Annotated in this window: 47 protein-coding genes and 1 riboswitch; of the genes, 29 read left to right on the plus strand and 18 right to left on the minus strand. The window is 57.0% G+C overall.

Features of this window, described 5'->3' with window-relative positions:
- Nucleotides 1-167: 167 nt before the first annotated feature.
- Nucleotides 168-1,169 (minus strand): HlyD family type I secretion periplasmic adaptor subunit, encoded by a 1,002-nt coding sequence (locus ABJ076_RS07995; RefSeq protein WP_348202560.1) that lies wholly within the window; start codon nt 1,167-1,169, stop codon nt 168-170.
- Nucleotides 1,170-1,241: 72 nt separating this feature from the next.
- Nucleotides 1,242-2,594: an AarF/UbiB family protein gene (locus ABJ076_RS08000; protein WP_348202562.1), complete on the minus strand. Its 1,353-nt coding sequence runs from the start codon at nt 2,592-2,594 to the stop codon at nt 1,242-1,244.
- A 143-nt stretch (nt 2,595-2,737) separates the two neighbouring features.
- Nucleotides 2,738-2,899, plus strand: a riboswitch (FMN riboswitch).
- 88 nt (nt 2,900-2,987) lie between these two features.
- Between ABJ076_RS08000 and ABJ076_RS08005 the strand changes: the two genes are divergently transcribed.
- The 3 genes from ABJ076_RS08005 to ABJ076_RS08015 all read left to right on the plus strand — a co-directional run bounded on the left by ABJ076_RS08005 (nt 2,988) and on the right by ABJ076_RS08015 (nt 5,261).
- Nucleotides 2,988-3,467 (plus strand): 6,7-dimethyl-8-ribityllumazine synthase, encoded by a 480-nt coding sequence (locus tag ABJ076_RS08005; protein ID WP_348193717.1) that lies wholly within the window; start codon nt 2,988-2,990, stop codon nt 3,465-3,467.
- Nucleotides 3,468-3,574: 107 nt separating this feature from the next.
- Complete coding sequence (gene msrP, locus ABJ076_RS08010) at nt 3,575-4,588, plus strand: protein-methionine-sulfoxide reductase catalytic subunit MsrP (RefSeq protein ID WP_348193715.1); 1,014 nt, start codon at nt 3,575-3,577, stop codon at nt 4,586-4,588.
- Nucleotides 4,589-4,706: 118 nt separating this feature from the next.
- Entirely contained in the window at nt 4,707-5,261 is a 555-nt protein-coding gene (locus tag ABJ076_RS08015; RefSeq protein WP_348193713.1) for a PAS domain-containing protein, read from the plus strand.
- Nucleotides 5,262-5,303: 42 nt separating this feature from the next.
- Here the strand turns inward: ABJ076_RS08015 and ABJ076_RS08020 are convergent, their stop codons facing one another.
- Nucleotides 5,304-6,104 (minus strand): class I SAM-dependent methyltransferase, encoded by an 801-nt coding sequence (locus ABJ076_RS08020; RefSeq protein ID WP_348193712.1) that lies wholly within the window; start codon nt 6,102-6,104, stop codon nt 5,304-5,306.
- A 113-nt stretch (nt 6,105-6,217) separates the two neighbouring features.
- Between ABJ076_RS08020 and ABJ076_RS08025 the strand changes: the two genes are divergently transcribed.
- The 3 genes from ABJ076_RS08025 (at nt 6,218) to ABJ076_RS08035 (ending at nt 8,734) form a co-directional block, all read left to right on the plus strand.
- Nucleotides 6,218-6,628 carry a GFA family protein gene (locus tag ABJ076_RS08025; protein ID WP_348193710.1) on the plus strand — a complete coding sequence of 137 codons (411 nt, stop codon included), beginning with the start codon at nt 6,218-6,220 and terminating at the stop codon, nt 6,626-6,628.
- Nucleotides 6,629-6,726: 98 nt separating this feature from the next.
- Complete coding sequence (gene trxB / locus ABJ076_RS08030) at nt 6,727-7,695, plus strand: thioredoxin-disulfide reductase (protein WP_348193708.1); 969 nt, start codon at nt 6,727-6,729, stop codon at nt 7,693-7,695.
- 145 nt (nt 7,696-7,840) lie between these two features.
- Nucleotides 7,841-8,734, plus strand: coding sequence for a LysR family transcriptional regulator (locus ABJ076_RS08035; protein ID WP_348193719.1), 894 nt, complete (start codon nt 7,841-7,843; stop codon nt 8,732-8,734).
- A 420-nt stretch (nt 8,735-9,154) separates the two neighbouring features.
- Here the strand turns inward: ABJ076_RS08035 and ABJ076_RS08040 are convergent, their stop codons facing one another.
- On the minus strand, nt 9,155-10,249 hold the full coding sequence (locus tag ABJ076_RS08040) for a HAMP domain-containing sensor histidine kinase (RefSeq protein WP_348193706.1): 1,095 nt from the start codon (nt 10,247-10,249) through the stop codon (nt 9,155-9,157).
- 670 nt (nt 10,250-10,919) lie between these two features.
- Here ABJ076_RS08040 and ABJ076_RS08045 point away from each other — a divergent pair.
- From ABJ076_RS08045 to fhuB, 5 genes are all read left to right on the plus strand, one after another.
- Nucleotides 10,920-11,951, plus strand: a complete 1,032-nt coding sequence (locus ABJ076_RS08045; protein ID WP_348193704.1) for a siderophore-interacting protein — start codon at nt 10,920-10,922, stop codon at nt 11,949-11,951.
- Between the two features lie 136 nt (nt 11,952-12,087).
- Nucleotides 12,088-14,022, plus strand: a complete 1,935-nt coding sequence (locus ABJ076_RS08050; protein ID WP_348193703.1) for a TonB-dependent receptor — start codon at nt 12,088-12,090, stop codon at nt 14,020-14,022.
- Nucleotides 14,023-14,069: 47 nt separating this feature from the next.
- Nucleotides 14,070-14,837 carry an ABC transporter ATP-binding protein gene (locus ABJ076_RS08055; RefSeq protein ID WP_348193701.1) on the plus strand — a complete coding sequence of 256 codons (768 nt, stop codon included), beginning with the start codon at nt 14,070-14,072 and terminating at the stop codon, nt 14,835-14,837.
- 24 nt (nt 14,838-14,861) lie between these two features.
- Nucleotides 14,862-15,791 (plus strand): ABC transporter substrate-binding protein, encoded by a 930-nt coding sequence (locus ABJ076_RS08060; RefSeq protein ID WP_348193699.1) that lies wholly within the window; start codon nt 14,862-14,864, stop codon nt 15,789-15,791.
- Nucleotides 15,788-17,776 (plus strand): Fe(3+)-hydroxamate ABC transporter permease FhuB, encoded by a 1,989-nt coding sequence (gene fhuB, locus ABJ076_RS08065; protein WP_348193697.1) that lies wholly within the window; start codon nt 15,788-15,790, stop codon nt 17,774-17,776. The genes ABJ076_RS08060 and fhuB overlap by 4 nt, the downstream gene beginning before the upstream one ends.
- A gap of 22 nt (nt 17,777-17,798) precedes the next feature.
- Here the strand turns inward: fhuB and sbmA are convergent, their stop codons facing one another.
- Both sbmA and ABJ076_RS08075 read right to left on the minus strand, forming a co-directional pair.
- Nucleotides 17,799-18,809, minus strand: coding sequence for a peptide antibiotic transporter SbmA (sbmA, locus tag ABJ076_RS08070; protein ID WP_348193695.1), 1,011 nt, complete (start codon nt 18,807-18,809; stop codon nt 17,799-17,801).
- A gap of 107 nt (nt 18,810-18,916) precedes the next feature.
- On the minus strand, nt 18,917-21,136 hold the full coding sequence (locus ABJ076_RS08075; protein WP_348193693.1) for an ATP-binding protein: 2,220 nt from the start codon (nt 21,134-21,136) through the stop codon (nt 18,917-18,919).
- A gap of 385 nt (nt 21,137-21,521) precedes the next feature.
- Between ABJ076_RS08075 and ABJ076_RS08080 the strand changes: the two genes are divergently transcribed.
- Nucleotides 21,522-21,983, plus strand: coding sequence for a GNAT family N-acetyltransferase (locus tag ABJ076_RS08080; RefSeq protein WP_348193691.1), 462 nt, complete (start codon nt 21,522-21,524; stop codon nt 21,981-21,983).
- A gap of 10 nt (nt 21,984-21,993) precedes the next feature.
- Here the strand turns inward: ABJ076_RS08080 and ABJ076_RS08085 are convergent, their stop codons facing one another.
- Complete coding sequence (locus ABJ076_RS08085; protein ID WP_348193689.1) at nt 21,994-22,782, minus strand: enoyl-CoA hydratase/isomerase family protein; 789 nt, start codon at nt 22,780-22,782, stop codon at nt 21,994-21,996.
- A 77-nt stretch (nt 22,783-22,859) separates the two neighbouring features.
- Between ABJ076_RS08085 and ABJ076_RS08090 the strand changes: the two genes are divergently transcribed.
- The 8 genes from ABJ076_RS08090 (at nt 22,860) to ABJ076_RS08125 (ending at nt 32,553) form a co-directional block, all read left to right on the plus strand.
- Nucleotides 22,860-23,258: a LysR family transcriptional regulator gene (locus ABJ076_RS08090; protein ID WP_348193687.1), complete on the plus strand. Its 399-nt coding sequence runs from the start codon at nt 22,860-22,862 to the stop codon at nt 23,256-23,258.
- A gap of 70 nt (nt 23,259-23,328) precedes the next feature.
- Nucleotides 23,329-24,147: a molybdate ABC transporter substrate-binding protein gene (gene modA, locus ABJ076_RS08095; protein WP_348193685.1), complete on the plus strand. Its 819-nt coding sequence runs from the start codon at nt 23,329-23,331 to the stop codon at nt 24,145-24,147.
- Complete coding sequence (gene modB / locus ABJ076_RS08100) at nt 24,144-24,821, plus strand: molybdate ABC transporter permease subunit (RefSeq protein ID WP_348193684.1); 678 nt, start codon at nt 24,144-24,146, stop codon at nt 24,819-24,821. The genes modA and modB overlap by 4 nt, the downstream gene beginning before the upstream one ends.
- A gap of 7 nt (nt 24,822-24,828) precedes the next feature.
- Nucleotides 24,829-25,938, plus strand: a complete 1,110-nt coding sequence (modC, locus tag ABJ076_RS08105; RefSeq protein WP_348193682.1) for a molybdenum ABC transporter ATP-binding protein — start codon at nt 24,829-24,831, stop codon at nt 25,936-25,938.
- Between the two features lie 239 nt (nt 25,939-26,177).
- Nucleotides 26,178-27,602 carry a DUF4856 domain-containing protein gene (locus ABJ076_RS08110; RefSeq protein WP_348193680.1) on the plus strand — a complete coding sequence of 475 codons (1,425 nt, stop codon included), beginning with the start codon at nt 26,178-26,180 and terminating at the stop codon, nt 27,600-27,602.
- Between the two features lie 64 nt (nt 27,603-27,666).
- Complete coding sequence (locus tag ABJ076_RS08115) at nt 27,667-29,679, plus strand: extracellular solute-binding protein (protein WP_348193679.1); 2,013 nt, start codon at nt 27,667-27,669, stop codon at nt 29,677-29,679.
- Nucleotides 29,673-31,349, plus strand: a complete 1,677-nt coding sequence (locus tag ABJ076_RS08120; RefSeq protein ID WP_348193677.1) for an iron ABC transporter permease — start codon at nt 29,673-29,675, stop codon at nt 31,347-31,349. The genes ABJ076_RS08115 and ABJ076_RS08120 overlap by 7 nt, the downstream gene beginning before the upstream one ends.
- A gap of 22 nt (nt 31,350-31,371) precedes the next feature.
- Nucleotides 31,372-32,553, plus strand: coding sequence for an MFS transporter (locus ABJ076_RS08125; protein WP_348193675.1), 1,182 nt, complete (start codon nt 31,372-31,374; stop codon nt 32,551-32,553).
- Between the two features lie 7 nt (nt 32,554-32,560).
- Here the strand turns inward: ABJ076_RS08125 and dusA are convergent, their stop codons facing one another.
- Nucleotides 32,561-33,541 carry a tRNA dihydrouridine(20/20a) synthase DusA gene (gene dusA / locus ABJ076_RS08130; protein ID WP_348193673.1) on the minus strand — a complete coding sequence of 327 codons (981 nt, stop codon included), beginning with the start codon at nt 33,539-33,541 and terminating at the stop codon, nt 32,561-32,563.
- A gap of 508 nt (nt 33,542-34,049) precedes the next feature.
- Nucleotides 34,050-34,421, minus strand: coding sequence for a helix-turn-helix domain-containing protein (locus ABJ076_RS08135; RefSeq protein ID WP_348193671.1), 372 nt, complete (start codon nt 34,419-34,421; stop codon nt 34,050-34,052).
- Between the two features lie 205 nt (nt 34,422-34,626).
- Here ABJ076_RS08135 and ABJ076_RS08140 point away from each other — a divergent pair, with 205 nt between their 5' ends.
- Nucleotides 34,627-35,064 carry a nuclear transport factor 2 family protein gene (locus tag ABJ076_RS08140; protein ID WP_348193669.1) on the plus strand — a complete coding sequence of 146 codons (438 nt, stop codon included), beginning with the start codon at nt 34,627-34,629 and terminating at the stop codon, nt 35,062-35,064.
- 104 nt (nt 35,065-35,168) lie between these two features.
- On the opposite strand, the gene ABJ076_RS08145 is transcribed toward ABJ076_RS08140, so the two are convergent.
- Both ABJ076_RS08145 and ABJ076_RS08150 read right to left on the minus strand, forming a co-directional pair.
- Nucleotides 35,169-35,555, minus strand: a complete 387-nt coding sequence (locus ABJ076_RS08145; protein ID WP_348193667.1) for a GFA family protein — start codon at nt 35,553-35,555, stop codon at nt 35,169-35,171.
- Between the two features lie 118 nt (nt 35,556-35,673).
- Nucleotides 35,674-36,090: a hypothetical protein gene (locus ABJ076_RS08150; protein ID WP_348193666.1), complete on the minus strand. Its 417-nt coding sequence runs from the start codon at nt 36,088-36,090 to the stop codon at nt 35,674-35,676.
- Between the two features lie 135 nt (nt 36,091-36,225).
- Here ABJ076_RS08150 and ABJ076_RS08155 point away from each other — a divergent pair, with 135 nt between their 5' ends.
- Together ABJ076_RS08155 and ABJ076_RS08160 are read left to right on the plus strand one after the other, a co-directional pair.
- On the plus strand, nt 36,226-37,038 hold the full coding sequence (locus tag ABJ076_RS08155) for a helix-turn-helix transcriptional regulator (RefSeq protein ID WP_348193664.1): 813 nt from the start codon (nt 36,226-36,228) through the stop codon (nt 37,036-37,038).
- A gap of 110 nt (nt 37,039-37,148) precedes the next feature.
- On the plus strand, nt 37,149-37,613 hold the full coding sequence (locus ABJ076_RS08160; RefSeq protein ID WP_348193663.1) for an NUDIX domain-containing protein: 465 nt from the start codon (nt 37,149-37,151) through the stop codon (nt 37,611-37,613).
- Between the two features lie 168 nt (nt 37,614-37,781).
- Here ABJ076_RS08160 and ABJ076_RS08165 read toward each other — a convergent pair whose 3' ends face one another.
- Nucleotides 37,782-38,390 (minus strand): DJ-1/PfpI family protein, encoded by a 609-nt coding sequence (locus ABJ076_RS08165; protein ID WP_348193661.1) that lies wholly within the window; start codon nt 38,388-38,390, stop codon nt 37,782-37,784.
- A gap of 60 nt (nt 38,391-38,450) precedes the next feature.
- Between ABJ076_RS08165 and ABJ076_RS08170 the strand changes: the two genes are divergently transcribed.
- Nucleotides 38,451-39,494 (plus strand): GlxA family transcriptional regulator, encoded by a 1,044-nt coding sequence (locus tag ABJ076_RS08170; RefSeq protein WP_348193659.1) that lies wholly within the window; start codon nt 38,451-38,453, stop codon nt 39,492-39,494.
- A gap of 428 nt (nt 39,495-39,922) precedes the next feature.
- Entirely contained in the window at nt 39,923-40,318 is a 396-nt protein-coding gene (locus ABJ076_RS08175; protein ID WP_348193657.1) for a WGR domain-containing protein, read from the plus strand.
- Between the two features lie 1,425 nt (nt 40,319-41,743).
- On the opposite strand, the gene ABJ076_RS08180 is transcribed toward ABJ076_RS08175, so the two are convergent.
- Nucleotides 41,744-46,180, minus strand: a complete 4,437-nt coding sequence (locus ABJ076_RS08180; protein ID WP_348208863.1) for a hypothetical protein — start codon at nt 46,178-46,180, stop codon at nt 41,744-41,746.
- Between the two features lie 470 nt (nt 46,181-46,650).
- Nucleotides 46,651-49,800 (minus strand): pentapeptide repeat-containing protein, encoded by a 3,150-nt coding sequence (locus tag ABJ076_RS08185; protein ID WP_348193653.1) that lies wholly within the window; start codon nt 49,798-49,800, stop codon nt 46,651-46,653.
- A gap of 734 nt (nt 49,801-50,534) precedes the next feature.
- On the opposite strand from ABJ076_RS08185, the gene ABJ076_RS08190 reads away from it, so the two are divergent.
- Nucleotides 50,535-51,044, plus strand: a complete 510-nt coding sequence (locus tag ABJ076_RS08190) for a hypothetical protein (RefSeq protein ID WP_348193651.1) — start codon at nt 50,535-50,537, stop codon at nt 51,042-51,044.
- 217 nt (nt 51,045-51,261) lie between these two features.
- Here the strand turns inward: ABJ076_RS08190 and ABJ076_RS08195 are convergent, their stop codons facing one another.
- The 3 genes from ABJ076_RS08195 to ABJ076_RS08205 all read right to left on the minus strand — a co-directional run bounded on the left by ABJ076_RS08195 (nt 51,262) and on the right by ABJ076_RS08205 (nt 53,623).
- Nucleotides 51,262-51,945 (minus strand): hypothetical protein, encoded by a 684-nt coding sequence (locus ABJ076_RS08195; RefSeq protein ID WP_348193649.1) that lies wholly within the window; start codon nt 51,943-51,945, stop codon nt 51,262-51,264.
- A gap of 145 nt (nt 51,946-52,090) precedes the next feature.
- A complete protein-coding gene (locus tag ABJ076_RS08200) occupies nt 52,091-52,774 on the minus strand; it encodes a hypothetical protein (protein WP_348193647.1) in 684 nt (227 codons plus the stop codon).
- Nucleotides 52,775-52,789: 15 nt separating this feature from the next.
- Entirely contained in the window at nt 52,790-53,623 is an 834-nt protein-coding gene (locus ABJ076_RS08205) for a hypothetical protein (RefSeq protein WP_348193645.1), read from the minus strand.
- 935 nt (nt 53,624-54,558) lie between these two features.
- On the opposite strand from ABJ076_RS08205, the gene ABJ076_RS08210 reads away from it, so the two are divergent.
- Both ABJ076_RS08210 and ABJ076_RS08215 read left to right on the plus strand, forming a co-directional pair.
- Nucleotides 54,559-54,840 carry a hypothetical protein gene (locus ABJ076_RS08210; RefSeq protein ID WP_348193643.1) on the plus strand — a complete coding sequence of 94 codons (282 nt, stop codon included), beginning with the start codon at nt 54,559-54,561 and terminating at the stop codon, nt 54,838-54,840.
- A 171-nt stretch (nt 54,841-55,011) separates the two neighbouring features.
- Nucleotides 55,012-55,365, plus strand: a complete 354-nt coding sequence (locus ABJ076_RS08215; protein ID WP_348193641.1) for a hypothetical protein — start codon at nt 55,012-55,014, stop codon at nt 55,363-55,365.
- Here ABJ076_RS08215 and ABJ076_RS08220 read toward each other — a convergent pair.
- Entirely contained in the window at nt 55,362-56,054 is a 693-nt protein-coding gene (locus tag ABJ076_RS08220; protein WP_348193639.1) for an Abi-alpha family protein, read from the minus strand. The genes ABJ076_RS08215 and ABJ076_RS08220 overlap by 4 nt on opposite strands.
- A gap of 318 nt (nt 56,055-56,372) precedes the next feature.
- On the opposite strand from ABJ076_RS08220, the gene ABJ076_RS08225 reads away from it, so the two are divergent.
- Nucleotides 56,373-57,572, plus strand: a complete 1,200-nt coding sequence (locus ABJ076_RS08225) for a hypothetical protein (RefSeq protein WP_348193637.1) — start codon at nt 56,373-56,375, stop codon at nt 57,570-57,572.
- The last annotated feature ends 99 nt before the right edge of the window (nt 57,573-57,671 follow it).

A 57,671-nucleotide genomic window follows, 5' to 3' on the forward strand; every position in this document is an offset into this window, starting at 1 on the left:
CATTCTTTCTCTGTACGACCTACCTAAACGTTTTCCTTTTTCAAACTTAAATGAAAAATAATATAGAAAATATAAATGAAAAATAATTAACATTAATACTGAAACGAACAAGAATGGCTCAATATAAATACCCGAAGAAAAGTTACACAACTCTACAATGGTTGAATTCATCGTTCCCGCATCCCTTCACTCGCATAGCGCAGCACAGGCTGCAGCACGTATTCCAGCACGCGTCTCTCCCCCGTCAGCAGGTCCGCGGTCACGGACATGCCCGGAACCAGACGCACATCCCTGCCGTCCACGTTCAGATGCTCCCGTTCGATCTCGATCCGCGCCGTGTAGGACAGCATCTGCGGTGCCGCCTGCGGGCCGGTCGTTGCCGCGCCTGCAGCACCGGCGGCATTATTCGCGTCCTGGGGCACGACGGCATCGGCGCTGAGGCTGACGATTTTTCCCTCGATGCTGCCGTAGCGCATGTAGTTGAAGGCATCGACCTTCACCGCCGCCCGTTGGCCGATCTCGATAAAGCCAATATCCCGGTTCGTCACCGTCTCCTCGACCGTCAGACGGTCGCCATCCGGCACGATGCGCATCAGTGCTGCACCAGGCTGGACATAGCCGCCGAGCGTATGCACCGAGAGGCCGGTGACCTCCCCCGCCACCGGCGCCGCGAGGGTCAGGCGACCAACCCGGTCGGTTGCCTTGATCCGTTCCTGCGCCGCCGCATTCGCCTTCTGCCGGGCGTCGGCCAGGGCGCGCTGGCGTTCCGCCTCGAAGGCGAGCAGCTGGTTCTCCGCCGTGGCCTCGGCGCTCGCCAGGGTGGCCTGGGCTTCCTCGATCTGCCTGTCCAGCACCAGGCCCTGGTGCCGCGTTTCCAGCAGCGCCTGCTCATGCTCCAGATAGACGGATTTTTGGGTCAGCTGTTTGTCGTAGAGAATACGCTGGCCGTCGACACGTTCCGTCAGCAGCGGCAGCACGGCGGCGATCTTGTTCTGCTCCGCCCGGAGCGAGGCCAGCGTCGCCCTCGCCCGCGCAGCCTCCCGCCCGGCCCGGATCTGCTCCCCCGTCAGCGCCGCCCATTCCGCCCGCATGACGGCAAGGCTCTCGGCAACCTCATGCTCCCGCGCCGTCACCATGATGGCGGGACGGCCGATTTCAGCACCATGCAATACAGAACTCCAGTGCGATTCCCCTGCACCGAATACTATGCACGCGCGCCCTTCAGATCACACAAAAAACGCCTACTCCGCCTCCGGCACCTGTGCCTCTTTCAACGCCGCCGCCTGCCGCGTCGCCAACGCATCCACATCGAAATCCGCAACCAGATCGTGGAACAGCCGGTACCAGTTCACTTCCGCTTTCAGGTGCAGGAAAACCGAGCCGAGCCCGATCGCAGCGCGGTCCATCAGGACGAATTCACGGGGCGGTTTGACGCCGCGCAGGCGGCGGAGTTCGACATGGACTTTTTCCGCCACCTCGCGGCCATACATGCCGGTGTTGGTTTCCTGGATGCGGCGGGTCTTGTCTTCCATCAACGGGGCATAGATGAAGCGGGCCCACATGTTCAGGACCCCGACGGTTTCCTTGTCCAGCCCCTCGAAGCCCCAGCTTTCATAGGCATGCACCGCCAGCGCCTCGTCATCGGTCGAAAGCGCGTTGTAGAGGTCTATGACGCCCTTGACGAAGCTCGGCGGGAAGACGCGGATGCAGCCGAAATCGAGCAGGTTGACCGAGCCGTCCGGGCGGACCGAGTAGTTGCCGAGATGCGGGTCCCCGTGGATCACCCCATATTCGTAGAACGGCACGTACCAGGCCCGGAACATGTTGAGAGCGACCCGGTTGCGGCTTTCCTGATCGTCATGCGCGGCAATGAAATCGAGCAGCTTGGCGCCGTCGAGCCAGTTCATGGTCAGCACGCGCGGGGTGGTCTGGGCATCGACGCTGTGCGGTACATGCACGCCCGCCTCGTCCTTCAGCATCTGGCCGTAGAGCGCCATGTGACGCGCCTCGCGCTGGTAATCCAGCTCCTCGCGCAGCCGGGCGGAGAGTTCCTTGTAGATCTCGTCCGTATGGATCGCCTTGTCGTAGCGGGCATAGATCGAGAAGATCAGCCGGAGTTGCTTGAGATCCGCCTCGACCGCCGACTGCATGTCCGGATATTGCAGCTTTACCGCCAGCGGGTTGCCGTCTGCATCCGTCGCCTTGTGCACCTGCCCGAGGGACGCCGCCGCCGCCGCGTCATGCTCGAAGCTGCCGAATTTCTGCTGCCAGCCGGCGCCCAGCTCCCGGCTCATCCGGCGTTTGACGAACAGCCAGCCCATGCTCGGCGCGTCGGCCTGAAGCTGTACCAGCTCGTTGGTATATTCCTTCGGCAATGCGTCCGGGATGGTGGCCAGGATCTGCGCCACCTTCATCAGCGGCCCCTTCAGGCCACCCAGCGCCTCGCGCAGCTCCGCCGCGTGCGTGCCCTTGTCCAGCTTCATGCCGAGATAGCGCTCACCGGCAACCCGCGCCGCGAGGCCGCCAACAGCTCCCGTCACCCGCGCGTACCGCTTTACGCGGCCGCCCAGGGAATTACGTTCCTGATCTTTCATGGCCGAGAAGATAGGACGCGGCGGAAGCAATACCAGAGGCAAATCGTCCCGGCCTATTGCCCACCTCATTGGAGGATTGCCATTGGGGATTGTCCGTTGCCGATGCGGGCGCTAGGCTCCGCGCACCGTCTTGAAAGGGATGGCAAAGTTCTCGGGGCGGGGCGGAACTCCCCACCGGCGGTAACATGGTCCACCCAATGCACGGGAAAATCATGAAGCCCGCGAGCGCCCGGCCTCGGCCGGGGTCAGCAGATCCGGTGCAACTCCGGAGCCGACGGTCACAGTCCGGATGAGAGAGAACGACATGGGAGCGGAGACTGCCCTCACGGGTTCCGTCCCCTGTTTGTACTCGGCCTCGATTCCAGTTTGTGATGCATGGAGTTGGAACCGACAATGAATAGCTCAGCAAAAGATACCGGCGTTGCGTCCGGTGACCGCATTGCCTTTATCAAGGCGAGCTGGCACAGCGACATGACCGATCGCGCCCGGGACGGCTTCACCGACGAGATGAAGCAGCGCGGGTTCGATACATCGAAGATCGACTGCTTCGACGTCCCCGGCGCCTACGAGATCCCCCTGACAGCCATGAAGCTGATCGCCAGCGACCGCTATGCCGCCGTGATTGCCTGCGGCTTTGTCGTCGATGGTGGCATCTACCGGCACGATTTCGTTGCCTCCGCCGTGGTCGACGGGCTGATGCGGGTACAGCTCGATACCGGCGTACCGGTCTTCTCCGTCGTCCTGACGCCGCACCATTTCCATGAAACCGAGGACCATACCCGTTTCTTCCGGGAACATATGGTCGGCAAGGGCCGGGAAGCCGCCGGGGCCTGCCTCGACGTGCTCGCACTGGAAGAAACGCTCTCGGCTTAAGCAACCCCCACCATTCCGGACACGGCCCTCTCACTGGCACGTGAGTAGCCGTGTCCGGCTGCCTGCCCTATGTCTGTTCCTGAGCTTGGTATCGCCGGAGGAACATCATGCTGCTGAAGCGATTGAAGGGTTGGGAATTGCCGGAACGGGCGGTCACGTCTGAATCCGTCTTTCACAACAGGCGCGCCCTGCTGAAAGGCTTGGCGGCCGGACCGATGATTCTCTCGGCAGCCGCGTTGGCCGGTTGCAGCGACGAGGCGAGCGCCGAAGCGGATGCAGCGAAACAGCTTGCCTCCGTAGAACCCGATCCCTCTTCCCATCTCTATCCGGTGAAACGGAACCCGGCCTTCACCGACGGCGGACCGGACCGGCCGATTACCGATCCGGACCTTGCCACCAGCTACAACAATTTCTACGAGTTCGGCAGCCACAAGAATATCAGCCGCGCCGCCCAGGCCCTGAAGATCCGGCCCTGGACCGTGACTCTCGACGGCGAGGTAGCCAAGCCGAAGACCATCGATATCGACGATCTGCTGGATCAGATGCCGCTTGAAGAGCGTGTCTACCGGCTTCGCTGCGTCGAGGCCTGGTCCATGGTCGTGCCGTGGAGCGGATTTCCGCTGTCAGCGCTGGTCAAACTGGCGGAGCCGCTGTCCTCGGCGAAATATGTCCGCATGGAAACCTTCATGGACCCGGATAATGCCAAGGGCCAGAAACAGCATTGGTATCCCTGGCCCTATATCGAGGGGCTGAGCATCGAAGAGGCGATGAACGATCTCGCCTTCATCGCCACCGGTATCTACGGCAAGCCGATGCCACGGCAGAACGGCGCGCCGCTCCGGCTGGCGGTACCGTGGAAATACGGTTTCAAATCGACCAAATCCATCGTCCGCTTCACCTTCACCTCGGAGCGGCCTGTTTCCTTCTGGGAAGAGCTGCAGAAGAGCGAGTACGGCTTCTGGGCGAACGTGAACCCGGAAGTCCCGCATGCCCGCTGGAGCCAGGCCACTGAACGCCCGCTCGGCGGCGACGGCAAGATCCCGACCCAGCTCTATAACGGCTATGCAGAGCAGGTGGCCGGTCTCTACAAGGGCATGGAAGGTGAACGACTCTTCACCTGACACGGTCGATACTTTCGAACACCGGTATTCCTGAGTTTTGTCATTTCATGAGAACCGGGAAACACTAGGTTAACGTTTCCCGGTATATGTTTTTGCCTCACCCAGGCATCGACATTTCATGACAAGCTCATCCTCAAAAGACAGAGCGCTATCGGAGTTCCGCAGACGCATCCCAGACGCCAAACCCGAGATCCACAGTTTTTTGGGTGCGTGGCTCGATGCGCGTGGCGATGCCCTGGTGCCCCACCGTAAGTCATTCTCTCCCATGACCATCCCGACCCTGTTGCGCTTTGTCTGGATGTATGAATTTGACCCGAAGCGGCAGGATTTCGTCTGCCAGCTCGCCGGCGAGAGCGTGAACGAAGCATGGGGAGGAAATATCAAGGGGCGAACGATCCGCGAGGTTGTCGGTAAAATCGATTACCCGGCAGTAAAGCAGCGGTGGGATATCATCGTCGGTCAGCCCGCCATTCAATATGGCGCTGTAGAAGAACGACTGACATCTCTTGAAACCTGGCAAGCCGAGCGCCTACTGCTCCCGATGGCCTCCCCAGACGGGACAATCAATGTCATGCTCGGCTGCAGCCTCTACAGCCTGCAACGCAGCGTCCCCGAAGGAACGCAGACCTTCCCGGAACATATAATCCGGATCCCTTGCGCAGACCTTCAATAAGGTCGCCATGCGGGCCTGCGCTTCAAGTCATCCGGAGTTCAGTCAGGACTCTTTCACGCGCCGATACATAACCAGATCGGTATCCGCGATATGCATCAGAGGCAGCGTCTTTGAAAGCTCGTTCAGGAACGCGAATACGTCCGGTGCATCCGGCTTGTAGTCGTGCCACAGGATAACGCCGTCATCCGTCAGCATGTTCAGCGCTTTTCGGGTGTCGCTCTCAACGTAGGAGCGAGTGTGGGCGCCATCGACAAAGATCAAATCAACACTACCCCGAAGCGACTCCTCGTCATAGGATTTGCTGTCGGAAAAGATCTGCCGGATATGTTTCTCCGAAACCTGGCCGTTGTAATAGAACGTCTCGAAAGAGGATTCTGCGACCGCGATATCCCTATGTTCTTTGTCGTCGCCTAGCCCGAATTCCGTTGCGGCCAGATCGTCGGGATGCAGCGTCAGAGTGAAGATCTCCGAGTCCGGCGCCGCGTTCTGCGCGAACACATGCGCGGTCTTGCCGGAACAGGTGCCAAACTCGAAAACCCGCTTCACGTTCTTCGACAACGCAGCCATGACCCAGGATTCCCGGTCGGAAAGAGACGCGACCACACCTTCTCCACCAATGAACCGAACTTCCGAATCAGGGCTCGGCCCGTAACGCGTCATCTCGAAACAGGGCGCAACCTCTTCCAGTTTCACTTTCCGAACGGGATACTCAGAAAAGGTAAAGGCACGTTTCTTCTGCCGGCGGAGCTTCAGCATCCGACGGGTGACAAAAAAGAGCGCAACCAGCGACAGCAGATTGGTCGCGAGAAGAAGAACTGTCAGCCAGGCGGGCCAATCGGGCATGGACTGCATTCCAGTGCTGGGGCAATTTCCGGATCGGACTGAGACATGACGGCGTCGGGAAGAGCTGTCAACATTCAGCTTTTCACTGTTCTGGAAACGTGGAGCCCGAGCGCATGAATGCGAATACCGAACAGAGTGGACGCTGCCTCTGTGGCGCAACCCGAAATACATTTTCGGGCCCGGCGAACTGGGTTGGCCATTGCCACTGCAAAAGCTGCAGGCGGCAAACGGGTTCCGCCTACACCACCTATATCGGCGTTCCGCGAGAAGCGGCGCATTTCACAGGCACTCCCCCTGCGATTTTCACCTCCTCACCCGGCATAGAGCGTCTGTTCTGCGACCAATGCGGAACCCCGCTCGCCTTCCGCTCCGACCGGTTCGCGGATGAAATCCATCTGTTCGCGGCAACGCTGGAAGATCCGGATTCGGTCACTCCCGCATTTCACGTGTACTGGGATGAACGGCTTTCCTGGACGGCCTGCGACGACGAACTGCCTAAACATGCAGGATCTTCTTATGAATGACCCTCGCGCGGCTTGTTCGCCCCTTGCCGGTTGCTTATGTTCTGAATAGATCCAGAGACCGGCCGAGACACCCCCAGATAGCAGGACTGCCCGCCCCCATGACCGAACACCACGAGAAAATTGTCATCATCGGATCCGGCGCCGCCGGTCTGACCGCCGCTATCTATACGGCCCGCGCCAACCTCAAACCGGTTGTGCTTGCAGGCCTGCAGCCGGGCGGCCAGATGACGATCACCTCAGAGGTGGAAAATTATCCAGGTTTTGCGGACGTCATCCAGGGCCCCTGGCTGATGGAGCAGATGCAGAAACAGGCCGAACATGTCGGCGCGCGGATCGTCTACGATCTCGTCACCTCGGTCGATTTCTCCAAACGCCCATATACTTTATCCATGGATAGCGGCGACACCTTCGTCGCCGACGCCGTGATCATCGCCACTGGCGCGCAGGCCCGGTGGCTGGGGCTGGAGAGCGAGCAGAAGTACAGCGGAAAAGGCGTGTCCGCCTGCGCCACGTGCGACGGGTTTTTCTTCCGCAATCAGGAAGTCATCGTGGTCGGCGGCGGCAACACGGCGGTCGAGGAAGCTCTCTATCTCGCCAACATCGCCTCCAAGGTGACGCTAGTGCATCGCCGCGACACACTGCGCGCCGAGAAGATCATGCAGGAGCGTCTGTTCCGGCACGAGAAGATCGAGGTGGTCTGGGACAGCGCTGTAGAGGAAGTGCTCGGCGGAGAAGGTCCGATGGCCGGTGTCGAAGGCGCGCGCATCAAGAATCTGAAAAACGGCGCTGTTTCCGAGATCGCTGCGACCGGATTCTTCGTCGCAATTGGTCACGACCCGGCAACAAAGCCGTTCATCGAGGCGATCGAAGCGGATGACGAAGGCTATCTGATCACTGAAAAAGGCAGCACCCGGACCTCGATTCCCGGCGTTTATGCGGCTGGTGATTGTGTCGACAAGGTCTACCGGCAGGCTGTGACGGCGGCTGGAATGGGCTGCATGGCGGCGCTGGAAGCGGAAAAATTGCTAGCCGCACTTGAGGACCAGGCTGCCGAAGCAGCGGAATAATTCCGACAGCTTCCGGTAATGATCCGATAACCCTTTTGCCCTAAAGTGCTTTTTACATCGTGTTCCTCTGGCCCACAGGACTCCTCTGGCCTAGACTAACGCACGGAACAGTGAGCTAAAAAGGCGAGATCGGTTCACCATGGCCATGGACTGGGACAAACTCCGGGTGTTTCATGCCGTTGCTGAGGCAGGCAGTTTCACGCATGCAGGCGAGACGCTCAATCTCAGCCAATCTGCTGTCAGTCGGCAAATCAGCCAACTAGAAGATTCTCTGAAGGTTGCGCTCTTTCACAGGCATGCGCGCGGCTTGATCCTGACCGAGCAGGGCGAGACATTGTATCGGACGGCGCGGGATGTCTTCGCCAAGCTAGCCGCTGCCGAAGCCAGCCTGTCGGAAGGCAAGGAGTTGCCGCGCGGACCGCTGAAGATCACCACACCAGTGGCATTCGGTTCAACCTGGCTCGCCTCGCGCATCGGGAAATTCCTGGAACTCTATCCGGAAATCACGGTCAATTTGATCATCGACGACGGCGAGCTGGATCTCGGGATGCGCCAGGCCGATGTCGCCATCCGGCTGACACCGCCACGCCAGCCAGATCTGATTCAGCGCCATATAAAAAATATAAAGCTGCACCTCTATGCCGCTCCGTCTTACCTGAAACACGCGGGCATGCCGCAAACTGCGGAAGAGCTGCAAGACCATCGTCTGGTGCTTTATGGCGATACTCCGCACCCGCCCTTCCCCAACGTGAACTGGCTGCGTGACGTTGCGACGGGCGGCAACCGGCGCACTCATATGAACACCTTCTCGGTGAATAACTACTATGCGATCCTGCGCGCCGTGCAAGGCGGTGTCGGCATTGCCGCGATACCGGATTATCTGGCCCAGGAAGACAGCAGTCTCGTCCGTATCATGCCCGATATCGAAGGCCCCCAGGTTCCGGCTTATTTCGTGTATCCGGAAGAGCTAAGGCACTCGAAAAGAATTACCGTATTGCGCGATTTTCTCATTCAGGAAGTTGCATTGACGCAATTCTGAGCAAAACGATAAAGCCGTTTAATCCCTGATCGACGCAGCAACTTTAAAGCCAAACCGACCAGCGGATTTTGATTCGTAACTATTTTCGTTGCATTAATTTGACATCCTAAGGCAAACGGCCATGCAGTTTTTGCATATCGGAACTGAACAAAAATGCATGGTCGTTAACGTCTTATAGACATATCTAATTCATTATCACGGTGCTGCCTCGCAGCATCTGTCCTTCAGGCCCCCGCCTGAAGTAGAGGGCCCCTCGGGGTCCTACGTCTCCCAGACGTGAAGCCTCCCTGTTCAACTTGCCGGGAACCTTTGGGTTCTCGGCAATTTTTTTTTGGGAGGGTGCTGGAACGTATCTCCCACCGACCTGATTCAAGAACAGACGGCCGAATCCCTATTGCGAGCAGCGCCAAAGCCCGCCTCCTATTCTTCCGCCCCAGCGGGAAGAAGGACGCGGATTGTCGTCCCGTCTCCAAATGCGCTTTCGATGATCAGACTGCCGCCATGCAACTCGACGAACTTCTTGGATAGAGCAAGTCCGATACCCTTTCCGTCCGGGTTATGCATTTTCCCATCCTTGAGCTGATTGAAAGGCTCCAGAGCTCTAGGAATATCGGCTTCAGCCATCCCGATACCGGTATCGGAAACACTGATCTCCAGAAACCCGTCGGCATTGCGGTTTGAGGCGACGTCAATCCTCCCGCCCGGCAACGTGTAATGGATTGCGTTATTGATCAGATTGATCAGAACCTGACGCAGTTTAAGGCGCTCTGCCGAGATCACCGGCGGAGTAGCAGCTCCAGCCGGCAAAACATTCAGCTCGACACCGCCTCTTCGTGCCAGGGGAGCGAGAAGGTCCCGACAGAAGACAATGATCTCAGCTACATCCACAGGCTCTTTATCAATTGATGCCTGAAGACTCTCGCTTCTCGCCAGGCTCAGCATCTCGTCGATCAGGCTCGACAGGTGCTTTCCGCTCTCGGCGACGAGTGTTGCGTACTCTTTATAGCGGACATTTCCGATAGGCCCGACGGCTTCAGTGCCAATGATTTCAGCGAAACCGATGATGCTGTTGAGCGGTGTTCGCAATTCGTGCCCCAACTTGTTGAAGATTTCCTGCTTCAAATCCTTCTCAAGCTCCGCCTCCTTGTGAGCGAGTTCCAGATTGGCAAGCAGATGCTCTTTTTCAGCGGCGAGCAGCAGGCGCTCTTCGGCCGCCTTCGAGGTCGCCCACCCCCAAACCAGCATCACGGCCAGAAAAACCAGCGCCATGACCGAGAGAACAGGACTTGCACCGCCCTCCATAAAAACAATACCGATAATCGTCCCGATCCCGGCCGGTAGCACAAAAGCCCGGAAGACCCATTGACTGCTGGCCATCGTGAAGGTGGCGCCAGCCAGCATTCCGCAAACCGCCATCAAGACAACGCCAAGAACTTCAATCGGCATAGGAAAGACCGCGACCGCTAAGCCGATAAGCGACCAGATCGCCCCTTGAGCTGCCGCGCACAGAAGCATGCGCCGCTCCCACAACGGCGCATCCGCACAGGACACTTCGGCGCGCTTGAATTGCGTTAGGAGAATGATCCGGTATGTACTGATAGCCCCCATTAGGAGGAGCCATCCAGAAATATACACAAGCGGAACATGGTCTCTCGCCGCGACACAAATCAAAGCCGCAATGGCAATATTGGATAAGGCAGGAAATTTGGATGCAAATAGCGGCTCGATGCGCCGCAGCGTTAAGTCTCCACCAGTGTTAAGGGAGTCGGATTCTTCGTTCAAATCCGGAGATGATTTCTTCATCGATCCTCCACCCCAGTATTCTTTTACCACTCACGATGGGGCGAGTAAGCCCTTCCGCAATCCAGGAGTCGAGGCTGAATAGAAATCGCGCCTCTTGATATGCCCCCGTATCAGCATATCCAAAGTTGATTTCCAACTCCAATCACAGACCTGCAATATTGCTTTTCAATGGTAATCCATTTCATCGCCACACGCTAAAATGTCCGGTGACTTAGAGATCCCCTCCCAGTCGCAGACACTCAAGAATGGATCCGCAACAGTCAGCCGGTAAATTGAGTCATTGCACCACTAGACCTTGACATGCGCCAAGGTTTAAGACTGATTCTGCGAACAAATCGCATTATCAAATTTGGCAATCTGACGCCGGGATGGACGCAGGGTCATGCAAGCAGAACTTTCAGTCTTGGTGGGAAATGCCGGGAACTGGCTAAACGAGCATATCCGCCATCTTGAATCCCACGACATTCGCCCTGTAGCCCGCGCAGCCAATGACGCAACTTACGAGACCGATTTCGGGCGAATCCACTTGCAGGTGCAGGATAATGAGCTTCAGGTCCGAATCGTTTCGCCAGACGAAGCCGCACTGACGACGCTCCAGGGATCGATCTTCGATTACCTTAAGGAAACAGATCCGGCAGTTGCGCAGCGTGTCTCCTGGACCGGTGTGGCCCCGGCGCCAGGGCAGCCGAAAAACTTCCGTGAAATGACGGTGCAAACCATCCGGCCTGTCTCCGACTGGATGTTGCGCATGACGTTGAAGGGAGAGGATCTCGCCCCATTCGACCAACGCGGTCTGCATGTTCGCCTGATGATCCCGGAAGCGCCGCATGGGCGCCCGTTAGTATGGCCAAGCATCGACTCGTCCGGCGCCGTCCATTATCCGGATGGCGACGATACGCTGACGGTCCGGGTCTACACCATCCGGCATATCCGCCCTGAAAGCGGCGAGGTCGATATCGACATTGTCCGTCACGCCGGTGGCGTCTTCTCCGACTGGTCTGAGACTGCAGAACCGGGCCAGAAGGTCGGCATGATCGGCCCCGGAGGCGGGTACTTCCCGGCTGCCGGCTGGCTCGCAATTGGCGGAGACGATACTGCGGTACCGGCAATCCTGCGCATCCTCGAACAGCGTGAAGACGAAGCCGGTGGCCAGGTGATAATCGGGCTGCACCCACATCAGGAACCGCAGAAAATCGAACTACCGGCCAACTTCGCGATCAATTGGGTAGCCACTTCCGATCTGGTCAATGCCATGCAAGCGGTCTCCTCTCCTTCGGCCGCCAATTGCGTTTTCTGGTTTGCCGGCGAAGCCGAGCAGGCCCGCGCCTTGAGGACATATTTCAAGTCCGAACTCGGCCTTCCAGCAGAACGCCGTTCCAGCGCTGCCTACTGGCGGCACATCAAAGCCGCTTAACCCACGCGCCGAACAACTCTCACAGTGAGATTACATATGAATAGAATTCTTCCAGCTCTTTTCGCTGCCACCGTGACCTTGCCGTCGGCGGCGGCGTTCGCTCAGGACACCTCATTCTTCCGGGGAAACGGTTGCGTTGAAACCGATCACGGTAACCTCAGCCACCCGAACCGAGACGCCAATCGACGAGACCACGGTCTCCGTGACTGTGATCACGCGTGAAGAAATCGAGGAACAGTCATCGGTAAACACACCGGTCGGCTCGATCCTGGCGAAGACCGTGCCAGGTTTCGGCCAGGCCACCGAAAACCTGACGGAATACGGCCAGACCTTGCGTGGCCGAAATTTCCTGACTCTGATCGACGGCGTGCCACAGACCAACACGCTGAACAACAATTACCGGTCACTGAACAGTATTAGCACCAGCGCCATTGAACGTATTGAAGTCGTGCGCGGCGCGACCGCTGCCTACGGTTTCGGTGCCCCGGGCGGCCTCGTCAATATCATCACCAAAAAGCCGACCGATGGTGAAATCCAGTACACGGCAGCAGCCGGCCTCCGCTTTCAGCCGACAGATGCCGGCGAGTCCGCGAGCTATACTACCAATCTAGGTGCATCCGGCCGTACCGGGCATATCGATTATCTGCTGAACGGTAATTTCGACAAAGCTGGTGGCAGCTTCACAGCCGAGGGTGAACGGCGCCCGCCGGACAGCTACGGCACCCAGGGCGGCACCGACGACATCACTTCCTACAATTTCCTGGGCAAGCTTGGTTTCGAGCGGGAAGATCATCGTCTGCAGCTTAGCGCCAACTACTATGACTACACGCAGGACAGTGACTGGGCCGGCACGGTCAGCGGCGGCAGCATTACGAACAATACCAGTGCAACACCGTCGACCGGGAACATCAACACGCGCCGTCCCGGCGTCGAGAATATGACCCTGAACGCGACCTACAGCAATATCGACGTGGCTGGTAGCACCGTCGAGCTGCAGGGCTACTTCAACCAGAATACGACGACTTTCACGCGGACCGAATTCCTGAACTTCGTCTATGACCAGTACGAGACGGAATCGGAGAAGTTCGGCAGCCGCCTGACCGTCAACACACCGATCCCCCAGGATGCCCTTCCGCTCAATCTCGTCTGGGGTGTCGATTACATCCGCGACGAGACAGTGGTGAACGATATCGACGCAGTTTCCACCGTGCCTGACTACACGATGAACGGCATTGCGCCCTTCGCGCAGCTCAACGCCGATATCGGTACAAGCCTGAAAGTCACCGGCGGCGTGCGGTACGAAATCATCGATGTCGATATTCCGACCCACATCAATGAAACCGGCAACAGCGTCAACGGCGGCACCGTCGATTATCGCGAGCCACTTTTTAACATCAGTGCATCCTACGATCTGCTCGATGGCGTGGCGGTCTTCGGCGGTTACTCGGAAGGGTTCCAGCTCGGCGATCTCGGCCGCTATCTCAACGATACCGGTTTCACCGATGTTTCCCAGCTTTCCTCGGAAGGCCAGACCACCGAAAGCTACGAGATCGGTTTCCGCATCACCCGGAACGGTTTCACCTTCGAGCCGACCGTTTTCTATAAAGAGTCAGGCAATGGTGTGACCTACGACGAGAACCTCAACATCCAGCTGGCGCCGGAAAAGGTCTATGGTGTCGAAGTCAGCGCCTCATACGCGCTGCATGAGAAAGTCGATATCGGCGGCACCTTCACCTGGCTCGAAGGCCGCTACGATGCCAACGGAGACGGCGATTATGATACCGATCTCGGCTCCGACCGGATCGCCCCGCACAAGCTGACGACCTACATCGAAGCCCGTCCCTGGGACTTCGGCTCGCTCAGGCTTCAGACGCTTTATTCTGGCTATCGCAATCCGGATAGCAACCAATTCACCGGGCTGCTGAGCGTCGGCATCGAGAACCTGTTCGACGAGGACTACGCTCCGGTGCTGCAGCAATCCTATTCGGTGCAGGCTTATGGCTATGACGACTACTACTACGTCAAAGGTCCGGGCCGGACCGTCGCGCTGGCCTACAGCGTCAAATTCTAAGCCGCTCAGACCTGACACATAACAACTAACCGCGGATAAGCGGCCCGATGTTCGACATTCACGATCTCAAGGTCACCGTTGAAAATCGGGCCGTTCTCGATTTGCCGGAACTCCAGATTCTGGCTGGCCGGTTCACTGTTATTCTCGGCCAAAACGGCTCCGGCAAATCCACCCTGATGAAGACACTCGCCAGGCAGCGCCCCGTCCCCCAAGGAAGCGTTTTGCTCAATGGAAAGCCGATCGGTAGCTTCCGGCAAGCTGACTTCGCCAAGAAAGTCGCCTTCGTGCCCCAGCATCTACCGGAAGCCCCGGGGCTCGATACCCGCTCTTTTTGCATTCTCGGGCGATACCCGTGGCGCGGCGCTTTCGGACGCTGGCTCCAGCGGGATCACGACATTGTCGCCGCCGCGATGGAAGCTATGAATGTGACCGGCTTCGCCGCGACACAGATCGACGCTCTCTCCGGCGGCGAACGTCAACGCGCCTGGATTGCCATGGCATTGGCCCAACAAGCGGAATACTTGCTGCTGGACGAGCCGGTATCCGCGCTGGATGTCACCCACCAGATCGATGTGATGGAGCATCTTGCCCGGCTAAACAGGGAAACCGGCGTCGCCATTATCGTCATTCTGCATGATGTCAATCTCGCCGCGCGCTATGCCGATCAAATCATCGGTTTGCGGCGGGGGCGAACTGTCTTCCAAGGCTCTCCGGACATGCTGATGGCGCCGGAGCCGCTGGCCGGTCTTTACGGACATTCCTTTTCAATCGTAAGCCATCCGCGTACCGCGCAGGCAGTGGCTCTGAGCAACTGACACATGTTCCCAAGGAAAATCTCGATGCGCGCCTTTCGCTGGTTTCTGATCCTGTCTGTGGCCCTGATCTCCGCCGTTACACCGGAGATGGCTAGCGCTGCGGGCGGGCTGACCATCCTCGATTCACGCGGTGAGCAGCATTTCGAGACCATGCCCAAACGGGTGGTCGCGCTGAACTGGGCGATGGCCGAGCATCTGGTCGATCTCGAAGTCCCTCTGCTGGGTGTCGCAAATCCAAATGGCTATAACGAGTGGGTCCGCGTCCCAGCACTGCCGGGCGGCATCATGGATCTGGGCAAGCGCGACGCCCCCAATCTGGAACAGCTCCTCATGCTAAAGCCGGACCTGATCCTGCTTGCAGGAGATCAAGGCCCTTATGCGAGCCGCTTCGAGCAGATTGCACCGGTCCTGCATTTCGATCTCTTCCGGGAAGATCACAATAACGCGGCGAAAGCCCGGCAGGTTTTCAGCGCCCTCGGCGCCTTCTTCGGCCGGAGCGAACTCGCAGAGCGCAAGCTGGCCGAAATGGATCAGCGTATCGCGACTCAGAAAACAGAGATTGTCGCTGCCTATAACGGCACTCCGCCACCGGTAACCATCGTCCGCTTCACCGATGAAAAACGGGTCGTGATTTACGGCGAGAACAGCATGGCCACGGCAGCGCTTGATGGGCTTGGCCTTGAGACAGGATATCCAGTTCCGAATTCGCGTTGGGGGCTGGTCTTCAAACCGGTTACCGCTCTTGGCTCCATCGATAACGGCTTGGTGCTGCATATCGAACCGTTCAGCAAGAAAGACCTGCTGTTCGGCACCGATCTCTGGGGTGAGATGCCGTTCGTGAAATCCGGCAATTTCCATGCAATGCCATCTCTATGGACCTACGGGGGAGCACTCTCCATAGGTCGTGCGGCCGATAGCATCACCACTATTTTGCTAGGTGCATCCGGGAAATGAGGGTAGCGCCTCTTGCCCTCACGTTTGCCTTTCTCGCTCTATCCGGCGCGCTGCATCTTTTCTTCGGTCTTCCTGCTGATCTCCCCTTAGCGGACCTGTTCGCAAGCGGAGGCGGGTTTGCAGAAACGCTGTTCTGGCAGGGCGAGGTGCCGCGCGCGACCATGGCGGTACTCGTTGGGGCGGGGCTGGGGCTCGCCGGCAGCGCGATCCAGGAGATCACCCGCAACCCGCTGGCCTCTCCGGTGACTCTCGGGACCGTATCCGGCGCCTGGACAGCACTCTTGCTTGCCACCATCTTTATTCCTGCCTTTGCGGCGGCACATGGCATTTGGATCTGCCTCCTCGGAGGCGCCGGGGTCACCGCGTTGGTTCTGGCAGTCGCCGGGTTTGCCCGCATGGACGGGCTGATCCTTGTGATCCTCGGGATCGCGGCCAATCTTTTCCTAGGCGGTGTCGGTGTTGTCCTGGCGCTCCTGCACGGCCAAATCGCCAGCACGCTCTTTATCTGGGGTGCCGGAGACCTGACCCAGACCGGGTGGACAGAAACCATTTGGCTCGCGCCGCAAATTGCCATTGCGGCAATTGCTCTGCTCACATTGTCCCGGCCACTGACCCTGATGCGGCTCGGCCATCAGGTGGCGGAAGGGCGGGGACTTGTTACCGTACCGCTGAGCATTGGCGTCATGGGGCTCGCAGTCTGGCTCACGGCAGCCTCAGTCTCTGCGGTCGGCGCTATTGGCTTCATCGGCCTGATCGCGCCTAATCTGGTCCGCCTCCTTGGCGTGCAGACAACCTTCATGCGGCTGCTGCTTGGCGCCATCGCCGGAGCCGCTGCGCTTCTCCTGACCGACTGCATCCCGGTGGCACTTGCCGACTGGTCCAAAACGCTAATACCCAGCGGGTCCAGCGCAGCCTTGATTGGAGCGCCCGCTCTCATCCTCCTCGCCTTCCGGCATATGCGGGCGGAAAGGCCCGGGAGCTTCCACCTTCCAAGTGGACGCAATAGCATCCCGCGCCCACTCCTGGGCCTGATCCTGGCGACATGTCCCGTAGCAGCACTGCTCGCGATCGGCTTCGGGGGATCTCTGGACGGGCCGGTCTGGATCGGCAACGCGTCAGCCAACGTGCGCGATATGCTGTTGTCGCTGCGCTGGCCTAGCGTTCTTGCCGCTGCTGCTGCCGGTACCGCAATGGCAACGGCTGGTACCATCCTGCAGCGTCTGCTCCGCAATCCACTTGCGAGCCCCGATGTTCTCGGCGTCACCTCCGGTGCCACCTTCGCGATTGTCGTCGCTGTCTTGCTGGCAGGCCTTCCACCAGCGGAAACGGCCGCGCCCAGCGCCGCAATCGGCTCCCTCGCCGTGCTCGGGCTCCTCACTTTGATCTGGCGCCGTCGCGATACACCTCCGTCGCTTCTCATCCTGACCGGTATCGCCCTTGCCGCACTGCTCGACGCCCTGGTGCATTTCGCCCTCGCGAAAGGCGGCGACGAAGCCAACACCCTGCTCACCTGGCTCACCGGCGCTACCTTTCTCACGGGGCCGACCGAAGCCCTGATGCTGTCCGGTTGCACATGTGTGGTTATTGCCGTCGCCTTAGCCGCCCGCCGCTGGCTGACCCTTCTCAGTCTCGGCGAGGCAACCGCGGCGGCGCGCGGCTTGTCGGTCGAACGGGCACGGCAGGGCATGCTGCTGCTGGTCTCAGTCGCGACAGCCAGCGTGATCGCCTGGGTCGGGCCAATCTCCTTTGTCGGACTGTTGGCGCCGCATGCCGCCGCAATGCTCGGGGCCAAGACCGCGGGACAACAGCTCGTTGCCTCCGCCGGGATCGGGTGCTCGTTGCTGGTCCTGGCGGAGCTGATCGGCCGGATTGCCTTCTACCCGAACCAGATCGCGGCAGGCGCCATCGCTACCTTGATCGGCGGCGCCTACCTCTTTGGTGTCCAGTTACTCGGAATGGCTCGCCGCAAGACATCAATATTGTGATCGAGCCTCCTGCCAGCCTGGATTAGTCGGCCACTTCGGGTTGTGGTCGCGGTGCCGGCGGCAATGTTTCAAGCTGAGCCTCGAAAGCGCGCAGACGCTTGTAGACTGAAATCAGCTCGACGATGGTGCCCCAGCTCCGAACCAGAAACTGGAACGACGACTCCACTCGGCCGAATGCCCGTACAATCTGCTGCATGACACCGAGCGTAATGGTCCCGGCGACAATTGTCGGCGCGAGCGCGATATAGGGCACCAGAACGCCGAACTGCAAATAACTCCATTTGGCGACATCGAAATACATGTAGTGGAAGAAAAGCCGGAAATAGTTCTTCCGGACATTCTGGAACAACTCCCACACGGTTGGTGGCGTCGCACGGTCTTCGTGATCCTCGCCATAGACCAACTCTTTGCGATAGGCCGCCTCAACCTTCTGGTTATTGAATTCTAGACCCGGCAGTTTGATGCCGACCACGGCAAGCACGGCAGTCCCGAAGAGCGCGAAGATGATCGCAACGTAAACCAGCGCATGGTCCACCTCACCAAAGAACGGTATCTCTTTCACCTGCTTGGAAAGCCCCCAGAGGATCGGCAGAAAGGCAATCAGGGTCATCAGGGAGTCGAGCAGGTTACTGCCGAGCGATTCCATGATAGTTGCGAACCGTCTTGTATCTTCCTGGACGCGCTGGCTTGCCCCTTCGATATGCCGAAGATGCTGCCAGTGAGACATGTAGAAATTATTCATCGCTTGGCGCCAGCGGAACACCCAATGCTTGGTGAAAAAGCCTAAAAAGACAGCGACAAAAATGTAGATCCCTGCGATCTGCCCAAATGTCAGAAGCAGCTTGTAGAATTCTCCGATCGTAATACTTCCGGGCTCGCCGAGCGCTTTCTGGACCGTGTCGTAAAAGCCGCCAAACCATTCATTGATCTGGACGTCGAGCTGCACCTGGTACCAGGTACCCCCGACGATTAACGCCATACCAACCCACGCCCAGACCGCCCATTCGCGGTTCAGAAAGAAGGATCGAAACATCAGGTCACCTGTTTTCGTTTAAACTCAATACTCTGGATTTATAGACAGATTGCCTTCGGAACAACCAAACGGACGGTATTCTCCGTTAACATGTCAAAAAGCCGAGGCTAGGCTTCGTCGGATACATCCTCAATATCGACCTTGGGGCCCACATACGTAGTGTCCTGAAGTGACGGTATCGGGCCCAGTGCAGCATGCAACCAGACCGTCACCTTGGTCCCCACACCGAGAGTACTCTCTATCCTCAGCTCACCCGAATGAGCATCCACCAGAGATTTGACAATACTAAGGCCAAGACCGGTGCCTTCATGGCTGTGATGCGGGTGATTGTTCGCTTGGGAAAATGGGTCGGTGATGGTGGGCAGCTTGTCTGCCGCAATACCCTCGCCGCTATCCTCGACAATAAGGGCGATCATATCTCCCCGATCCGGCTCTGCGGAAAGCCGTATCCAGCCGCTCTCCGGAGTGAACTTCACCGCATTGGACAACAAGTTCAGGATGATCTGCCGCACGGACCGAAGATCAGCGAACAAGCGCAACGGTGCACTAGGCACACCCACTTCAAGATTGATTGATTTGTCGGCTGCGATCTTAGAAACCTCGACCGTGCTTTCCCGCAGCAGCTTCAGGAGGCCGATTTCCTCCTTCATGATCACACGCTTGCCAGCCTCAATGGCAGAGATATCAAGAATATCGTTTACTAGCTCCAGCATATGATTGCCGCTGTCATTTATAGCTTCCGCATATTCCTTGTAGGCTGGCGCGCCAACAGGGCCGAGCACTTCCTGCGAAAGCATTTCGCTGAAGCCCAGAATGGCATTCAGCGGTGTGCGAAACTCGTGGCTCATCGTCGCCAGAAACTCGGACTTCGCCCGGTTTGCCCTCTCGGCATCGAGCAAAGCACGGTCTCGGGAGATTTCCGCTTCTCTCTGCCTGGTGACATCGCTGCCAGTCCCGCGGTAGCCGAGAAACATGCCGTCATCGTCAAAGAACGGCATACCATTGATCATGACGGCGACTTCTCGCCCTTCATCATCGCGTGACATGTAGCGGAACCCGGTGAAAGGCCGCTGTGCCTCAATATCGGCGATATGCGCACGCCATTTCTCAGAGGTCAGGTCTTCGATCGTTGCCTCGAAACGGGTCCGCCCGAGATTGTTTTCCGTGATCAGCGCGCCATAATCCCTTGAACCATGCGCGAAATAAGTGAATCTCCCCTCGACATCGGTTTCCCAAAGCCAGTCTGAAGACGCCTCGGCAAAATCCCGGAACCGCTTCTCGCTTTCATGGAGTTGCATTTCCGTGCGATTGCGGTCTGTCATATCCTGCATGACGACGACAGCTCCGGATCGGTCTTCGTCCGGCATCGCGACAGCTATTTTAGAAACGGCATAGCTACGGGCCCGCCCCGACGGAAGAGCCAGCACCATGGAGGCAGGCTGGATAGTGGCCTCTGGTATGACACCGTCGTCCGGCTCAGTAACTTGCACAATGCGGGCGCTCGACCAGATTTCGTCGATTTTCTTTCCAGCGACATCAGGCAGATCGCACCCTATAAGCTGGGCGAAAGCGCTGTTCGCATTGACCAGAGCACCGTTGTCGTCTTCAACGAAAATCGGCATTGGCACGGCATCGATGATGTTCTGCCGCAAATCGATTTGCAGAAGTAAGGCTTCATCCGCGGCATGGCGTGCGCCAGCTTCAATTTCAGCCCGCGCCATCATTCTATGGAGAGCAATAATCATCAGCCCGAGGGCACAGACTATAGCCACGACTTGTGTCAGAAGAGACCCATAGGGCGCAAACCACTCCACATTGCGTAGTAACGGGTAAACAAGCTGTAGCAATCCCCAAAAGATGAAGAGCGCTCCGGTTATCCGATATCCAGCTCCCGTGCCGTGTGCGTCACTCTTTCGCCAGAGCGATACGCCGGTAAACACCAACCCGGCAGCCGACAACAGGAAGACGGGAAAGGTTCGGGCCAGAGACGGCAGATGGAAAATCTCGGCTGCGAGAACCCAGAAAACGATCAGACTGATGCCCAGGACAACCAACTGGGTCAGAACCGTATATCCAAGAAATCTGCGCGTTCCGGCCGCAAGCATAAAAGCCGACATGGCAACCAGAATTTCCAGGAAGATTGCCCCTGCTCCCGGCGCAATAAACGCGATGCAACCATTTGCGGCGGCACAAGCCCAGAACCCGCCAGCCCACCAACCCACTCCATCCGGAGCATTCGGAATCGACCGCAAATACGTCAACGCAGCAGCAAGAAACAACGACACGAGCATCGCGCTGAGCGCTGCTGTCTGCAATGAAATAGCCATATTCAGGCAGTCCCGCCTCTCCGTACGGTTTTCATTGGAACGCCGAAACCGTAATTATTTTGAGTGCACTAGCGAATACTAAGCCGTGCGCTACCGACCCGGGCAAGCCTAAATCGTTCATTCGACGATAATTCCACCCGTGAATGAGTGCGCAACAAGGCGCACGAATCAGAGACGCCTAATGCCTCGACGTTCCTGAATGCGATACTATTCCGAACAGGCTCCGGAAAGCTGGCGAGCCAGCTTTTGACTCACTTTGTGTAATCGGGCACGTCTTCCCAGCGGGACGGCGGCAGGTATCGGTGCCAATGGTGAAACGCCCAGCTTGAGCTCCAATCCGCGCTGACGATATGTTCCGGACCTAAACCAAAAACGGAGAGACACAATGGAAATTCGGGTCGACGATCTGACCGGTCCGGAAATTGCGGATTTGCTGTCCGCGCACCTGGAGCACGGCAACGCAAATTCGCCGCCGGAAAGCGTTCATGCCCTGGACCTTGACGGGTTGCGCCACCCGGACATCACGTTCTGGAGCGTTTGGGAAGATGGCAGTCTGCTTGGCTGCGGCGCGCTTCGGGAGCTTTCGGCGGACCACGGCGAGCTGAAATCGATGCACACAGCGCATCAACATCGCGGCAAGGGTGTCGCCCGTATCATGGTCGAACACATTCTGGCCGAGGCGAAACAGCGCGGGTACCGGCAAGTCAGCCTTGAGACAGGTTCCATGGAAGCTTTCGCACCGGCACGCGCGCTCTACAGTCGTTTCGGGTTCCAAGAATGCCCGCCTTTCGGCAGCTACAGTCTCGACCCTTACAGTGTTTTCATGAACCGGGATCTCGCCGCCTGAAGCATCCGGGTCAGCGGTTCTGCCAATTCGGCCGGCGCTTCTCCAGAAAAGCCGACATGCCTTCTCGGAAATCGGCGCTGGTATAAGCCGCTTCAATCAGGTCACGGTCGTCCGGGACTTCTCCGCTGGAGCGCAACCGGCGGAGCGCTTCTTTGGTAACCCGCATGGTGATCGGCGCATGGCCCTTCAGCATCTCCGACAGCTCGGTTGCGCGGCCCATGACCGCATCCCGATCCGGCAACACTTCGGAGACAAGACCGATCGCCTTGGCTTCCTCGGCGCCGACAAGACGAGCCGTCAGCAGCATTTCGGAAACCCGCGCCGGTCCAACCAGCCAGGACAGGCGCCGGAGGTTCTCGTTCGACAGGCAATTGCCAAGCGTTCGGGCAATCGGAAAACCAAACTTCAGATCGGCTGCGGTGATCCGAATATCACAAGAGGCCGCAACCGCGGCCCCGCCGCCCGTGCAGGCGCCATGAATTGCCGCGATGGTCGGCACTGGACAGCGTTCAATATCCGCCATCATCCGGTTCCCGTTCTCTTCGTAGGAGAACGCATCCTCGGCTGTCGAGAAATCCTTGAACTGGCCGATATCCGTGCCCGCCGCGAAGGCCTTGTCACCCGCGCCGCACATCACAATGGCGGACACCGTCTCCCCCTTGCCAGCGTTCCGGCAAATCTCCGCGACACCTTGATACATGGCGAAAGTGAAGGCGTTGCGCGCCTTGGGCCGGTTAAAGGTGATCCAGCCGATGCCGTTCTTCACCTCGTAGAAAAGATCCTCGGTCGTGTTTTCCAAAACGCCTCCCTTCGCCCGTTTTCGGGGTTTCGATTTTGCCGGTGTGCCCCGGAGAACTCCGTGGCAGAGTCGACCCCATGAAAGCAGGAAACAAAACCCTCGGTCCACGCCTTCGCGTCGTGCTGGACACGAATGTCGCCATAGGCCCCGGTCAGGCGGACCTTCTGGAAGCCATCGCGGAGACCGGATCCATCAGCAAGGCCGGCCGGTCCATGAACATGAGCTACCGGCGCGCCTGGTTGCTCGTGCAGCGGATGAACTCACACTTCCAGGCGCCTTTGGTGGAGACGGTCAAGGGCGGGAACAGCGGCGGCGGCGCTCGGCTGACAGCGCTCGGGCAGGATATCGCCAGCTGTTACCGGCAGATGGAAGCCCGGGCCGCCGAAGTGCTGGCGCCAGAGATGGACAGGCTGCGCGGTTTGCTGGCCAGCGACACGGAGAACAACGCCAGTGAGGAGAATTCTGCCACATCTTGACGAAGGCGTTATATCCGATGATACATAGCGCTCCTTTTCGCGAAACGCGCTGTGCACCACTGGGCCGATCATGAAACCGCGACTTTCAAGGCGTCTGGCGAAGCACGTGATCTCTCTGCCGATCCTTTCTTTGCTGACTGGCCTCGTGATCGGTATCGGAACCACCAAACCAAATTCCGCTCAGGCCGTCGAAGCCACAATCGCCGTCGCTGCTAATTTCTCCACCACCGCAAACAAACTGGCCAAAGCTTTTCAGACCGAAAGCGGTCAGACGGTGGTGATTGCCAGCGGGTCCACCGGACAGCTCTATGCCCAGATCAGGCAAGGCGCACCGTTCGATGCTTTCCTTGCCGCCGATCAGACCCGCCCTGAACTTCTTCACAAGGATGAGGCCGCGGGCAGAGAGCCCTTTACCTATGCAACCGGCCGTCTTGCATTGTGGAGCCCAACCCCTGATGCGGTCCCGGAAGACGGCGCAGCATTTCTGACCTTGGCTGAACTCAAGCGTATCGCCATCGCCAATCCGAAGCTCGCCCCCTATGGCATGGCCGCGAAGGAAAGCCTGACAGCCCTCGGCCTTTGGCAGACTTACGAGACGCGCATCGTAATGGGACAGAACATCGCCCAGGCATTCCAGATCACTGCGGTTGGTGGCGCACCGGTCGGTTTCGTCGCTTTATCGCAGTTACTAGCTGCGCCGGAGGAATTGCACGGCAGCCATTGGTCCGTTCCGGCCAACTTGCATACGTCAATCAGCCAGGATGCAGTTCTGCTGAAACGCGGTACAGGGAATCCCGCTGCGGAAGGTTTCGTCGCCTTCCTGACATCGCCCGCCGGTTGCAGCATTATCCGGGACGCCGGGTACCAACCTTCGGACCTCTGCACATGAGTCAGGGCGATCTTTCAGCCATCCTGCTGACCCTGAAGCTGGCCGGCGCAACGACTGTCATCCTCATCCTAATTGGAACGCCACTGGCCTGGTGGCTGGCTCATACACGTTCACGGCTGCGCTGGATTATCGAGCCAGCCGTCGCCCTGCCTCTCGTGCTGCCGCCCACCGTACTAGGCTTCTATCTGCTGATCCTGCTCGGTCCCGCCGGCGCCATTGGCAGTGCCTGGGTTCAGCTCACCGGCGAAACCCTGGCATTTTCCTTCTCCGGACTGCTGATCGCCTCGGTGATCTATTCCCTGCCATTTGCTGTGCAACCATTGCAAACCGCCTTTCAGTCGGTCGGTAACAAACATATGGAAGCGGCGGCCACACTCGGCGCGTCACCCCTCGATGCGTTCATGACCATCGCCTCGCCCATTGCCATTCGGGGCTATTTCACTGCGGCGGTCCTGACCTTCGCCCACACGGTCGGCGAGTTCGGCGTGGTGCTCATGGTCGGCGGAAACATCCCGGGAAAAACCCGGGTGATCTCCATCGCCATCTTCGAGCATGTGGAAACACTGTCCTATACAGAAGCCCACCGGCTTTCGATCGGCCTCCTGATATTCTCGTTCCTGGTGCTGATGGCGGTGACAATCCTGCACCGCAGGGCACCGGTTCGGGCGGGATGAGCAGGTCATGCTGATCATGCGCAGTACAGTCCGGTTTCCGGAGTTCAATGCGGACATCGATGTCTCGTCCCCCCTCTCCGGGATCGTGGGCCTGTTCGGCCCGTCCGGGCACGGCAAAACCACCTTGCTCCGGCTTGCCGCTGGCCTCGAGCGCGGCACGCAAACCTATGTCGAACATGACGGCGAGATCTGGCAGGACGATATAAACGGTGTGTTCGTCCCGCCCCACAAACGCGGCGTTGGCTTTGTCTTTCAGGACAGCCGGCTTTTCCCTCATCTCTCTGCCGGTGGCAATCTCGACTATGCGGCCAGAAGGGCAAATCCCGCTCGCGCTGAACCGACCCGCGACCAGGTCGTCGACATGCTGGATCTCGCTCCCCTACTGCACCGCAGAGTGGAGGAGCTTTCTGGAGGAGAGGCACAACGCGTAGCCATCGGTCGGGCGCTGGTTTCGCGGCCCCGCCTGCTACTGATGGACGAGCCACTGTCATCCCTCGATATCCGGCGCAAAATGGAGATTCTTCCCTATATCGAGCGCGTGCGGGAGGAAATGGAAATTCCCGTCCTCTACGTCACCCATTCCCTCGACGAGCTCAGCCGTCTCGCTGACCACATGCTCCTGATCAGGAACGGCGGCGTTGCGGCGGACGGATCGGTTCCGGCGGTGATGCAGCGCATGGATCTCGGTCCGATGCTGGGCCGCTTCGAAGCTGGCGTTATTCTGGAAGGGCCGGTCCTTGCACAAGACCCGGACTATTCGATGACCGACCTGGCAATCGGCAAGCAGGTCCTGCGCATGCCGAATATCGACGCCGAGCCCGGCACAATAGTCCGTATACGTGTCCGTGCCCGCGACGTATCGATCGCCATCGAAGAGCCCAGCGGTCTGAGCATCCGCAACGCCTTGCGGGTGAGAATTGCAGATATCGTTCTGGAAGACGGCGCATTCGCCGAGATCCTTCTCGACCTTGACGGGATGGGCCTCCGGGCAAGGGTCACCCGTGAAAGCGTCGCGTTGCTGAAGCTGGAAGCTGGAATGAGTGTCCATGCCCTGATCAAGAGCAGCGCCATCGACCGCCGCCTGATCCCTGGCGGCGGGAAGCGCCAGCGGACTTAGAACAGTTTTAAGGGATAACGAGATCGTTATTCGACTCCGCGCTCGGTAAAATGGGTGCTGATCTGAACGCTTGCACTCGAAAAATGATTTAGAACAATAAACTAGGCCGAATTAGGCATAAAAGCTCTGCGGATTTCAATAATGACTCTCATAATTACAATCATTGCTATTGATAAAAACTCTCATTATCACATTTCATCTAACGGCTGATTCTTAAAAAAGTACGCGGAGGAAACTTCATGCGCAGATCGTCTATACTTGCCACCACAATGCTCACAGCTTTGGTGTTCTCATCACCGGCGGCGGCCGACGACCGCGTCTATGCGGACTTCCCGGTCACCGTGAAAGGTTATACCGGCAGCAAGACCTCGTCGGTCTCGTATTCCGGCCAGATTGCCCGTCACGCTCTGCATGATTCATTGAAGAAGCTCGCGGGTTCCGGCGACGGAAGCAGCCCGGAAGACCTCAAGACCAGAATGATGGCTTACTTCGCGAAAAGCGATGCTGGACGGGATATCCTGGCGCCGAAGTCCAAAGGTCCTTTCGTCATCAAGCAGAGCATGATCGACGAGATTTCCAAGAAAAAGAACCTCGGCGGGAAAACCACGAAAGCGACCGTTACCGGCATGCCCAACAACATGACCGGCCCTGAGCTGGTCGAGTTCTGGATCGGCAAAGCGGCGCAAACCAAAGGCGGGGTCGATCTCGCAAACGGCTACAACTACAGCCAGCTCATCTCCAAATTCATCATGGGTGCGGTGTCCTACAATCAGGCCGTGGACGGCTATCTCGACGAATATCTGGGCCCGGACAAGAAGCCGAACGACAAGCCTTACAGGGACGGTGCGCCTTACACGGGCAAGGAACATGCCTGGGACGAGGCGTTCGGTTACTTCGGCACGCCAGCCCATACGATGCAGCTGACTTCGCGTCAGGTCTATGACATCGCCAAAAAGAAGAGCGATGCGCTCGCAGCCGCAGACTTCAACAAAGACGGCAAAGTCGACCTGAAGACCGAGATGACATTCGGACCGGCCTACTACGCTGCCGGATTTGATGCCTCAGTCTATGACAAGGGCAACGCCACCAGTTACCTGCATACGATAACAGGCGCGTTCCTCGACGGGCGCCACCTGCTTACGGATGTCAAAGGTGAGAAACTGACCGCTGCCCAGCGCGAACAGCTCCGGGCCTATGCAAAGGTCATCGGAGAGAATTGGGAAAAAGTTCTCGCCGAAGCGGTCTTCAAATATGCCGGCTCTGTCTACAAGGACATGGTCAAGCTGCAGACGATCATCGAAGCCAACGGCGACACCGCGAAGGTCGAGCGCAACTACATCAAGCACTGGGGTGAGCTCAAGGGCTTCAGCCTCGCGCTGCAGACCGGCAAGGAAAATCTCGGCGAGACCGCGACACGCCTGAACCGGATGATCGGTTACGGCCCGTTGATGATCAATGCCAGCCAGGTTGTCGATATCGACAATGCGGGCAATTATGTCCGCGATCAGGGCTCATCGTGGGGCGAGTACATGCTGCATATGGCAAAAGTTCAGCAGCTCATGATCGACACATTCAAGGTGCAGGCCCGGAACAACGACGTCACCGGGAACATGTCCGACCTGGCGAAAAGCCTGGGCGGCACCAGCAGCGCCGAAAACGACTGACCTGAACCACCCGGCGGGTGCTATGACAGCAGCGCCCGCCGGCTACATTTGAGTGCCATCAGCCATGGACGACGTCCTATACAGCTACATGGAGCAGGTCATTGCTCCTTTCTGGAATCCTGAAAAGCGGGTGTTCCTGGGCTATCTGGCAGGTGCGGTCTTGCTTGCCGCGCTTTTCTATATTGTGACCGTGCCGGGTCACTGGCGTCAGGCACTGGCGGACGCATTCGGACGGCGGATCTGGTGGTCGCCCTCAGCAAAGGCCGACTATAAGATCTTGCTCATCAATCAGGCTGTTCTGATGGGCGTGATGCCCCGCCTTCTCTCGAAACTTGCCGTCGCGACCGTGATCTTCGAGGGGCTGCACATATGGATGGATGGACGAACCCTGATATGGCCGGACGCTCCGGTTTGGGCAATCGGTGCGCTGTTCACCCTCACTCTGTTCATGCTGGACGATTTCGCGAAATACCTCACGCACCGGGCTTTGCATCGCTGGCCTGTGCTCTGGTGTTTTCACAAAGTCCACCATTCCGCCGAGACATTGACGCCCTTGACCGTTTACCGGACCCACCCGGTTGAGGGGATGATCTTCGCCTTGCGCGGTATCCTCGTCCAAGGTGTCGTGGTTGCGACGTTTATCTACTTTTTCGGCGGCCGGGCAGAGTTGGTCACCATCCTGGGCGCGAACGCGGTCCTCTTCATTTTCAACGCCGCAGGCTCCAATCTCCGGCATTCCCATGTCTGGATTTCCTACGGCCGCTGGATCGAGCGCCTTTTGATTTCTCCGGCTCAGCATCAGATCCATCATTCCATTGCACCTGAGCATTACGACAAGAATTTTGGCTCGGTGCTGGCGATCTGGGACTGGCTCGGCGGAAGCCTTTGCCTCGCTGGGCGCCGGAAGCCGGTATCTTTCGGTGTTACCGCAGAAGAAGCACCCTCGCCGCATGCACTGAAATCGCTCTATATAACACCTGTCTTTGAGGCCGTGCTTTGTGCACGGCGCTCGGCGCGGAAAGGACTGTTCCTGATGTCGTCCATACTATCGACAGCTCTTCGGCGGACCGTCGCCGGCGGCCTGATGTTTCTGATCCTGGCCCTGACTACGGCCGGATACGCCTACTCGCAGCAGGAACTGAATATTTACTCACACCGGCAGCCCTTCTTGATCCAGCCTTTCATCGATGCCTACACCGAGCAGACCGGCACCAAGGTGAATGTTGTCTATGCCTCACGCGGGCTCGCCCAGCGTCTCCAGGCGGAAGGCGAAAGCAGTCCGGCTGACGTCATTCTCACGGTGGATATCGGCCGGCTCCATGTCTATGCGGACAAGAGCCTGCTGGCCGCCGTTGATTCTCCCCTGCTCCAGAAGAACATTCCGGCGCATCTGCGGGATCCGAAGAATCATTGGTTCGCCTTCTCCAAACGTGCCCGGGTGATCGCCGTCTCGAAAGACGTCGAAGATGTGAAGAAAATTTCCCGCTACGAGGACCTCAGCGATCCGGAATGGGAAGGGCGGATATGCTCGCGCCCCGGAAGTCACGTCTACAATCGCGCTCTCGTCGCCTCCATGATCAGTGCAGATGGCGCCGATGGGGCGGAAAAATGGGCAAGCGGCATCGTCCGGAATCTGGCACAGCGGCCGCAGGGCAACGACCGCGCCCAGGTACGGGCGATCTACCAGGGCGTTTGCGATATCGCGATCATCAACAATTACTATTTCGGCAAACTGAAATTCTCCGACAAACCGTCGCAACGCGATTGGGCTGATGCCGTCACCTTGATTTTCCCCAATCAGCAGGACCGGGGAACGCACATCAACATCTCCGGCGGGGGCGTGGCGAAGTACTCACAGAACAAAGCGGAAGCCATCCGTTTTCTCGAGTTCCTGACCTCTCCCGAAGCCCAGCGGCTTTACGGCGCAATAAACTTCGAGTATCCGGTGAACCCTGCCGTCGGCATTCCGGATGAACTCCGGTCGTGGGGAACATTCAAGGAAGATCAGGTGTCGATAGAACGCATCGCCAAACTGGCGCCAGAGGCACAGATGATTATCGACCGGGTTAGATGGTAGCAGAACCAGTTACGTCCAGACGTATGGGCGTCCGGGCCTTCATTAACCCGCTTTATCTGGCGAGCGGACTTCTCGCGATTGTCCTGCTCATCCCTATTCTCTCTGTTTTCGTCGCCGCCGCCGGGGATAGCGAAGGTCTGTGGTCGCATCTGGCCTCGACTGTATTGCCCTATTATATCGGCAACACTCTGGTTCTGATGGCTGGCGTCTCTGTGGTCAGCCTCTGTCTTGGGATCAGTTCGGCCTGGATCGTGACCCGATACGATTTTCCCGGCTCCCGCTGGTTCGAATGGATGCTGCTGCTCCCAGCGGCCGTGCCGGGTTATCTGATAGCCTACACCTATACTGACTTCCTGGAATATGCCGGGCCCGTGCAGGTGGCATTACGAGATCTTTTCGGCTGGACCAGCGCCCGGGATTACTGGTTTCCGGAAATCCGCTCCATGCATGGTGCCTCTCTGGTGATGGGTGCCGTTCTCTATCCCTATATTTACATGATGGCGCGCGCCGCCTTTTTGACGACGCCGGCGTCGCTGCTTGATGCAGGACGCCTGGCGAACCGCAATCTGTTCTGGGGCATCGCCTTGCCCCTGGCGCGCCCGGCAATCGTAGCTGGGCTGGCGCTGGTGCTGATGGAAACGATTTCAGACTTCGGTACCGTCGAGTTCTTCGCGATCCACACCCTCACCCTCGGCATCTTCAATGTCTGGCTCGGAATGAACAATCTCGCGGCAGCGTCGCAGATCGCTTGTGTGGCCTTCATTCTGATCCTCGCTTTGCTAACGCTCGAAACCATGGCCCGCACACGACGGCGCTTCGCCGACACATCGCGCCGCGCCAATACCATGGAGGCTCTTCCGGCACACAAGTGGAAGGCTGTGGTTTGCATTTGTGTCTGTGCAGCACCGATTATCATTGGGTTTCTGATCCCGGTCGGCGTTCTGCTGAACTTCGTCCTGAAAGGGTATTCAATCGACCTGACGGGTGCAGCCGCCGAAGCTGCGGTGAACTCGCTCAGCCTGTCAGCGATGGTCGCAGCGCTGGTAATCGCTTCGGCGACATTCATGGGTTTGGTTTCCGTCTATGGCGGAGGCAGGCTCCTCCGCAAGCTGACGGCTCTCGCATCAATCGGTTATGCATTTCCCGGGACCATTCTTGCCGTCGGTGTCGTGACCGCGGCCGGGCTTCTGGACCGGGGGATGGCTTCAATTGCCGGATACCTGTTCGGAGATACACATGGCGGTTGGCTGACAAGCGGCATCGGCCTCGTCGTGATGGCCTGCGTGGTCCGATTTCAGGCCGTCGGATACGGCGCGGTTGCTTCGGGCCTGCAGCGCGTACCCTCGAACCTGATTGAGGCTAGCCGAACCCTTGGGCGGACTTTGACCGGCGGTCTGGTTGAAATTGTTTCTCCGCTGATCCGGACTGCGGTCGCGGCCGGTGGCGTCCTCGTCTTCGTGGACGTCATGAAAGAGCTACCGATGACACTGCTGTTGAGACCGTTCAATTACGAAACGCTTGCAACCTTCGTCTATCAGTACGCCAAGGACGAACTACTGGAAGAGGCGGCCCTGCCGGCGCTTCTGATCATTGCGGCAGGTATCCTGCCGGTGATAGTTCTGAGCCGAGCGATCTCCGCTTCCCGGCCCGGACGTCGCCGCTCCGCCTGAGGCCGGTATCGCGAGTCCTAAAATGAGCTCTGAGGCTGCACCTTCCGCAGTGGAGCGCCGGAACCTGTTCTTCCGGCTGTCCGGCTTCTATGGCGCATTCTTCCTGCTGTTCGGCGTGCTGCTACCGTTCCAGCCGGTCTGGCTCGACAGCCGGGGGCTCGGGCCAGTCGAGATCGCGTCGATCATGGCCGCGATATTCTGGGTGAAGATGATCTCTCACCCGCTGGTGGCGCATATCGCCGACCGGCGCGGCCAAGGGCGCCGGCTGTCCATCGTACTGGCCGTGCTGGCACTCATCACATGCCTTGCTCTAACCGGCGCTACGGGGTTCTGGCCCATAGCCCTGCTCTGCGGACTGTTCGCCGCGCTCTTCAATCCGATCCTACCGGTGATGGAGAACATTTCCCTGCGCGTAGTCCGTGATGCCGGGCTCGATTACGGCCGGGTACGGCTCTGGGGGTCGATAAGCTTTATCGTCGGCACAACGGCGACGGGAGCCTTCCTCTCCGGGCGTGATCCGAACTGGATCATGTGGATTGCCGCTGGCACGGTGAGCCTGATCCTGGTCGCCTGCTGGACCATGCCGGAACGCGCGCGTCCGGCAACAACGCGCCGGAGCAATCCGCTCTCCCTGCTGGCCCGGCCGGACTTCCTGCTATTCGTCGCTACCGCCGGCCTGCTTCAGGTCAGCCATGCCGTCTATTACGCTTTCGGCTCCATTTCCTGGCGCAATGCCGGGTTGGACGAAAGTATGATCGGATTTCTCTGGGGTATCGGTGTTGTCGCCGAGGTTCTTTTGTTCGCCTTCGCCGGACGTTTCTCCCGCAAGATAGGTCCGCTCGGCTTTCTTGCCTTCGCAGCGATCGGCGGCCTGATCCGCTGGCCACTCACCCCGCTGACCAACGATCCGCTGCTGCTGGTGCCGCTCCAATGCCTGCACGCCCTCACCTTCGGCGCGGCCCATCTGGGAGCGATGGCCTATCTGACGCGCTCAATTCCCGATCATCTCGGCGCCACCGGACAGAGCCTCTATTACGCACTGACCGGCGGCGTCCTGATGGGCGTGACAATGCCGCTTGCCGGCATGCTGTACGAAGATATCGGGACCGCCGCCTATAATGCGATGGGCGTTTGCTCGGCACTGGCCCTGCCAGGGCTGTTCATTCTCTGGCGAATCCAAAGCAGAAAGACAGCCAAAGCCTGAGCCCCGTTCAGGCCGCTTGTCGCCTCGATACCAACTCTGCCGCCTCACGGATCAATTCCGGCCGGGCATCGTCGCGGAAGGCATTTTCCGAGAGATGACGGCGCCAGGCGCGGGCACCAGCGCAGCCCTGGAAAAGCCCGAGCATGTGCCGGGTGATGCTTTTCAGCGGCACGCCTTCGGCCATACGGCGGGCAGCGTACTCCACCATGGCATCGGCCACCTCCCAAGGCGTAAGGGTGCTCTCGACGGCACCGTAAAAACGGCGGTCAACATCGGCCAGAACCCACGGCGTCTGATAAGCTGAGCGGCCGATCATCACGCCATCGACATGCGCCAGTTGCGCTTCCGCTTCGTCGAGCGTAGCGATACCGCCATTGATCGAGACCTGAAGGGCGTCGAATTGCTGCTTCATGGCATGGACCAACGGGTAGTCCAGCGGCGGCACATCCCGGTTTTCCTTCGGGCTGAGGCCCTGCAGCCAGGCCTTGCGGGCATGCACGATGACATGACGGCACCCGGCGTCCGCAACCTGACGGATGAAATCGGGCAGAACCGCCTCCGGCTCCTGATCGTCGACACCGATGCGAGACTTCACCGTGACGGGAATGGAAACCGCATCGCTCATCGCATCGACACAGCGCGCAACCAGATCGGGCTCCCGCATCAGGCAGGCACCGAAACTGCCGGACTGCACCCGGTCGCTCGGGCAGCCGACATTGATATTCACTTCTGCATAGCCCCAATCCTCGGCCATGCGGGCACACTCGGCCATGGCATCCGGCTCGCTGCCGCCAAGCTGCAGCACGAGGGGATGCTCCGACGCGTCATACCGCAGGAAACGCTTGGCATCGCCGTGCAACAGAGCACCTGTCGTCACCATCTCGGTATAGAGGACCGCATGCCGGCTGATCAGCCGCAGGAAATAGCGATCATGCCGGTCGGTCCAGTCCATCATCGGTGCGACGGATATGCGGTGAAGCTCTGTCACGTCTCTTATAGCCTTTGGCTGCAATCTGCCCCTTCATATCGTCTGCAAAGCAAGGTTTCCATCGGGAAAACGGAAGACCTGATCTGTGGAGGCACCCAGACAGTCGCGCCTGTCACTCCTCATACACCTCCGGATAGCCCTGAGAGAGATGCATCCTTGTGCATCTGATCTATGCCGCTCCAAGCATATCGACCGACTGAGAACACTCAATCTGCCCGACCCGGGAAAATGTCAGCCGTGCTTGACCGCATGAGCGGGCGATTTCCGACGCGGGCATCCAGAATGTCGGGCGCCAGGTACGGGCGCATCTCTCCGGCACTCTTGCCTCAATTCCGGCGATCATCCGGACTATTTCCGGATACGGGACTGAACAGGAATGCCTGGCTGTTAGGACCTGTTCCAGGCGCGAGCAGCTTTCGGAAAGTCCCGAAAGAACCAGGATGTTTCCAACTACCGTCGGCCGGTCAAACATGCGTAACCGGCAAGAGCCATCCCATACCGCCAGCGCTCACTTCGCGGGTGATACGCCGCGCGCCTCCGTCATGGCCTGTAAGTTGTCTTCCAGCCAGGTTGCGAGCGCCTTGACGTGAACCACAACCCCCTGACCATGTGTTGTCAGACTGTACTCGACATGTGGGGGAACAACGTTAAACGACTTGCGGTGGACAAATCCGTCCTGCTCCAGCGTTTTGAGCGTCTGGGACAACATCTTCTCGCTGACACCGCCAATAATACGGCGCAGATCGCTGAACCGCAGGGTCTGGTTCTGAAGGGCAATCAGAACCAGAACGCCCCAACGGCTTGTCACATGATTGAGCAGACTGCGGGATGGGCAATTCTCGCTCATGACATCGCCGAAATATTTATTTTCAACATTCATCGCGATTTTTCCATACTAACCAATTTGTGCGTACTTCCATTTTGTTAGTTAGCTATTATCAGGGACCTCGTCAAGACCAACAGGGAGATATCCGATGATCATTGCGGTCTCCGCAAATCCCGGAATGGCCGCACTGTGATTTGACGATGCCGGTCTCAAATAGACCGTCCCGGCTCGTGCTTAACCTTCAAAGATAGAGGTCCAAATGAAACACTTACTCAAAGCCCTTGTACTGACCCTGGCCATCAGTGTCGCTCCGGTTGCGGCCCATGCGAATTCCGCCAAGGAGATCGTTCTGACGGCCGTGACCGAAGCGTTCATAAACGGCAATACCGACGCAATTGATCAGTATTTTGCCGAGGATTACATCCAGCATAACCCAACAATTGCGACCGGCGCTGCGGTGATCAAAGAGTTGTTCGCCCACACGCCCCCCAACTTCAAATACGAGATCGGCATGGTCATCGCCGAAGGGGATATGGTCGCGATCCACGCCCGCATCACCGGCTTTGGCCCCAAGCCCTTGATCGGAGTTGATATTTTCCGCGTCGAAAATGGTCTGATTGCAGAGCACTGGGACGTCTTGCAGGAAGAAGTGCTCGATACAGTGTCCGGCAATCCCATGTTCGAGCCGATGAAATAGAAACCGTTAAGGGCGGGCCGCCACATGACGGTCCGCCCTCTTGCGCGCCACGTATCGCCGGTTCTCAGGGTTTTCCGCATTTCAGAAGACCACAAAGGCCTGGTTCAAAATTCCTCATGTTCTTCCAGCGCGCTGTGCAGTGCGAACCAGCTCGCCTTATCGGACAACCAGATATGCTTCACTTCCCTCCCCCCCGGATCCGTATCAAGAGTTCCAAGACGCAGGATTACATGCCCCGTACCCTGCTTCTTCGCATAAATCTGCGAGCCGCAGGTGCCACAGAAATGGCGCTGTTTTCCAGGCGATGATTCGAAGGACTTCATGTGCTCCCGGCCGGAGAGCACGAAATCTTCATCCGCCACCCTGGCAACGCTCGAGAAGGCACTGGCGTGAGCCTTACGGCATGTTGAGCAATGGCAGTGAACAATGTCGCCGACCGTGCCGGTCACTTCGTATGTCACTGCTCCGCAAAGACAACTTCCTTCAATCATCACCCTGTCCCTTTTTCAGCTCACACCATCCGGCCCGCAAGTCCCGGCGCGTTCATCTGCGCTTCGACCAATGGACGCTAATTTCACAGCGCCAATGTCGCGAACAACTGAAGCAACCTCAAGTTTCGATGACGAGACCGCCGCGCCGCTGCCGCTGCCAGAGCGCGATAAACTGCATCTCGGCCATCAGTCCGACAACAACAGCCTGTCCGATGACGAAGCCGTTTCCAAGAGCCGTCGGCTGGAGCCACGGCCCGATCAGGACGATCACACTCGCGACGACCCAACCGGCATTGGCCGAAACAATCGCCCAGACGACAGCCTGTGGCGGCACCTCGCGCGTCGCGGTCCATCCGACGAGGAGCACGAACGGTACCAGGATCAAACCAATGGCATGAAGGAATTGTTCCGGCAAACCCAGCGACTCTGCGAGCATATCAGCGCCCATGAGGAGTAACAGGGTGGATGCCGCAGACACAGCGGCATCCAGCATTATCAATCTCCGCACGGCTTCCGGCGATGAAAGGATCTTCATGGCTCTCTTCCTTTTTCCAACCGCACCTGCGGGGATCGCCGGTGCTGCGGACGGCACAATGAGCCAGCCGCGTGCGGCGGCTCAATTAACTGCGAGGTAATTGTTTCGCTTCCCGCCCGCTTCTAAGCTCCCCTCATGAACCAGCAAACCATGCCTGTCGGTGCCCAGCTCCGTGAGTGGCGCCAGCGCCGCCGAATGAGCCAGCTCACCCTTGCACTGGAGGCCAATATTTCCTCCAAGCATCTGAGCTTTGTTGAAACCGGTCGCGCCCAGCCAAGCCGTGAGATGATCCTGCATCTTTGCACCCGGCTGACCATTCCACCTCGCGAACAGAATATGCTGTTGCTTGCCGCCGGGTACGCGCCGCGCTTTCCAGCCCGGCCACTGGAGGACCCGTCCCTTGCCGCCGCCCGCATGGCGGTTGAGCTGGTCCTGGCCGGGCACGAACCCTTCCCCGCCTTAGCCGTCGACCGGCACTGGACACTCGTCAGTGCCAACCGGATGATCGGACCACTATTGGCTGGTGTCGGACCGGCCCTGCTGGAGCCACCGGTAAATGTATTGCGGCTCGCCCTGCATCCGGACGGATTGGCTCCGCAGATCCGGAACCTGACAGAATGGCGCCATCATGTGCTGGAGCGACTGCGCCAACAGATCGAGGCGAGTGCTGATGCAACCCTGATTGAGTTGATGGGCGAGCTGGAAAGCTACCCGGTCCCCGCCACACGTTTCCCCGCTTCCGCTCCGCCCGTGCATCAGACCGATTATGGCGGCGTCGCCATCCCGCTCCAGCTTGATACACCGGCCGGACTGCTCTCCCTGTTCGGAACGGTGACAGTCTTCGGCACCCCGATCGACGTCACCCTCTCCGAGCTTGCCATCGAGGCGTTTTTTCCCGCCGACGAGGCTTCGGCGGAAATTTTGAGAGCAATCGCCAAAACCACCTGAACCGCAGAGCCCTGACGGACGCCGAACCTGTTGACATGCGAAATGCCGCATGATGATTCCACATTCAATCCACACTTGTACCCACCTCAATTCATGATCAGGCCAACACGATGCAAACCTGGCGACCGTCACAAACCATTGAAGTCAAGGCGCTCGGCCTCGCGTGGCGGAACGGCCTGCTTCTCGCGTGTGAAATTCAGAATGACGATGGAAGCCTCAAAGGCGTGCGACCGCTTGGCGGGAGGTTGGAATTCGGAGAAAGCTGGCGAGACGCTCTGGTGCGGGAATTTGATGAAGAACTCGGGGTATCGGTTCAAGTCGCTGGAGCCCCGGTGATCCTGGAGAATATCTACACCCATCACGGCGTGGTCGGACATGAGGTCGCATTTGTGTCCAACATTACCTTCCCGGATGAAGCTTACAGCCATGATGGCCCGATTGAGTTTCTGGAAGATAACGGAGCGCCCTGTCGCGCAAACTGGTTCGATGTGAACACGCTGGATTGTGGCGGCCTGGAACTCTACCCAACCGGGTTAAAGACAGCCCTTCAAGAAGGCACGCTGAAGCCAGCTTGACGCACGGCTACATATTGCCGTTTGTGGACATCAACAAGCTCCCGAGTCTTTAGTAAACGTGATGATGCTCATGCTAAGGCAATGCCGCGTTCCAAGAATCGATGACGTAGCTGCTATGGAAGCGCCTGAGGCACCGGCACACACTTCATAGCGAGTGCTGTCGGGTATTCAGATCAAGCCCGCACGCTTGGCAAATGGATCATGGCCAGCGTCGTTATTCCAAATATATTCTGTGCCATAGGCCGTTTCAGCAGCTTTGTCGTTGCCATACAATTTTGCCAGAGCTGCGAGTGCCATATCCATTCCCGCAGACACACCAGAGGACGTAAAATACTTGCCGTCCTCCACCCACCTTGCCTGCTTGACCCACTCTACGCTTGGCGCGAGATGGACCGTTTGCAGGAAATCAAGTTTGTTGGTCGTCGCCCGCCGACCATCCAGGAGACCGGTCAAGCCCAAGAGTATAGTACCTGTGCAGACGGCCATAACGCACTCCGCATTTGTCGCAACGGCTCTAATCCACTCAAGCATTTCGGCATCTTCTCCTTCCGCCAATGCCGCATCCCCGCCGGGAATGAGCAAGAGACCATAGTCCGTTTTGTCAGCGAAGCACGTGTCGGGAACGATGTGCTGCCCATGCCGGCTCGGCACCGGAGTGTGACTTTTTGCGACCGTGGTAATTTTCAGCTCATAGGCGGGATCCCCCAGCATTTCGATAGGGCCAAAGAAATCAAGTGTCTGGAAACCCGGAAAAACAAGCGCGGCAAGCGTCTTCATCTCCTATCCTCCTAGTGTCTGGCACCCGGCCAAAAGAGCGACGAATTTGGGTGATATACTATGCACCTCACTTTTGGCATAAATGACAATATGACCACTTTTCATGCCAATTCTCATCGCACGGGCCGTTGCGCAAAAAGCGTCTTATTCGTCGTGTATCCCAACATCGTGCTGCTTGATCTGAGCGGCCCGCTCCAGGTGTTCACACACGCCCGGGAAACGCCCCAATCGGAACCGCATTACCGGACCTCCGTTGCCTCACTTGCCGGCGGGGCTGTATCGACAAACACCATCATTCGGATCGACAGTGATCCACTGGAAAACTGGCTTAACCAGAATACTGTTGTGTCCATTGACACGCTCGTAATCGTTGGCGGGGATGGTGCAATAGATGCCGCTCTTGATCCTGAAATGGTTAGCCAGGTAGCGCAGGTAGCCAGAAAAGCAACGCGGGTGTGTTCGGTGTGTTCTGGCGCTATCCTGCTTGCGGCAACCGGGCTGCTGGATGGGCGGCGCGCCGTGACGCACTGGGAAGACTGCGATCTGCTTGCCGCGCGATACCCGGCGGTCAATGTCGAAACCGACCCGATCTATGTGAAGGATGGTAACATCTGGACGTCGGCAGGCATTACAGCTGGCGTCGATATGGCCTTGGCGATTGTCCAAGAGGACCTCGGTGCGCAGGCTGCCATTGATATGGCGCGGTCACTTGTGACACCGATGATCCGCTCGGGCGGACAATCCCAATTTAGTGCGGACTTGATCAGGCAATCCTCCGACACCGATGGGCTATTCACCGAACTGCATCGCTGGCTTACGAATAATTTGGATCAACAAATTACAGTTGAGGTCATGGCAGGCAGGTGTGCGATGAGCCCGCGAACGTTCTCGCGCAGATACGTTGCAACAATGGGCGTGCCGCCTGCGAAAGCGGTCGAGGCAATGCGTGTCGAGGCAGCGAGGGACTTACTCGCGACAACTGATCACAGCATGAAATCAACCGCATTGAGGTGCGGTTTTCGCGATCAGGAACGCATGAGGCGGGCATTCCACAGGACACTCAATGTCTCTCCATCTCTCTACAAATCTCAATTCAGGCTCTGATCGAATTTGCCGTTCTTATCGTTTCTCCATCCGACTGGAGGCGGAGATAAGACGGCTTTAATTAAACGTAGGAAATGTCTGCACCGGCGCCCTACAATCTCGGCGGATTCAGCCACCTCCATTCAGTTAAGAATTGTGAAATATAACAATTTTTACGCGATACCTCATTTAACGAGGGGACGGCGCAACTGTTGACGCGACAACAAGAACTCTTCTCTGCTCAAGATCACGAACAACCGCTTTGGGTCGAGTATTGCCAGGATGAGGGCAGCCAAGCGTTCCGGAGTGACAGTCACCATTACACTGAATGGGCAACCGCTGCCTTCCGAACGCAAAAAACACGTCCGATATGATCGCCAACATAGGTATATGCAAAAGAACCAAATTGGCCGATTCATGTTTTGTTCTGAGCATGATAAAATTTGGTTATGCTTTCACTTGTTTACCTTCGTCTGCGCCTCATTGATACCGAGCGAAATCGTAACCGGGTTTACGAGCTTGAGATCGATCATGATCTATTTGGCGTCATTACAGTGACGGCACGGTTCGGCCGACATCGGGTCAGACTGCGGGATGTTGTTTCGATAGCTCGCAATCTCGATGACGCAAACTGCATCGCCGCTTGTGTTCTACGCCGGCGCCTATCCGCACGGAGGCGTCTCGGAAACGCTTATGTGCTCACGATGGCGGACGGAGACTGCGCGCCACTGGTAAGTCATTGGCATAAAGCAGGCGGTGCCGATCGGCGCGGGGCCATCATTTCGAGCATTAAGCAGCAAAAACCCTATGTCGCGCCGGTCGAACTACCGTTATTCGCCGCTTAGGGAATTCGGACTGCTTCTCATCCGGCAGTGCCGAATAGGTCATCAGGCTTCGCTGGGTGGGAAGCAGACGTTTGCTTAACCGCCTGCCAATTTCGATAAACAGTAGATGGCAAAACCTGAAGGCGTCCGAAAAACTCGGGGCTATTTTAAGCGAGGTTACATTGGAGGTGCTTTAGTCGTGCTTTCAGGAACAGCACTGATACGCGCATCCCAGATGTTGACAAGGAAGACGACACAACAAGGCTGATCTTCCGCTTTGGCGGCGACCGGCACCTGTACGGCGAGCATGTGGCCCGTGAATATCGACAGTCGGCCTTCGTCTGGCTCGGTTATATGCCCCGATCACCCATCGTCTTCAGGCCCTCCCATTGGAAGAACTTGAAGAAGGGTCCCAACTTGGTCGCTGCCTTACCTTGGATGAAGTATGTTTTGCCCCCCTTTAAATCGGTGTCCCGGTCCAAGATGGAGCACCGATCCCATCAACGTTGCGCGAAATGTCTCGTCGTTGTCGATATGCGCACAGCTTTCTGGATCGATCCTTTGAACCACGTGACTTGTCCAGAATTCCTACTCATCAGCTGCTTTGCGGTTCGCATCCGTTGCCGTTGCGAACAGCAGACCAGGATAGGGAATCAAGAAATCCACAATGTCGACGGGAACACGGCGTTTATGGGAAAATGACACCCCAACTCAAGATGGATTTCAGGCTGTAGCCGGAGGTCTTCCGGGATATAGAATTCTGACGGGTGCAAGCCGGTGTGCGCGAAAAACTTCATACAGTGCCGCACTGTCTTTCAGTGTCAGCAATTCATCACACCCTGTTGCCCGAAACCGAACGGACGCATGCGGTCAGGCCATTTGGTAACCATTGACGGAGAGACGGTTGAGCAGAGTCATCGGGACCCGCCAGGGTCGTGTAGTTGAGTGTATTAGACGGCTTCGGCGCCCTCGCCCAAATCAACCTGTCCAATCTCGATCGCTCCCAGCGAAGGCAGGTCTGTCAGACTACAGTTTGACGATGCCGGACCTGGACGGACTGGGGCTGGCACTTTGACCTGCTGACCGGTCCACCCGGCACCCTCGATGCTTCGAGTGCTGGCCGATGAAGTAGCGACCGCAATGGTGCGCGTGCGGAGATCGGGAGGCTGCCGCCTTTCTGACGATCAAGACTACGGGCGACAGCACGTCCTGTGCTGTCGCCACTTCAGCCTAATTCCGCTCGATAAAGAAAACGAGATTCTGGAAATCCTTACTCTGCAGCGGATTCAGGTACCTCAGCAGCACGTTTTGCGCATGGCTTTGCGGAAAGACGCACCGGCTAAATGCCTGCACCAAATTCAGTCCCAGTCATTATTCAGTCCCAGAGACTGCTGTGATACCGGCATTGTCGCTTCCTTCACGTGATGGGGCCGAGCCCCGGCGGTGTTACCCGCCGATGCCCGGTGTCGCTTCTTGCGGCGTCGAAGGCGCCCATTGGCTGACCCCCGGCTCCGTCCGGCCGTCCGGCCCGCTGAAGGAATCGAAGTTAAGTGTGTAAAGGGTTCGATATTGGTCGACCGTGATCTTGCCGGCATTTATGCCCGTCTGTGGTTTGTCGAGGAGAACCTTGCCGTCTGGACTATAGACGTCCAGCTGGAAGGTCAGATCATTCGGATCCTTGCTCGCATTGTAGTTATTGTCGATCACCGAGAGGACGTAGATGTACCCTTTCGTCTCGGTCGCCAGATCCAGGTATCTTAGTGTCCCCGTGGGGCTCTGATCACGCAGTTTCATCGTCGAGGACAGTTTCTGAAGGCGCATTTTCTGAGCCGCTTTGTCATATAAAGCATCGTATGTTTCGGCATTGACGTGGTCTTCAATCCGCCACTTGGTGCCGGGAGACTGCAGGGTGATGGTCAATTCGAAGGCCTGATAGAGATCCATGGCACCGGTCAGATCCCCATATTGGTCGGTTGCTGCCCGAACGTCGTAGACCGCCTTTGACTTGGTGTTCATTACGTACCAGAGAGCACCGGCCTTGGTGACCGAAACGGTGAAGTCCCCCGACTTCGTGTTGTCCTGTTCGACAGGCGCACCGGTCTTGGCCAGGCCAGCTTCGGACATCTTGTCGATCAGAGTTTGATCCACCTTTCCGTTGTCCAGATCCGACATGACCGTTTGTGCGCCAGACGAAGGATTTACTGTTACCTTCGGTGCCAACGACTCGTCGAAATTCTCCTGGAACTGGTTCATCAAATCCTGGCTGACAATCCGGTCGTCAAAATCCGTGGCGTAACCGGCCGCGTTTTCGATGATCAATGGCTCACCGCTAGAGAAGCTCGGCACCGGGTTGCCCATGGTGTCAAATGCCTGGATTCTCGGATGGTTGATGAAGATATTGCCAGTCTCAAGAACGAGAATCCTGCCATCCACAGTGACATTCATCGCTTGCGGTCCATCAAGCAGCCCCTGTCTGCCACCGAGTCCGGACAATGGCAACGCGAGGGGGGCCTTCTCCGGTTCCATTGCATTCGCAGGCAACTTCAGAACGAACAACTTGGCGTTTTTGTTGTCGAGTGCGATCGCGAAACCATTGGGATGCACCGCCGCTTCCTGGAAGGAATTTGACTCCCCCGAGCCAGAGCCGTGCGAGAAAATTCCCCAGATATTGGTCGACGCGCTATCAAACGTATACTCGCCCGGCGGCTTTCTAAGATCGACTCCCTTCAGATGGTACTGCGAAGACTTGCCCAACTTGCCTTTCGGCGCCGACTGAGGTTCGAAGATGAAGTTGCTCTGTCCAGGTACGGGATAATCATAGATCGACAGCTGGTTGATCATCTTCGAATCTTGCTGTGTCTGCGTCACACGAATTTCGTACAGCGGCGGGAGACCCGGCTCACCGATGGTCCAGTCTTTACCATCTTTAGTTGTTGAGATCACGGCATCGGCCGGCAGTGTTAGGCCGAAAGCCGCGAACTCGTCGGCCAGTTCCTTCGGCACAGGCCCGCCAGAGAGGTCCGACTGATAAGTGTCGGGCAAGTTGAAGAGCGGGGTGAGGCCAAACTGGTCAAAGGCGACGAAGCTCGGCGCCGTATAGCCGACCGTCGGAGTGTAGATCTGCTCTTGTGGTGAGCTCAGCGTCGATATGGACTGCGTCGCATACATTGCGTCCTCACTGACATCCGATGTCCCGGAAAAGGGCATGTTCTGACCGGACGCAAGATAGGAATACCCGAGTTGGAACTCGCGGTTATTGTGGATGATGTTCAGCAGTTGGCCTGTATTATTGCCTGACGGCGCCGAAACCGGATAGCTCTCCGGCAGCGGCGGTACACGTTGTTCACCGTGTTCATTAGTGTTGGCAACCCGCAACTCATAGAGTGTTTGCGTCACATCGATGTTGGAACCATTTGCGGTCAACACATAGACCGGTGGCTGGCCCGGAGGAGCAATTGTCCACTTCACCCCTTTGGTGACAACCGTAATATTTCCGCCGGTTGGCAGAATGTAGTTATTATCCTTGAATACTGTCTGCAGTGCGTCGTTAGGCGTGCCACCGTGGTCCAGAGTATTTGAGTAAGGGGCCGCCTTCATTGCAAACACTTTTCCGGAGAATATCATGTGCTGTTCGACCGTGAAATTGGCACCCGTCACGTAATCCACCAAGGTCCAATTTGTGCCCTTTGTCTGCGGATAGATCCAGGCGTCCGATGTAAGCGTATTGCCGTTTTCTTCGAAAGCCTTTTGGATAGCCTGGTCGGGCACACCACCCTTATCGAAGTCAGGGGTGAGGCTTGCGGCGACAGAGAAACTGATGTCAATCCAGAAATGCGTGTCGCCTTTTTCGTACTTCAACGCTCTTTTCTGGCTGTAGGTCGTCGTCGATGTCAACGGGACCAGGTTCTCCTTTATCGCGCCACTGACGGACATCGCATCGTTCGCATCCGGGATCGCTTTAACCCAGCCGCTTTCCCACTGTCCGGCAAGCCAGTTGGAGTCCGAGTAGACACGGAAGACTACATCGATGATTCCGCCTGACGGAATGTCCTTGAACTCGACAATCTGGTCACCCGCCTTTCCGCCATCAAGCGGGCCGACCATGGTATAGGTCGTCCCGCCCTGGCTGCCATAGACGCCGGGATACTTGACCTGACACATCCAATGATCCCCAACGACCGGCCAGACCGGATCGAAACCCTGCTTGCCATGTGCCGGATCCGGGCTGACCTGAACCGTCAGGTTCATGCTCCGCTGGATCTCGATGTCGAAGGTCGCCGGGGAATCGAAGAGTTCCGTCGTTGTTTCGACCAATGAGACAACGTCGATAGTGGTAGAAGCAATACGCAATGCCCAACCAATAACCGGAACTTCCTCGAGGACCTCTTCGGCGGTCATTTCTCCCGCCATCTCGGCAGCGGCCGCACCGTAACGTCTTGTATACGCCGTTTTTCTTACCTTCGCATCCAGAGCCCCAAACACCGCAGAGCAGGCAATGCTGGCCATAGACGAAAGGATCTTTTTTCCAACAGCATTCTTCGATTCGGCAATGCCCGTGATCAACGCTCCTATGCCAATATATCCCGCGACTGCATAAAAGCCGAAGCCCCACTTGCCCTGCAATTCTTTAACGAACGGACTTACGACATTCACTCCAAATGCCGTCTTGAGAGATGACAGGCCGACGCCGAGGACGCACGTTCCCATGGTTCCGGCAAGATTGACGGAGGCATTCCAGTCTTTCAACCCATGTAGGAAACCTAAACCGCCAAAGAGCAACTGCGCCTTGGAAGCCTTGTCGGGCCAGAGGAATTCCACATTGGTTATCTGGGTCAAAGCCGGAACCGACGCCCCCGCCACAGCGGCGCCGGGAGACAACCATGTCAAATAATTCTTGGTTTTGGAGCTCTGGATCATAGAATTGAAGAATGGCTCCGCATCATTGCCGGACGGCACCCTGTTATCCCAAGGCGTTGCTTCTGTGTCATCGCCAACCTTGGTCGACAGTTCCGATTGGGTAAGCGCGGTACCGTCTTCTTTGAAAAATTCAACGTAAACACCCAGATAGCGATTTGGACAGTTCTTCACCGGAACAGTGAGCGTCTTGGTCGAGTTGTCCCACTTCAGAGGATAAGTTTTGAGACCGTACATCGTTGTTTTATTCTTGGCCGAGAAGCCACTCGGACCACTATCGGGTGCAACAGCCTCGACGATGAATTGAGACTCTGCCCTTGCTTCAATGGCGTCGTCGGATACGGTCGGCTTTGAAGCTGAAGCGGTCGATCCTGTAGAGATATTAGTAACGCCCTGCTGCACATTCCAAAGCTGGCCAGCCAATGCAGGATTGTTCTTGGCATTCACCAAAGCTCCGCGCACCGTCGGCCCCGAGGCCTCTACAATGCCCTCGCACGGCTTTTTGGTCTGCGGCGGGTCGAACTCGTCGGTCAGATTGTAGAGAGGTATACCCGCCCCTGATCGGTCGGGCAGCTGCGGCCAGGACAGCTTTTCGCCCGTACGTGACTTGAGCTCAGTATTGGCCTCCGCGTTTACCCAGTTGATCTTTGAAGGATCGGTCTCACCTGGGTTGGAAGCCCATTTCGACCAACTCTTATTATACCAGGACGGCGTTCCGGTTATCGAATTCGGCAGATCCTCCAGGTATCCTACGAAATCCTGCATATCCTGGTTTTGCCTCGGATTAAGGCTGGTCTGTTTAACGATCTCCATCACGCCCGGCTCGACTGAAGAAAGCTCGGGGTGCTGGAGAACGATGGCGACGGCCGTCTCGTACGGTGTCATTACTCGGTTCCAGGCATCGATTGTGCTAGCCTGTTCCTCAGGAGCCAAGGCAGCGAACTCTGTTTCGTATTCGTCCGGGTCCACACCGAAATAAACAGCGTTCATATGCGCCCGCGGGGTGATACCCGCCTGCAACATCCGGCGCACGGCAATCTCCACATGATCCCGCGGAGTATGCAGGAAAACCCGCGCTATTTCTGGTAGCGGGTGGTCATCGAGTGACGGGAAAATGACCTTCCGGATCGTCGCTGCCTGTGTGCTCATCATCGCATCTTCGACGAAGTGCGTCAGCCTGCTCGCATGGCTATCGGGCACCTTCGCTAAGTGATCGTCCTTGTTGATATGCTCGTCGAGTTTGTTCGGATGGTCGGCATATCTATTCAACGTGAAACGGCGGCCACCGCCGGCAAGCAGGGTAAATTCATGCTCCTGCGAATGGTCGGAAAGGTCGAAATGCAGGGTGTGCGACTGAAGTTTGAGAGCCATGAGAATCTCACCTTGTCTTGTTGCAAATTATGATTTTTGAAAACCGGAAGAGCGTTCTGGCCGAACGATCAAACTGGGCAGTTGTAAGTGCCGTCGATAGCGGGAATGCACGACGGTGGAGCAGGAGGCTTAGACGGATGCAGCCATTCATCGAACGACAATTTGTTTTTAGTACAGGTCGTCGATTTCTCGCCGTTCGGGCAGATATTGCCGGGGCCATTCAACTGGTCCTGCGTCATATTGGTAAGACCGGCGAGGATGTTCTTGTACTCATATGCGCCCTCAGAACTCAATCTCTCGACCCGAAAGGCCCCGCCATAAACATCGAGGGAACCGTCTGCGTCCTGCAGTATATTGAAATAGACGTATTCTTTGTGAGTATTGAAAGGATCACGAGAATTGTTGTCTAAGACCCATCCGATCTGTTTGTTTTGATTTATCGAGTCTTTCAGGGGCTCAACTGTCGAGTGGTCGCTGATCGGTGAAGTGCTGGGGAAGGCCTTTGCCAGGTGGTACAGTGATTTGCGCACCACAATTTCTGTTTGGTTAATCGGGTTAAGCCAGAACGTAAGCTCCGCACTGTGTTTGTTTTGGGGGTTGACGAACTGCCAGTCAGAGGGCTGCGACGCTTTGGTGAGCGTCGTATTGACGCCAACTGATATCCCCACTTTTTTGAGCGCTTGCCGCAACTCCTTGCTGATCGGACTTATCGCGAGTTGGCTCTGCAGCGACAGCGGCAAGTAAGAAATTGGCGTTGGGTCTTTTTCTTTTAGCGTTGATTCTTTTTCTTTTGATTCTGATTCTGATTCTTTTGCCGGAGGTTGTTGGGGAATGGTGTATTTTGTTCCCTCGGCAACAGCCAAGGCCGGACGTTCTTCTGTTAAGTCGAAACCCGGCATGATGACGTATTGGCTGTAACCGTCATCCAACCGCCAGTAATCGACATAGCCCGTGACCGATAACTTGTCGTCACTAATCAGTGGGATGAGTTCATTGCCGAACTCTTTGCCGAACTCATTGATAATATCCTCAGTTGGTGGGTTGTCCCTGCTGAGGGCAGCTAGCTGCTCATTTGTGATTGTGATCGATCTGTCAAAAGACTGATTGTCGTTGAGTTCGGAGATAACCGAAACCGCTTCATCCGACGGAATTTTGAAGCGCCAGGCACCGGCTGCTATATTTTCCGGTTGACTGTCTTTCAGGTTGGAGATGCCGAAAACGGAATCGCTGAAATTTGCATCGGCGATCATCGCGCCATCGAAGTCGGCGCCCACCAGTGTAGCCTCGGTGAAGTCCGTGGTGCTCCCTGTCGAACTGATGCCAATGGTCACAGTATTGAATTGAGCATTCGACAGAATGGCGGAGCTAAATATCACCCCTTCCAGTGCGGAGGACGAAAAGATCTGATTGCTCAGGTTGGCGTTCGACAGATTCATGTCGCGCATCTGCGCACCGGAAATGCTGCTGCTCTCTTTTGTTGTCCCGTAGAATGCGGATCCGGAGGCATTGACCCCGATCAGGTTGGCGTAGCTAAAATTGGTATTGACCAGAAACGCCTTCGACAAGGCTGCTGGCATGACAGGGGTGCTAACCTCGATCGTAGACATTGTGTCGATTTTGACGACCTCGGCCCTGTAGGTGGTCGAGCTAGTCGTCGTGGTGATCGTCCACGCCTGATCTTTGTAACGGGACTTCGTAATTGTCACCGTTCCGGTCAGGTGAACTCCCTCTTCCCCGAATATCGAGACCACGGCGTCCGGGTCTGGTTCCTCCAGCGCTTTCAGCAGTTTCTTGTAGTCCGAGGACGGTTCCTCCTTCGAGGATGACTCCGCCGCCGAGGACGGTTCCTCCTTCGCCTCCGATGGCGGTTGGGTAAAGAAGAAGCACAAAGACAACGCGCCGAGCTGCGCCCCGGTTAGATCGCATCCCGCCAAAGAGGCATGCGTCAGGTTCGTGCCATGCAACGTCGCGGTTCCGGTGAACGATGCTTCATCCAGGGTTGCATATGAGAGGTCCGCACCGTCGAGTTTCGTTTTATCAAGCTTGCACCCGTTCATCTTGGCTTCGGTGAAGATTACCCCGCTGAGGTCATAGCCGGTCAGATCAAGATAGCGGATGTCAGCACCGGTGAAATTCGTTTCGCTACTGATAGTCAGAGAATTGGGATACACAGTTACCGAGGTCGTGTCGGCATTATGCAACGAGGCTTTGGTCAGGTCGGCGCCAGATAAATCAAGGCCACCGCGGCTTGGCGGGATCATTTTGGCCGTGATGTGGGCATTGCAAAGCGACGCGCCAGAGAAATCACAACCTGACAATCCAGTAGCATTCTTGACCGACCATTCATTCATTTTCGCCTTCTTGAATGAAGTACGGGCAACGAAGCTATCGGAGGACATGTCGGTCCCGACCGCCGACATGTTGTCGCAGGTGGCATCCGTCAGCTGGATAGATTTCATTTTTGCGCCGTCCAGATTAGCGCCCGTGAAATCTACATTTGCGCACCTTGCTCCTGGCAAGCTTGCACCGGAGAGATTGATGTTTGCGCACTTGGCATTGCTGAAAACAACGTTCTTTGGGAACGTGCAGTTTGAGAAATTCGCATTCTCAGCCGTGGCTCTCGAAAAACTTAAATTTACGGCTGTGCTCGCGGTGAGGTCGCTGCCCGAGATATCGACCCAGGTAAAATCGTGGCCAGGGTCATTAAATGATTTTCCTAATATTACTTCAACTCGGGGGGTGACGATAGTATACATGAAGTATGATACTTCGCTTGTTGGAACCCCCACCACTTTATTTGGGCTTTGGAAATAATTCCAGTTTGCCATTACTTTCGTGTCGCTTGAGTCTAATTCTTGGATGACACAGGGCGGGCTTTCCATCCAGTCCAGCTCTTGATCTTTTTGCGGGTTTATGTAGAAGACGGTCGCTTTCGTTCGATCCTCCTGCACCGCTTTGTAGGTTGGCAACCGTGGTTGGCCTGGCATCATAACTTCATAATCTTTGAAGTCGGAGCGCTCTACATATTTGCCATTCGCAGCCGATTGAATGACAACCCCGGAATCGTCGCCATAAAGATTAAAGCGATCACTCCCATCAGCCGGCGCATCCCCGGCGATCAGGTAACCCTCGCTGTCTGTCTGAACAACGGCGGTCCCTTTAGGAGTGGACTCGCAGCAATAATCGAAGATTAATTTCCCGTAAAAAGTGTATTCCATGATCTTTCCTTATTGCAGACAGTGATTGGCGCGTTTCGTGGCATACGTCGGAGGTGCGTTGCAGCGCTTTAGCTGAGATCAGACCGGATTTGCTCCGGTTCGGCCCTGGCCATATAAGCTGCAAGCCAGGCGATCATTGAGGTCCTGAACATCTTTGCCAAAGGGACACTGGCAATGACCTGGGCATTCAATCGCGTCGCGACGCGCATCGCATCGCGCCTGAGCTCATCTTCCCGGACACGCTCCAAAAGCCACCACCGTTCCTAGATTTTCTCTTTTTGATTGATGGAGCTTCACCGAGTTTGCCGCATGCAGCAATCATATGTGCCATGGCTACCCGGGGGCGCGCACCCGAAAGAGCTCTGATTGCCTTAGTGGAAGAAAACAGCATCTGACACATCCTTACCGTTAACGTATAGAAGGCTAATGCTTCCCGATCTGGGATCCGGAGTTTTTCCGGAAGCGCCAGTTGGGCCTCTATCGCTATCGCCAGCAAAAACAGGCAGTTCGTTTGAAAAATACGTATCATTCTGCGCCAAACGGCCAGATTTCCCACCGAGACCACCTTCGGCGCCTGCGCCGGCAGTTCCTCGCTTCACGGCGCTTGCTTCAATGCCTGGGGACCCGTGCCTGCAGCTTATGTAAATATTGCCAGCATTTCCGGGCCTGCCACCGTCACCCCCAGCGCCCCCAGCGCCGCCCGCCCCAGGACGACCGCCTTTACCGCTACTGGAATGTTGGTTTGGACTCCCGCTGCCGCCTGCATCCTGACCGATGCCGCCCATACCGCCTGTCTGGCCGCCGCCACCATCGCCACCGGAAGTTTTTATTTGCCAGTCACCTTCCATTCTATCGGCGCTGATGGTGAAGTCGCTTCCGTTGCCGCCATCACCACCATTGGCTCCGTCAGTGCCGGGCAATCCGGTGTGACCGTCGTCGGGGGGGGTGGCCGGGAGGCCGCCATTATAGGCACCTGCAGCGGGAGGAGGCGGTTTAGAAGAGTAGTCCGCCCCGTTAGCCCCACTTGTGTCGATTTCTATCACGATGCTGGAGTCGATTGCTGTCATGTTGCTTGTCCTTGTTCGGCCGGATTTCCGGTCGGTGCCGTCGCACCGGATCATGTTCTGAACTGTGAGGTTTCCGTTGGCTGTTGCCTTTATCCGGCCGCCCTCACAGATATTCAGTGTGCCGATATTGCCCCCCCGACACCGTCTCAACCGGAAATGGGCTGCTGCTCCCATTGATGCAGATGTTCCGGACCGCATAGACGGTGAATGTCGTCGGGAAGCGATGCTTTTTCGATCGCATTCTTCCAATGCAGCACGCGCGCTGGGGTGCGTAGATCCAAGCCCATATCGCCTTGTCGAGCATTCTGTTTCGTGCGCCCCGGGATCGGCATTTGTCATATATGCCGGGGTTATTTGGGCGCTCCCGCGAAAGCTCTGATTGCCTTGCCTGCATCTACCGGACCAGCCGCAAGACGTCTTGAACTGTGTTAAGGTAGAAAAAGCCGCTGCCTCCAATCGAAGGCGTGCCTGTTTTTCCTGAGGTGCCGGCTGGGCCAACCATTTTAACACCATCAGAGATTGTGTTGTGGTCTCTTGTGACGCCAATGGCATGTGCCCCGCATTTGCCACCCTGACCACCTGGACCGCCATTTGCGCCGGCGCCGGCAATGCCGCCGTTCAGCAACACTTTGCTGAACGTTGGGGATCCGAGCCTGTAAGTTACGTAAATATTGCCAGCATTTCCGGGCTTGCCGCCGTCGCCGCCAGCGCCACCAGCGCCGCCGCCGCCGCCGTATCCGCCAATCCCATCCTCCACGCTACCATCACCTGCATTCTGACCAACTCCGCCCGTACCGCCTGTCTGGCCGCTACCACCATTGCCACCGGAAGTGTCTATCTGCCAGTCACCGTGCATTTGCCCGGCATTGAAGGTGAAATCGTTTCCGTTGCCACCATCGCCGCCATTGGCTCCGTCAGTGCCGGGTAATCCGGCGTGACCGTCTTCACCTTTTCCGGCATTGACATCGCTCTTTCCTTTGGCAGCTGGCCGGCCATTGTTGTAGGCCCCGGCAGGGGGAGGAGGCGGTTTAGAAGAGTAGTCCGCCCCGTTAGCCCCACTTGCGTTGATTACTGTCATGTTGCCTGTCCTTATTCAGCCGGATTTGCAGTCGGTGCCGTCGCACCGGGATCGGCATCAGTCATATATGCCGGGATTATTGCGGGCGTTCCCGCGAGAGCTCTGATTGCCATACCTGCATCTACCGGAGCTGCTGCAAGCCGTTTCAAACAATGTTAAGGTTAAAAACGCCGCTACCTCCAACCGAGGGCGTGGCAGGCTTTCCCTGGGCGCCGGCTGGGCCAATCATTGATTCACCGGAAGGGGTGTAGAGTCTTTCGTTCGAAACACTCGAGCTGCCACCTTCACCGCCGCGACCACCATTGGCGCCAGCGCCGGCAGTACCGCCGGTTAGCGACACTTTGCTGAACGTTGGGAAGCCGTGCCTGTAGGTTACGTAGATATTGCCCGCGTTGCCGGGCTTGCCACCGTCACCTCCAGCGCCACCAGCGCCGCCCGCCCCTCCGAGACCGCCATCTCCCGCTCGGCAGTAATTGCTTGATTCTCCGTAATGACCTCCATTCTGACCGACGCCCCCCATACCGCCTGTCTGGCCGCCGCCACCATGGCCACCGGAAGTGTCTATCTGCCAGTCACCTTTCACCTCATCGGCGCTGAAGGTGAAATCGCTTCCGTTGCCGCCATCGCCACCATTTGCTCCATCAGTGCCGGGCAATCCGGTGTGACCGTCTTCGCCGTTTCCGGCCGGGACACCACATGACTTGCCATGGTCTTGCGCCGGCGTTCCTGAGGCGGCTGGCCGGCCGTTGTCGTACGCACCGGCAGCTGGAGGAGGAGGCTGAGAAGAGTGGTCCACCCCGTCAGCCCCACTTGTGTCGATTTCTCTCATGCCGCTTGTCCTTATTCAGCAGGATTTGCAGTCTGAGCCGTCGCACCGGATCATCTTCTGCACTGTGAGGTTTCCGTTGGCTGTTGCCTTTATCCAGCCGCCCTCACAGACCTTCAGCGTGCCGATATTGCCGCCCGACACCGACTCGATCAGAAGCGGGCTGTTACTCGCATTGATGCAGATGTTCTGGACCGCATAGACGGTGAATGTCGTCGGGAAGCGATGCTTTTCGATCGCATTCTTCCAATGCAGCACGCGCGCCGAGTTGCCGTAGATGTAAGCCCGCATCGCCATGTCGAGCGTTCTGTTCTGCTCGGCACCCAACGCCCCGGGATCGGCCTTCTCGATCTCGCTCGGATCAATCGCCGGAAGGTCGTGATGCTCCGACATCTTTCCAGAGGTGAAGCATTCGTCCGCATTGCCGGCGAGCCATTTGATCTCGTCGACGTTAAGGATCGTCAAGTTATGCGTCGGAATGGTCGACCGCTCAGGATCGCTGGAAATAATGACCGGCCCCTGGTGCGTTGCCGGAGAAATTTCCGCCACCACCTTTGACGGGTCTATCTGCAGCTGCTTGAGGCGAACATAGAACGCTTCTTGCTGCTCCGATGTGAGGTTGCTGAGCGACAAATCGCCCTTGCCGGCGAGCCGATGGATTCTGTCGGCGCCGATGGTCGCCACATGATGCTGCGGAATTGTCGACCGCTCAGGATCGCTGGAAACGGCGACCGGCCTCCGGTGCAACGCCGGAGAAAACTCCGCCACATCCATTGACGGGGCTATCTGCAAGGCTTCCAGAGGAACGTAGACCGCCCCTTGCTGCTCCGATGCGAGATTACTGAGTGACATACCGTCGTCCCTTCCTGTTTTACCGGCAGCAAACAAAGCACCCGCTCCATAGCGCCCGCTTCTCATTGCTACATTTCTTTTTGGCAATTACTTTTAGTTGCATTACGTTAGAATTCTAATTTTTATCCACCCGCATTTGTAGGTGCATATTTTGAAACCAACTGATCCTTTTTGTCGTAAAGCCGTATTATTTTAAAGTCAATAAAAAAATTATGATTTTCTTTGTGTTTTCTCGTGATTTTCATATTAATCTTGATGTAACGTCTGAAATGAAACGTGCGAACGCCGCTTGTTGAGGGCCCTATTCTCCAAAATAGAATTCGGCAAGGAAGAGACTGTTTGAGGGGAGTAAACGGGTATTACATGGCGTGTGATATTCTATTAGTAGTCTGATTTTAATAAATTATTTATATTTCTTCTTCGATCTTTTTGCGACAGATCCCAAGGTCTTCACCACACAAAAAAGCTGTGTTTCCGGCGGCACGGCATGGCATTCACCAAGCCACCAGAAAGTCTCGTCATTCCATGGCACAGCCAGCAAAAGAGTGGATATCCCAGATCAATCAATTGCGCGGCGGCCACGGTCTTTAGGTAGGATCCCCAAAGTCGATCAATTCAAAAAACCATGATTGCGGATACCAAATGTTACAAAACGATACTCGTAATACGTGATTATAACCATTTTCCGGAGATATTTTGTAATGTGTGACTGGAACTGAAGCGCGCGGCCAAGCCGAAGCGTGCCCCTCCACACCTAAAGCAGATCTATCGCGTAGACTGTCAAAGCGATTCGGGAGGGGGCATGACGTGCTGTTGAAAGGTCTCTTATGGCGGCGCGCCGTGCATGAGTTTTCGGATCGGGAACTTCAGCCAGCCGTACATTTTCGCAAGCGCTCGCAGTGCGTCACCGCCAGGCAACTCCAAGAAATATCAGCATGCTCGAAGAAGCTTTGTGGGGGGCCTATGCCTTGCCCACAGCGATCACGCCACCGCACTGCGTCAGGGCTGCGCCGCTTCAGCAATGGCTTGCTGACAGTCAAGTCAGCGCCATCGGGCCAGACGAAGAACTGAACAGGGGACTAGCGCGCGTCGCCCTCAATCTGGCCTCACTCATGCACAACGTCGCCAGCGTGCATGCCCGCGAGACTTTCCCTCCGGCAATCCTGGATCAATTCAAAGGATTCTCACACCGTGAGCTCATCGCCCACCAGCACTGACTGGCCGTCGATCTCCAGTGTAGCGCCGGTGTGGATCACATCAATATGGCAGGGTGCCTTTAACGTAGCGGCCATTAACATAATTGCTGCCTATTCAATCAACTCGAAATCCGAGCCTACCGAGATCCTCGAGACTGGTCGCATATGTTCGCGCTTTCGAGTTCAGGCCCAATGGTCGTTGAAGCACGCAAGCGTCGTGTTCAAGTAGTCCGCCGATTTGCCATCCTTGTCTTTGATCATTTCGCCGTTCTTAACCTCAACTACAATCGGATTATCGCGCAGAACACCGAATCCCATGAGCCGGATGTTGCCTACAATCGTACAGGCACAGAGCTTGATCTGTCGCGTAATTGTAAATTCGTGAACGGCCACCTTGGGTCGTTGCTAGTCGAATGGCCACCCGGCGCCGGGGGGAATGATCACTCGCCGCAACTGCCGAGGACGCCACTAGGAGAAACCGAAGGATTCCGGGAATTATGGTTTCCGCTGGCGGCAGAAACGTATGAGCTTAGGCTCGTTGATTAGGAAGCTGCTTGACTGGAATCGAGGGAAGGATCTGTTACCGCGGCAACGAACTCCTCGCCGAAATGCGTTAGCCCCCAACCACTGTCATGTCTCTTGATAAGCGCCAAGCGTTCAAGGTGTTCGTAGTGCGCATCTGTTTCCTCTCCCACCACGATGGAAAGACCGAAGCCGATAACGGAAATAGACGCGAAAAGCTTCTTCGCGGAAATCTTGATACTCGCGTCTGAGTGACGTTCAGCTACCTTAGATAAAACAATCGCATCCTCTGCACTCAGACGTACTAATATCTTAGGGAATTCTGGGTGCACGCCACCCGCAGATATCTCGTTCGCGATCAAGTTCGCCCATATGTCCCGAAGGTTTTCATCGCTCTCTACGGATGCTTCTTCGATGGCGGATACTAGCACCCGGGCAGATGGTGGGATCCTTCTTGAAGCGTCAATGTGTTGAGTTTTTAGCCGGGCTCGCTGAACGGCATCGGCAGCAAAAACCTTCTGAACATCGATCATCGCATCGAATTTTGCCTGTATCAGCCCGCCTAGTCCGGATGTTGTCTTAGTGATCGGCGAAATTAGGTCAGTGAATGTATCGCAGGCTGTATCAATCGCTTTCTTCCATCCCTCTTTGGGAATGGCCTGCGCAACCTTTCCGATACCAGCGACATCGAGGTCACCATTGGAGTTAGTCACGGCCTACCTCCCCCGTCATATTGGGAAACCATAGCTCCAACTAAAGACGACTGACACACTATAGGCAGAACAGTGGTCCTTGGCACGCCCTAGCACGGGGGGCTAAACGGTCGCGTTCAGCGTTCGATAAACCCTCACCAAGGCATCCTTGAATTTGGAACTCTCGTAGCTTCTAAATGTCCGCTTCGGGTCGCTGCCGGCCGAATAGGCCATCAGGCTCTACAGGGTGGGAAGCAGACGGTCGCTGCCCACAATGCCGCCTCACTACTTTGCCGACGTCGTGCTCTTGCATGGCCGGGTAGATTTGGTGCCTTATATATGGTGATGAATGAGAACGAGATTATCGAGGCGATCCAGTCGGCAATCCCAAATGTTGACCCATATGGCTTGATACCGAGCAGACCGATCAAAGAGCTTTCGGAACTGCTCCGTAAGTCGGGCAAGTACGACGAATTTGATGACAATCGCATTCATAGGATTGGCACTTCAGGCTCGTCCTGGATGATCGAAGAGTTTGTTCAAGGGGTGGTCAGTCGTGCCGCCATGGTGGGCGCAGAGGCCGCTTTGAACGAGGTACACAGCTACCAAGCCGCTGATCGGGTCCAACTGCATCGTGTCCTCCTGCTTCATGATGTTCACATTGATGAAGCCTTCACGTTCTCGAACGGGGTCAATCTAGTTGATCTTCACGAACTGCCAGACTCACCGCTGCGGGATAGTCTGATCCGTCAGCGCTGGAGCATGCAAATGGGCTGGCGTATTGACGCCGTTATGACCACAGACTTCACAGTCAAGAAGGATATTCGCGCGCAAGATGAGCATCGAGCAAACGACAGGTCTACCGTGAAAGAAGAGACCGCGCTCACAGAATTGCTGGACGACACGAGGCTGCTTTTGTCCCTTGCCAGACCCGCTGACTACGGTCTTCCTGTTGTGGCAGCGGCCACCCTTGTTCCAGTCCAGTTGAGCTTTGTTCAGAAAGGACTTGGCTACAGCCCTTTTGCCGAGCCCCTCACGACTATTGGCCCTGAGATTATAGGCATAGAAGCGCGTAATGCCGAAAAGTTGATAGCGGCTTTTGGGGGCCTCGACGAGGAAACAAAGGCAAGAATGCGGATCGCGCTTAAACGCCTCAACGATACCAAGATCGATCCGGATTGGGCAAACAAAGCCATCAATCTTAGAATTTGCTTAGAAAACATCTTCCTCAATCCAGAGGAAGGAAGTCAGATTGCAAGGCGCATCTCGGAGCGTGCACCGGGGCACACTGGGTTCAGCAAAACGCGCGCGAGAAAGGTCTATAATTTCTTGTCGAAGGCTGTTCATACCGGCGAAACGCAGCAGCATCCTGAAATCAATGAGAAAATAATTGCTCGCGAGATACAGCAAGTCTTGCGTCAAATCATTCACGATGGTGCCTATCCGATTTGGCCCGATACAAATCGCGATTGTCAGTCGAAAATGTCCAGTTGGCTCAATCAGATATTACGGAGGGTGGGCATCGAGCCCAACTCCTGAAAATCGAAGATAGGTTCAGGACAATTGGACCATTAAACACCGAAGCCGGTAATGCACTCGCCCTTTTCATTGCATTGCCGCTGGTGTCACTTGAATACG

The organism is Nisaea sp., from assembly GCF_039990255.1.
In the GTDB taxonomy this organism is placed as follows: Bacteria; Pseudomonadota; Alphaproteobacteria; order Thalassobaculales; family Thalassobaculaceae; genus Nisaea.

What these genes read in the sequence shown, in the direction of transcription:
- ABJ076_RS08170 (WP_348193659.1), top strand. Translation starts at nt 38,451, where the DNA reads ATGCACCTCACTTTTGGCATAAATGACAATATGACCACTTTTCATGCC.
- ABJ076_RS08020 (WP_348193712.1), bottom strand. Translation starts at nt 6,104, where the DNA reads ATGCCCGATTGGCCCGCCTGGCTGACAGTTCTTCTTCTCGCGACCAAT.
- ABJ076_RS08165 (WP_348193661.1), bottom strand. Translation starts at nt 38,390, where the DNA reads ATGAAGACGCTTGCCGCGCTTGTTTTTCCGGGTTTCCAGACACTTGAT.
- ABJ076_RS08000 (WP_348202562.1), bottom strand. Translation starts at nt 2,594, where the DNA reads ATGAAAGATCAGGAACGTAATTCCCTGGGCGGCCGCGTAAAGCGGTAC.
- ABJ076_RS08205 (WP_348193645.1), bottom strand. Translation starts at nt 53,623, where the DNA reads ATGTCACTCAGTAATCTCGCATCGGAGCAGCAAGGGGCGGTCTACGTT.
- trxB (WP_348193708.1), top strand. Translation starts at nt 6,727, where the DNA reads ATGACCGAACACCACGAGAAAATTGTCATCATCGGATCCGGCGCCGCC.
- ABJ076_RS08045 (WP_348193704.1), top strand. Translation starts at nt 10,920, where the DNA reads ATGCAAGCAGAACTTTCAGTCTTGGTGGGAAATGCCGGGAACTGGCTA.
- ABJ076_RS08090 (WP_348193687.1), top strand. Translation starts at nt 22,860, where the DNA reads ATGAAAGCAGGAAACAAAACCCTCGGTCCACGCCTTCGCGTCGTGCTG.
- ABJ076_RS08225 (WP_348193637.1), top strand. Translation starts at nt 56,373, where the DNA reads ATGGTGATGAATGAGAACGAGATTATCGAGGCGATCCAGTCGGCAATC.
- ABJ076_RS08075 (WP_348193693.1), bottom strand. Translation starts at nt 21,136, where the DNA reads ATGGCTATTTCATTGCAGACAGCAGCGCTCAGCGCGATGCTCGTGTCG.
- sbmA (WP_348193695.1), bottom strand. Translation starts at nt 18,809, where the DNA reads ATGTTTCGATCCTTCTTTCTGAACCGCGAATGGGCGGTCTGGGCGTGG.
- ABJ076_RS08025 (WP_348193710.1), top strand. Translation starts at nt 6,218, where the DNA reads ATGAATGCGAATACCGAACAGAGTGGACGCTGCCTCTGTGGCGCAACC.
- modC (WP_348193682.1), top strand. Translation starts at nt 24,829, where the DNA reads ATGCTGATCATGCGCAGTACAGTCCGGTTTCCGGAGTTCAATGCGGAC.
- ABJ076_RS08015 (WP_348193713.1), top strand. Translation starts at nt 4,707, where the DNA reads ATGACAAGCTCATCCTCAAAAGACAGAGCGCTATCGGAGTTCCGCAGA.
- ABJ076_RS08200 (WP_348193647.1), bottom strand. Translation starts at nt 52,774, where the DNA reads ATGAGAGAAATCGACACAAGTGGGGCTGACGGGGTGGACCACTCTTCT.
- ABJ076_RS08035 (WP_348193719.1), top strand. Translation starts at nt 7,841, where the DNA reads ATGGACTGGGACAAACTCCGGGTGTTTCATGCCGTTGCTGAGGCAGGC.
- ABJ076_RS08120 (WP_348193677.1), top strand. Translation starts at nt 29,673, where the DNA reads ATGGTAGCAGAACCAGTTACGTCCAGACGTATGGGCGTCCGGGCCTTC.
- ABJ076_RS08135 (WP_348193671.1), bottom strand. Translation starts at nt 34,421, where the DNA reads ATGAATGTTGAAAATAAATATTTCGGCGATGTCATGAGCGAGAATTGC.
- ABJ076_RS08055 (WP_348193701.1), top strand. Translation starts at nt 14,070, where the DNA reads ATGTTCGACATTCACGATCTCAAGGTCACCGTTGAAAATCGGGCCGTT.
- ABJ076_RS08175 (WP_348193657.1), top strand. Translation starts at nt 39,923, where the DNA reads ATGCTTTCACTTGTTTACCTTCGTCTGCGCCTCATTGATACCGAGCGA.
- ABJ076_RS08125 (WP_348193675.1), top strand. Translation starts at nt 31,372, where the DNA reads ATGAGCTCTGAGGCTGCACCTTCCGCAGTGGAGCGCCGGAACCTGTTC.
- ABJ076_RS08150 (WP_348193666.1), bottom strand. Translation starts at nt 36,090, where the DNA reads ATGAAGATCCTTTCATCGCCGGAAGCCGTGCGGAGATTGATAATGCTG.
- ABJ076_RS08040 (WP_348193706.1), bottom strand. Translation starts at nt 10,249, where the DNA reads ATGCTTCTGTGCGCGGCAGCTCAAGGGGCGATCTGGTCGCTTATCGGC.
- ABJ076_RS08210 (WP_348193643.1), top strand. Translation starts at nt 54,559, where the DNA reads ATGCTCGAAGAAGCTTTGTGGGGGGCCTATGCCTTGCCCACAGCGATC.
- ABJ076_RS08160 (WP_348193663.1), top strand. Translation starts at nt 37,149, where the DNA reads ATGCAAACCTGGCGACCGTCACAAACCATTGAAGTCAAGGCGCTCGGC.
- ABJ076_RS08060 (WP_348193699.1), top strand. Translation starts at nt 14,862, where the DNA reads ATGCGCGCCTTTCGCTGGTTTCTGATCCTGTCTGTGGCCCTGATCTCC.
- ABJ076_RS08140 (WP_348193669.1), top strand. Translation starts at nt 34,627, where the DNA reads ATGAAACACTTACTCAAAGCCCTTGTACTGACCCTGGCCATCAGTGTC.
- ABJ076_RS08155 (WP_348193664.1), top strand. Translation starts at nt 36,226, where the DNA reads ATGAACCAGCAAACCATGCCTGTCGGTGCCCAGCTCCGTGAGTGGCGC.
- ABJ076_RS08195 (WP_348193649.1), bottom strand. Translation starts at nt 51,945, where the DNA reads ATGACAGTAATCAACGCAAGTGGGGCTAACGGGGCGGACTACTCTTCT.
- ABJ076_RS08215 (WP_348193641.1), top strand. Translation starts at nt 55,012, where the DNA reads ATGGTCGTTGAAGCACGCAAGCGTCGTGTTCAAGTAGTCCGCCGATTT.
- ABJ076_RS08185 (WP_348193653.1), bottom strand. Translation starts at nt 49,800, where the DNA reads ATGGAATACACTTTTTACGGGAAATTAATCTTCGATTATTGCTGCGAG.
- msrP (WP_348193715.1), top strand. Translation starts at nt 3,575, where the DNA reads ATGCTGCTGAAGCGATTGAAGGGTTGGGAATTGCCGGAACGGGCGGTC.
- ABJ076_RS08115 (WP_348193679.1), top strand. Translation starts at nt 27,667, where the DNA reads ATGGACGACGTCCTATACAGCTACATGGAGCAGGTCATTGCTCCTTTC.
- ABJ076_RS08005 (WP_348193717.1), top strand. Translation starts at nt 2,988, where the DNA reads ATGAATAGCTCAGCAAAAGATACCGGCGTTGCGTCCGGTGACCGCATT.
- ABJ076_RS08145 (WP_348193667.1), bottom strand. Translation starts at nt 35,555, where the DNA reads ATGATTGAAGGAAGTTGTCTTTGCGGAGCAGTGACATACGAAGTGACC.
- fhuB (WP_348193697.1), top strand. Translation starts at nt 15,788, where the DNA reads ATGAGGGTAGCGCCTCTTGCCCTCACGTTTGCCTTTCTCGCTCTATCC.
- modB (WP_348193684.1), top strand. Translation starts at nt 24,144, where the DNA reads ATGAGTCAGGGCGATCTTTCAGCCATCCTGCTGACCCTGAAGCTGGCC.
- ABJ076_RS08190 (WP_348193651.1), top strand. Translation starts at nt 50,535, where the DNA reads ATGTTGGTTTGGACTCCCGCTGCCGCCTGCATCCTGACCGATGCCGCC.
- modA (WP_348193685.1), top strand. Translation starts at nt 23,329, where the DNA reads ATGAAACCGCGACTTTCAAGGCGTCTGGCGAAGCACGTGATCTCTCTG.
- ABJ076_RS08080 (WP_348193691.1), top strand. Translation starts at nt 21,522, where the DNA reads ATGGAAATTCGGGTCGACGATCTGACCGGTCCGGAAATTGCGGATTTG.
- ABJ076_RS08110 (WP_348193680.1), top strand. Translation starts at nt 26,178, where the DNA reads ATGCGCAGATCGTCTATACTTGCCACCACAATGCTCACAGCTTTGGTG.